Genomic DNA, 54,154 nt, shown 5'->3' on the forward strand with positions numbered 1-54,154 from the left:
CGGCCTGGCCGCAGCGATCCGCCGCAAAACGGGCCTGATCCTCGACCCCTATTTTTCGGCCACCAAATTGAACTGGATCCTGAACCAGGTGGACGGCGCCCGCGCACGCGCCGCGCGTGGCGAACTGGCGTTCGGCACAGTCGACAGCTGGCTGGCCTGGAACCTCACGGGCGGCCGCCTGCACGTGACGGACGTGAGCAACGCGGCCCGCACCATGCTGTGGAATATCCATGAAGGCTGCTGGGACCAGGATCTGCTGGCCTGGCTCGACATTCCGCCTGAAGTGCTGCCCGAAGTGCATCCCTCCAGCCACCAGTACGGCGCCACCGACGCGCAATGGCTGGGAGCCGCCGTCCCCATCGCCGGTATCGCGGGCGACCAGCAATCGGCCTTGTTCGGCCAGGCGTGCTTCGAGCCCGGCATGGCCAAGAACACCTATGGCACCGGATGCTTCATGCTGCTCAACACGGGCACGCAATGCGCCGATTCGCAGCATGGCTTGATCAGTACGGCCGCCTGCCAGTCGGACGCCACGCGCCAGTACGCGCTCGAAGGCAGCGTCTTCGTCGGCGGCGCCGTCGTGCAATGGCTGCGCGACGGCCTCAAGGCCATTAACAGCACGGCCGAAGTGGAAGCGCTGGCCGGTTCCGTGCCCGATTCCGGTGGCGTTGTTTTTGTGCCAGCTTTCACAGGATTGGGGGCGCCGTACTGGGTGCCGTCAGCCAAAGGTGCCATACTGGGACTGAGCCGCGGCACGACCCAGGCTCACATCGCGCGCGCCGCGCTGGAAGGTATCGCCTTCCAAAGTGCGGCCCTGCTGCAGGCCATGATGCGCGACGCGGCCACGCCAATTACCGAACTGCGCGTGGACGGCGGCGCCTGCGCCAATTCCCTGCTGCTGCAATTCCAGGCCGACCTGCTGGGTATCCCCGTGCTGCGGCCGCAAGTGACGGAAACGACGGCGCTGGGCGCGGCCTACCTGGCCGGCCTTGCCGCCGGTGTGTATCGCGACCGCCAACAACTGGCCGCGCAATGGCGCGTCGAACGTGTGTTCGAACCGTCCATGGACAGAGCCCAGGCCCAGGAACGCATGCACAGCTGGGAGCGCGCCATCAGCCAGGTACACCCTGTTTGACCGTTTCATCGCAAGACCCGGATTTGGACCATCAGGTTCACAGAGCGTGGTGCTGCTCACCACAACACTAAAAAAGGGAGATAAGGCATGAACCAAGGGATGTTGAAACTGCTGCCACTGGCCATCGCGGCGGCGCTGGCCGCCGGCGCTGCCCGCGCCGATGCTGGCCACGACGAGGAAGGCTTCCACGGCTACCTGCGCGCCGGGGTTGGCACCAGCTCGGGCCACGGCCCTCAGGCCTGCTACGGCCTGGGTGGCAACACCATGAAGTACCGCCTCGGTAACGAGTGCGACGCCTACTTCGAGGGTGGCTACACCAAGGAAGTGGCCAAGTCGGCCGACGGCGTGAGCTTCGTGGCCACGCTGTGGGGCACGGAATACAACTCCGGTTCCGACTTCGGTGACGCCAAGCTGAAACTGGCCAAAGCCTACGTGGAAGCGAAGGGCCTGGACTTCCTCGGCGGCGGCATCGCCTGGATCGGCAAGCGCTACTACTACCGTCCCGACATCCACATGCTCGATCTGCAGTACATCAACCTGAACGGCACCGGCGGCGGTATCGACGGCGTCAAGGCCGGCCCCGGCAAATTCAGCTACGCCGTGTTCAAGGATAATGACAGCAACATCATCAATCCCCAGACCGGCCTGGTGAGCAACACCGACGCCGCCATCCGCCAGAACCTGATCTACGAAGGCCTGCCCGTCAACCCCAACGGCAGTATCGACATCGCCGCCTCGCTGATCACGGCGCAGGGCGACGGCCGCCACGGCGGCTGGCAGTTGACGGCGCTGCACAAGCAGGACAAGGTCTTCGGTGGCGGCAATACCTTCGGCCTGCAGTACGGTGTCGGTCCCGGCACCGGCATCGGCGTGGGCAACGACCGCATGGGCGCGGCCGGCAGCACCCTGCTCAACTCCGACGTCAAGCGCAGCCGCATCTTCGACGACCTGGTGGTGCAGCCCACGCCGGAATTCAGCATGGAGTTCGTCGCGCTGGTCCAGCACGACCGTTCCGACGCCAACGGCTCGACCACCTGGACCACGCTGGGCGCCCGTCCCGCCTATGCACTCAACAACCACTTCAAGCTGCAGATGGAACTGGGCACGCACCGCGTCACCCAACCCGGCGCGGACACGCTGCGCCTGACCAAGCTGACGTTCGCGCCCACCATCACGGCCGGCAAAGGTTACTGGGATCGTCCGGAACTGCGCGCCTTTATCACCTATGGCAAGTGGAACGACGCCGCCCGCGCGGCCGTCAACGCCAACAACAACTCCGGCGCTGTCTTTGGCAGCAACACCAGCGGCACCTCCGCCGGCTTGCAGGTGGAAGCCTGGTTCTAAGTGCATCGTTCCGCCGCGCCGCTATGGCGCGGCGGCCGAGATTCGGTGTCAGGTCTGTCATTCAGACACAAACGACTATCCTTTGAGCTAAAACAACGCACCTTTTCCAATTCCATGCCCGAAATGGCCCGGCAGGCCCGGACTCAGTTGAAACCGTGACCCGAGCCGCTGCAATTTTTGAAAGGACGCCTTGAGACTGATCAAAGATGCGTCTCCAGTGTCCGAATGACAGACCTGACACCGAAGTCTGACACCGAAGTCCTTCTATTGCCGCATCCAGTCGCGCAGCTCGTAGTACCAGTAGGTGAGCTGCGCGGCCAGCAGTCCCGCATGGCCGCCGGTGGTGGGCAAGCCCCACTGGCTGAAGCGGTCAAGGTCGGCGCGCTCGCCCAGGATGGCGCGCGCCAGCACTTCACCGGACAAGGTGGTCGGCGCCACGCCATGCCCGCCGAAGCCCATGCCATACCACAGCCCTTCCGGCAAACGTCCCAGTTGCGGCATCTTGTGGCGGCCGTAGCTCATCATCCCGCTCCACGCGTAATCGACCCGCGTGCCCGCCAGTTGGGGATAGACCTTGAGCATGTCCTGGTACAGCAGCCGCGCCACATCCGCCGCGCCGCGGTCGCGGATCGAGATGCGCCCGCCCCACAACAGCCGGCTGTCGGCCAGCGGCCGGTAGTAGTCGAAGGCGAAGCGCGTGTCGTAGATGGCGGCCTGGGTTTCCAGCGCCGTCGTCATGCGATCGCCCAACGGTTCCGTCACCATCACGTAGGTGGCGATCGGCAGGATGGCGCTGGCCAGCTTCGGATACAGCCGTTCGATGTAGCCGCCACAGCACACCACCACCTCGCGCGCATGCACCGCGCCCTGCGCCGTGCGCACCGACCAGCCCGCGCCTTCGCGCACGATGCGCGTCACCCGGCTTTGCTCGTACACCTGGGCGCCGCCATCCGTCAGCGCCCGCGCCAGGCCATGTGCGTATTTGGCTATTTATGCCCATCCCCTCGAAAAGGTAAAAGTTTTTGTAAGCGTTTGAATTCTCAGGCTAACGAGCCATCCTCGCCTTCGTCGAACACCTGATTGCGTAATCCGCCCTTCCTGATCAAGCAGTCCGGAAGGGTGATCACCTTGAACGGTGATCATGAGCACCAGCTGCCCTCGAATCACCCGACTCTGAACGCTTTTGCAACAGCGAGCACTTTTGAGAACTTCCCGTTCTAGCTATTTGTCGCAGGTCTTTCTGCCCTGAGGAGGGTCAGCCGGGATAAGGCCAGAAATAGCACATAAGCGAAAATGTAATAAAGAATCGCCTTGTTATGCGCCGCGCCAATACATTGCCTTTACTTGAGGGGTGATGTGCTCCCTCTGGTTTGGCGCCGTTCCCCTCAAGATTTCCTCGGTCAATGCAGCCCGAGCTGAGCACCGTTAGCGTGCCCCTAAGTCCCAACATGGCGCGCTCTCCCGGTTTGTACCACACCATCATTCGGATGCTTAGCGCCAACAAGATCAAAGTCCTCAAATTGGTGAGTACGGGGTTTGAGGAACAATGGAACAGCAATGCCAACCAGGTGTTCAATTGGCGCCGGCTCTATCAGCAAGGGCTCCTCGGCGCGCCGCCCTTTGCCGGAGCACCTGCCGCGTGACGAGAAGGTACACGTGTTGCGATTGACAGTGGGATGGGGCAGCTCATTGCCTTTTTTGAGCTGCCCCATGTCATAATTTATCCCAATATGTCGGCTCCCACATAAAAGTCCTCAGCGATAGAAAACATGGAATCAATCCCGGAACCAAACAAACGGCTCCTTGCAGAGTTCGCGGCAAAAGAGCGCGAACGCATTGTCGAATTATCTTCTTCTGGTCAGCTAGTCGAGCTCGATCGCATGGCCGAGCTACTGGGTGTAACTCCCCAAGCTGTCCTTGATGCTGAAGCAAGCTGCCGGACCTTTTCCGTGGAGGGTGTCAACGGTCGACTCTATCCTGCATTTTATGCATCGACGCACCTCAATCGCACGTTGTTGGAGGCAGTAAGCTTACGCTTAGGTCGTCTCCCCGGCGCAAGTAAGTGGCAATTTTTCACCAATCCCCGGCTGTCCTTAGATGGACAGACACCCATTAAAGCACTTGAGGCTGGAGGAATTGATTTGGTCGTAGCGGCGGCAGTCGCATTCAAGGAGGGATAACTAACAGCTCTCCTTCGCGGACACTATGCCCAAATCAAGACCGTTGGATGTTATGTTTATTCATCACGAATTTATCGGAAACCTCTGCTTTGAACCGGCCAAAGCCTGGCACATGTCACCGACCTTAGCTTCTTCAATAAACATATGAGAGATTCCTTCGCGCTGAACGCACGTCAGCTAGCTAAGCAATTGCAGTTTCCTGGCCCGCTTGATATGGGGTTGGATTCCGGCGTTTTTGTTCAAGTGCGCTCGAACGACGAGTCCGCTCAGTTCTTCTGGGACTTAGCGCCCATGTTAGAAACTGGCGGGGTGCGTGTGGTCGTTGAAGATGCGGCGAGACTGATGCATGGTGATGGGCTGGAGCACCTTGGGGTACTGTTCGCACGATCCGCCGGTGAGTCCCGGCCTATCTGTGCCGTGGACAACTCGACGTTCGCTGACTGCATGGCGGACCTCATGGGGCGCACGCCCTATACAACTGCCCTGCTCCTGGGCGGCGCCCAACGATTGCAAGTCGAACCTGATGAGCGAATTCTTTCCGCCATAAAAGCTGCAAGAGATCGTGTAAATCTTGAGCCGGGCATGGTGGGGCGATTTTTGATCGTCGCTACGTGGCTGTATCCTGCAAATCCATCCAAATACGTTGAGAATCGCCGCAGTGCCTTTTATGGCGCAACGGCAATGACTTTAGCATACGACGAGCACAATCTGTGACTCGCCATCAAGTCCCTGACTACATGAACGCAATGTCGTCCACACCAGCGCCCCAATCCGCCGTTGCTCTCGGTTTGCGGGCGAACTGGCGGCAATTCACCCTGTTGGTGATTGTCAACGCCTTTGTCGGTGCTATGGTCGGCATGGAGCGTAGCATCTTACCCGCAATCGCCGAGCAGGAATTCAAACTGGTCGCGCACACGGCGATCCTGTCGTTCATCGTCGTCTTCGGTCTGAGCAAGGCATTCACAAACTATTTCGCCGGCCGTCTTTCAGACGCATACGGGCGCAAGATTGTTCTGGTGATCGGCTGGCTAATCGCCGCCCCCGTTCCCTTCTTGCTGATGTGGGCGCCGACCTGGAATTGGATCTTGCTGGCGAATGTTTTTCTTGGTGTGAGCCAGGGGCTGACCTGGTCGACCACAGTCATCATGAAGATCGATCTCGCAGGGCCATCAAATCGCGGCATGGCGATGGGAATCAATGAATTCGCGGGCTACTTCGCGGTCGGCGCGGCGGCGCTGGCGACAGGTTGGATTGCCGCCAATTATGGTTTGCGGCCGCAGCCGTTTTACCTCGGCGCCGCGTTTGCGACGATTGGCTTGCTATTATCGGTCTTGGTCGTAACCGAGACGCGCGGCTACGCGCACCTGGAAGCCGCAATGGCTCCGTCGCCGGGTGCGGTCAGTATGCCGTCGCAGCGCACAATATTCTGGCGGACCAGCGTGCTCGATCCCGATATGTCCTCGATCAGTCAGGCCGGACTTGTCAATAACCTAAACGACGGCATGGCGTGGGGATTGTTTCCCTTCGTATTTGCCGGCGCAGGCATGACGCTCACTCAGATCGGGACGCTCGCCGCGATCTATCCGACCGTATGGGGTGTATCCCAACTGTTCACCGGCGCGTTGTCGGACCGCATCGGCCGCAAGGGGCTGATCGTGGCGGGAATGTGGGTACAGGCAGTCGGTATCGCCACCATAGCGCTGCTGTCTTCGTTCGCATGGTATGCGACGGGCGCGGTGCTGCTGGGCATCGGAACGGCCATGGTGTATCCGACGCTGCTGGCGGCCATTGGCGACGTTGTCAACCCGGTCTGGCGCGCGTCTGCCGTCGGCGTCTATCGCTTCTGGCGCGATCTCGGGTATGCCATCGGCGCATTGCTGGCTGGTGTAACGGCCGACTTGTACGGCGTGGTCAGTGCCGTATGCTTGATCGCTGCAATCACGTTCCTGTCGGGTGTCGTCGTCGCTGTCAGAATGCGCTAACTTGCGCCAAGCGGAAGGTATTCCGCGCACACGCTCACGCAGATATCCGGGAGTTGAAATTATGTCTGGCAAGTTACCAAAGAGCAGTCTTATCAATATAGAATTACCAACCTTGGAAGAACGTGCGTTGCGACGATGAACGGCCGAACCAGCGATACATCGCCTGAACTCTGTCAGGCACAACGACGGCGCGGCTTCACCACATGGGAGCCCTGGTCTTGAGCAGCATTCATGAAACTGCGTATCCACGCTTTAAGCCCGAACTGACACAACGCGAACTTGAGGACGTGTATTCGCCCAGTGCCGAGGACAACAAGTTTATCCGTCGCGACGCCAAGTCCCCGGCCGCCAAGCTTTACCTGGCGCTACTGCTCAAAACGGTTCTGAGGCTTGGCTACTTCCCGATGCTCCACGAAATTCCGGCGCCTATCGTCTCTTTTCTCGGAAAAAGGATGGGCATGCGTTCCGTCGCGGCCCGCGACCTGTTTGAAGAGGAGAAGCGGCACCATTCCCGCGTCAGGTGCATGGAGACAATTCGGGCCTACGCCAAGATCAGGCCAATCACGGGCGAGACACACGCAGCCATTTTGAACGCCGCAACGGAAGCCGCACAGACGAAGCAGGAACTGGCCGATATCATTAACGTTATCATCGAGGAACTGGTACGCCAACGGTTCGAGCTACCGGCATTCAGCACCCTCAGGCGATGGCGAAATTGTAAAGTGGGCGGCGCCTAACGGCTTTTCCTGCCATGCGCATGGTCGTGGCGCGCCAAATCGGTGACAACCTTGCCCTCCCCTGGCCAGTCGCACACGCGAGTCTGGCGGCAGCCACTAGCAGGTTCCCGCACCGATTCAGTCACCCAATGTGCGGCGGCGCTCGTCGAATTCAGACTTGTCAATCTCGCCTTGCGCATAACGTTCTTTGAGGATATCGAGCGCCGTGCGCGCCGGCGGTGGGGCATGGGTTGACGACTGCATTGGGTGCCAGGGACCGCGAAGCCAGCGCACGAGCAAGATGGCAACCGCGATCACCAGAGCCAGGACAAGGAACATCATCAGCGAACCGAACATCATGCCGTACCCCCCGCTCCACTCCATCATATTGGCGCCACATCCATATCTTCCGACCTCCGGCTGCTGAGCCCAAGCATATCCCGGGGCCAGCACAACCACCGCGCTCACCGGGGCAAATATTAAATTAGAAATCTTCATCATTTACCCACTCCTTTTGCGGGGCGCGAATATGGTTAAGCAAACTGTCAAACACGAGAGCGGGTCTAACCACAGGATTTCGGCCGAACGCAGTCACCCATCAAGTCGTCTGAGCTATCATGTCGACTTCGCACCCCTTATGCGTTTCGATAGTCACAAACACTATTTACAAATCTCCTTCACTACCGTGATCTGGATCAAATAGCCGTCTGGCGCGAGCGCACTTAGCCTTCGATACCCAGAATCAATGCCAACCGCTGTTTTGTGGTCGCGGCCATCGACGCGGGCTGGGTGACCAGGGCACAGGTCAATGCGTCATGCGCGATCGAACATGGCGTTTCGGTGCCGATCAGTCGTATCGCGGCGGCGACAATGTGCTGCGCACGCTCCGCGTTCCTCATCAGATTGGAAATCGCCATGTCGGCTGTAACGTGGGGTTCGCGCGGATGCCAGCAATCGAAGTCCGTCACCATGCACATGGTCGCATAGGCGATCTGCGCCTCCCTGGCCAGCTTCGCTTCCGGCATGTTAGTCATGCCAACCACGGCCCCACCCATGCCGCGATACCAGTGCGATTCCGCTTGCGTCGAAAACTGCGGGCCTTCAATGCAAACATAGGTGCCGCCGCGATGCAGCCGGATGTCGTCGGTGGCGCGCAGCTCGTTGACGGCGCGCGCAACGGCATCGGCCACGGCGGCGCAGATCGGGTTGGCCATCGAGACGTGCGCCACGGCGCCATCGCCAAAGAAAGTACCTGCGCGCGACCGCGTCAGGTCCACGAACTGGTCGGGCAATACTACATCGAGCGGACGGTATTCTTCGCGCAAGGAACCGACAGCGGAGACGGAAATAATGTAACGCACGCCCAGCTGTTTCAACGCATGGATGTTGGCTCGATAGGGAACCTCGGATGGGATCAACCCGTGCCCACGCCCATGTCGGGGCAGAAAAGCGACAGGGACATCATGCACGCGTCCGGTGACGATGATGCCGGACGGACGGCCAAATGGTGTGTCGAGATCATGCTCCCGAGCGTCCGACAGCATATCCATTTGGTACAGACCGCTGCCACCAATAATTCCGATAAGCGCTGTGTTCATTGTGATTTTCTTCCATGGTATGTATATGCCCTATTGTCGTCACGACCCAGCCGTTTATTACAGTCACCGGTGAGCTGAGCCCTGAATTTTTGTTCCACTGGACTATTTTTGTAATGGAGCAGGAAGACTGTAACAAGTCACCCCGCCGCTGCGACTAATCAGTCAACCTGCAAGGGCGTGATCGTGCGCCCGGGCGGGCTGACAGTTTGCAACCTATAACTTCCGAAGGGAATAAAATGAAAGCCTTTACCAAACTCTCCATCGCCGCGTTGACGGCCGCAACCCTGGCGCTGCCGGCGGCGGCCTATGCCGGTGACCAGAACATGCCGAAATGCGGCGCCAGATGCGCCCCGGCGAAAGTCGTCAAGAAGAAGTCAAAGTGCCAGGGCAAGTGCGCCCCGAAATGCGGCGCCAAATGTGCCGCGAGGGCCAATGCCAAATGTGGTCCGAAATGCGGACCAAAATGTGCGGCTAAATGCGCACCGAAGTGCGCACCAAAGTGTGGCGCGAAGCACTGATAGTCCATTCGGCATGCCGGACCTGTTGGTCCGGCATGCCTCATTTTAAGGGCAACCGACATGAACGGATCACGCCAGCACCATGCCCGGCAGCAGTTCGAGCCGCCGCAACTGGAGCGCATGCGCATCGCCGCTGAAAGTTTGATAAGTTGCTATTGCTCGCTGCAAGCGAGCGGTGGGCACCTTTTGTCCGGTTTAATGGAAGGTGGCCCACCTATCCAATGGGAACACTATCCGGCCGACGACGTGATTGATAAAGCGCTAGGCTATCAATTCTTTTATCACTCCCACTCTCCGCTGGATCGCGACCCATCGCTGGAACATGGTCATTTCCACTTGTTCGCGCGCATGGAACAGCACGCGGCAGGCGTTGACCAACTTGCGGAGCAACGGTTCCTCGCCGCGCTGGACGCCGCGCCCGCCAAGGATGCATCCACAGTCAATTTATTGTGCATTTCCGTCAACGAGACAGGTGTGCCGATTCGCCTGTTCACGGTCAATAGATGGGTGACCGGTGGCCACCTTCTGTCCGCCGAGGCTACGCTGAAATTGCTAGATAGTTTCAGTGTCGACACTGAGCACCACCGGGCGGTCGCCGACTGGCTTAAGGCCATGCTGGTGCTATTTCGATCTGAAATACAGAGGCTGCTCGCACAACGGGACAAAACGCTGCGGGAGCTGGCGTTGCGCCAGACGCCCTTGTTATTGGAAAACGAATCGGCGGAAATATTGTCGTCCATGTCTATCGATATCGACCGCCAGATCGCCTCGCTGGTCGACTGCGCCTGAAAGTGATCTTGAAATGGGTGTCCTGATACGACGAGCGGCGACCCTGACCATGCTTGCCGGCTTATGGTTGGCCAGCCACGCGGCGGAATTGCCGTCCGAAGATGGCCTGCGGGTCGCCATGCGCGCCACTTTGATGGATGGCTCGCGATTCGATATCGACGACCACCACGGGAAGCCGGTGCTGGTGATGATCTGGGCTACCTGGTGCCCCACCTGCCTTGCCGAGCTGCCGGTGCTTGACCGCTACTATCGGGCCAACGGTTCAGGCAAAGTTGACTTTGTCGCCCTCGGCCTAGACCGCGACAGAGACAAGATCGCCGCTTTCCTGAAGGAAACTCCGCTTTCCTTTCCCGTGGCTTGGCGCGCGGCTCCCGATGAGGTGGACAACCTTCAGCGCCTGGTAGTGACCCCGGTTTTCTATCTGGTTGGAAAGGACGGGCGCATTGTCTGGCGCAAGGTTGGCGGCATAGCAAGCCTGCTCAAATAAGTCTAACCGCAATGCGGAGCCAGTGTAAGGATTGTGGCCGTCGAACGACTAATGGATATGCAAATCTCCAATGGCCCGCCACGTTGGCGCCGGCAACGTCTATGAAGGATAGCCAAGCATGAAGATCGCTCGAATCACCGCACTGCTCACCATTTTGTTCCAGGCCTCGCTGGCCATGGCCGGCGACATCGTCCCGTTTAGCCAGACCACGTTCGATCAGTTGACCGCTCAAGGAAAGCCGGTGCTGCTCGACATCCGCGCCACTTGGTGCCCCACCTGCCGCCAACAAAAGCCCATCCTGGAGCGCATTATGCAGCAGCCCGCGTACAAGGACGTCACCCTGTTGACCATCGACTTTGACACCGGTAAAGCGGCGCGCAAGGAATTCAAGGTCGCCTCACAAAGCACGCTCATCGCGTTCAAGGGCGCACGGGAAGTGGGCCGGTCGGTCGGCGACACCAGCCCCAACGGCATTGAGGAGTTAGTCAGGAAGGCGGCGAACTGATGGAATTCGGACCCGGCTCCTATGGATTCGGCCTATTGGCCGGACTCCTTTCGACGCTGTCGCCCTGCGTACTGCCCATCGTGCCAATTCTGCTGGGCTCGGCCGTCAATACCCATCCCCGCGCCCCGCTGGCCTTGGCGGGCGGGCTGGCCCTGTCCTACGCGCTGGTCGGCACCACCCTCGCGTGGGCGGGCGCGGCCCTCGATATCGACCCGGCGCTGTTTCGCAATGGGGGAGCCATCATGTTGGGGCTGCTCGGGCTGGTGCTAATGTCCAGCCCATTGCAGCAACGTTTCGCCAGCGCGACGTCCGGCCTGGGCGACGCGGGCAACAGCGCCATCGCCCGCCTGCGGCCCGATGGCCTGCAGGGTCAGTTTGCTGTCGGTTTGCTACTGGGCGTCGTCTGGAGCCCTTGCGTGGGGCCCACGTTGGGTGCAGCAGTCCTGCTGGCCAGCCAGGGCTCGCACCTGACACAAGTGGCTTTACTGATGGCCGTGTTTGGGATAGGTGCGGCTCTGCCCGTGGTTGGCCTCGCCTATGTTTCGCGCGGCGTCATGCTGCGGCTACGCGGCAGCATGATGCAGGCAGGCAAGGCGGGCAAGGCCATTCTGGGTGGCATCATGTTCGCCCTCTCCATCATGATCGTGACGGGCATTGACAAGCCCATGGAAGCATGGCTGGTGGATCACTCCCCGGCCGCACTGACGGAACTGACCACCCGATTTTGATAGCCTCCCAAAACCAACCTTAAAGGAAGTCCTATGTATCCCCGCTTCGCTGGCTACACGCGCCTAATCGGCGCCACCGCCCTGGCCGCCTGGCTCGCCTTGGGTGGCACCGCGAGCGCCGAACCGCTCAATGTGCGGGCCACCATGGTTCCGAAGGAACAGATTAAGCTGGACTTCAAGGACGGGTCCGGCCACTTCGTGCTGATGGTCCGCCGCGAGGGTGCGGCGGCGGGGACCGGCGTGCTGGACGGCGCGCAGTTCGTGGAATTCGGCCGGCACGATATCATACCCGGCGTGGCCGGAGATCCCAGCGGCTACTTGGTGGCGACCAAGGGTGACGGCAACATCGCCTACTTGAAGTGGACCGTGCGTGCGGTCTTCCTGCCGGGCAAGGACGGCAAGCCCGAGATCCATGACAACGGCTACTGGGAAGTCGTGTCCGGCGCCGGCGCATTCAAAGGCTTGCAGGGCGCGGGTACGCTGCACATCAAGTCCGCCGGCCCCACCGACCGGATCTTCATCCTTGACGGCGAAACGGTTCCAGCCCAGCGCTGACCGTCTTTACCTGACCTGCCTCCGCTGTACTTGCCGATACGCGCCAGCGTGTCGGCCTTCTTTCGCCCCTTCCCCCTATGAACCTGAGTAACCTGAAAATTCAAACCCGTCTGAGCGCGAGCTTCGGCCTGCTGGTGCTGATCATGTTCGTCATGGTCGCCACGAGCATAGGGCGCTTCCAATCCATCGATGCCATCAATAAAACCATCGCGCAGCGCAACTGGCCCAGCGCATCGGCCGCTGCGGCCATCGATTCGGCGGCGCGGGAAGATGCGCGCCGCACGCTGGCCCTATTCATCACAGACCAGAGCCAGCGCGCCAAAAGCTACGCGCGCATTGATCAGGACAAAAAGGCGATCGACGCCGCACTTGAAACGCTCGTAAAACTGGCCGACTCGCCGCCTGAAAAGGAGCTGTTGGCCAGGATCGCCTCCGCGCGCGCGGCCTACTCCGATTCGTTCCTGAAGGTGGCTGACTTGGTGGAGGCGGAGGACAAAGACAAGGCTGCAGCGCTGATGAACAGTGAAACTTTCCCCGCGCTGGACACGCTGCTGGAACTGACTCAGTCCATGGTGGCGCAGCAGAAGGTCCGCATTGAGCAGGGGGCCAGGCAGGTCAGCGTTGATATCGCGTTTTCGCGTCTGATGATGTTCGTGTTGGGGACGGCGGCGCTGGCCGCGTCGGCCGTCCTGGCGTTCCGGATCACGGCATCGATCACCAGGCCACTGGTGGAGGCGGTGGCGCTCGCCAGATCGGTGGCGGCCGGCGACCTGACCACACACATCGACGTCCGGAGGAGCGACGAGACGGGCCAGTTGCTGGCCGCGCTCAAGGAAATGAATGACAGCCTGGCGCGCACCGTGGGTGAGGTTCGGCGCAGCACCGGCGCCATCGCCACCGGTTCAGGCCAGCTCGCCTCGGGCAATCTCGACCTGTCCAGCCGCACCGAGGCGCAGGCCAGTTCGTTGGAAGAGACGGCCGGGGCGATGACTGAGCTGACCGGCACTGTGGCGCAGAATGCCGATAACGCGCGCCAGGCGAACCAGCTGGTCATCTCCGCTTCGGAGGTGGCATTACGCGGTGGCGAACTGGTGGCCCAAGTCGTCGACACCATGGGCTCAATCAAGGCATCTTCCAGCAACATAGTAGACATCATCGGCGTGATCGACGGCATCGCCTTCCAAACCAACATCCTGGCCCTGAACGCGGCGGTGGAAGCTGCACGCGCCGGCGAGCAAGGGCGTGGCTTCGCGGTGGTGGCGTCGGAGGTGCGCGGTCTGGCGCAGCGCTCGGCCGCGGCCGCCAAGGAAATCAAGACCCTGATCGGCGACTCGGTGGCCAACGTGGACAGCAGCAGCGCCGTTGTGGACGAGGCCGGGCGGACCATGGGTCTGATCGTGACATCGGTCAAACAGGTGGCCGACATCATGGCCGAGATCACGGCTGCCAGCCAGGAACAGCGCCTGGGCATCGCCCAGGTCAACGAGGCCATCTCGCGGATGGACGACATGACCCAACGTAACGCGGCCCTGGTGGAACAGGCCGCCGCCGCCTCGCAGAGTATGTTGGACGAGGCACGCACGTTGTCGCAGTCGGTCAGCGTGTTCAGACTATCGGAAAGCGATGCGCCCCCGCCCGCGGCCCGGCCGCGCCAGCTAACGGGGCCAGTGGTGCGGCTGGTCTCGCGCGCCCAGCCGGGTGGGAAGGATCGGCAATGAGCAAGCCGGCTGTCGCAACAGCCGGCTTACGTGGCACGCGTCGTCAAATTGCGCGGGGAAGGCCCGGCCCGCCAAGCGGCACAAAGCGGAGGCCGCGGGATGGATTTCCATGGCCTTTGCGCCATTGTCAAAATTTCTTCGCGCGCCACGTCTCGATCCGGTTATTGCCGAAATCGACGACAAACAACGTGCCATCGCCCGCCACAGCGATGGCGATGGCGTGGTTGAATTGTCCCGGCCCGCCACCCTTGCCGCCGAAGCTGACCAGGAAGGTGCCGTCTACCTTAAACTTCTGCAAACGGTGATTGTAAAAGTCTGCGGCGAAGACATCGCCGTTCGGTCCCAGGGCGATGCCGGCGACCACCTTGAACCAGCCATTGAACGTACCGGGAATACCCAACGCGAACGGCCCGCCCCACTTGTTGATCGGCTCTCCCGCCGTATCGAATACCTGGATGCGGTTGGCATAGCCGTCTGCCACGTAAAGCGTGCCATCGCGCGCCAGCGCGACATCGGTCGGATAAACGAAGGAGCCGGCCAGGTGTCCCGTCTGTCCGGTAACGCCCCACTGGCGCACAAACCGGCCATCGGGCTTGAGTTGCTGCACGCGGTGATTGTAGAAGTCCGGCACGAATAGGTCGCCGTTCGGCGCCACCGCCACGCCGCCCGGCGCGTTGAACTCGCCGGGACCGCGCCCGGCCTTGCCGATAACACGCCTGGGTGAGCCGTCCAGTCCGAATACCTGTATCCGGTCATTGAAATATTCGGCCACGTAAAGCTCGCCGCCGTGGACGGTGAGATGCATGGGCCGGCCCAGCTGGCCGGGACCATCGCCGGGCGTACCGAATTGCCGCTTGAAGTGACCGTCAAGATCGAACACCTGAATGCGGCCGTTACGCGAATCTGAGACGAATACCTCCTCGCCACTAATGGCGATACCCGTCGGATCGTTGAATTGCCCCGGTGCGCCACCCTTCCCGCCCCACTCGCCCACAAACGTGTACGGTGCTTGCCTGGCCGCAGGAACGAAGGGCTGCCAGCCGGCCGCGAGCAGCGCCACTAGAACGGCGGCCAGGTATTTTGCCCACGTGGGCATGATTTGATATTGCATGGTCCGACCTTAGAAGTTGATCCGCAAGCCCGTGCTAACGATGTAATCGCTCCTCAGCGCCGTCCCGTTAAGATGCTGCCTGGCGGGGATACGAACGCCGGCCTCGGCGATCCATTTTCGGGTGACATACTGCAATCCGGGTGCGATAGACAGCGTATTTCCTCCCGAATTTGGATCATCGTTGCCGTTGGCACGATCGTTGGCCGCATGCACGAGACTGGATTCCAGTACACCATAGAGGAAGTCCGGCACGCCCGCGCCGAGCTTTTGCGGCCACAGGCGGTACTGCAGCGAAGCGTCCACCTCAGCGGCATGGCCGGCCCGGAAGCCATCTGCATCGCGATTTGCCTGAAAGCTCAACTGGCTGTCAAATTCAAGGGCGGGAGTTTGATAGGTGAAAACGGCCCCGCCCAGCGTATCCCACGAGCCGGAACCTGGCAGTAGCCGGCGAGGCAGAGGACCGACGTGGTCACGTGCGTTGTGCGCACCGGTGGGTGCCTTGACACCCAGGAACGGGGCGAGACGCAATGTCCGCCCGGGACCGTTGTCTTCGTATACGGTGTAGCGGCCCAGTAAGGTGAGGTCGCCCACTCCCGCCGTTCGCCGGGTGTTCTCTTGAGAGTCCTCGGGCATTTGCAGGCGTTTGTCGAACCAGGGCAACAGGCCAAACAGTGTGAAATCCCGGCTCACGCCATAACCCAGCACCGTCACCAGTCCGCTCGCCTCCATTTGTCGATGCATCGACGAGGGGGCATCGGTGCTCTTCATGTAGGTGAGCTGCTCGCGCAGCACGTAGCCGCCATCGCGCACGGGAAGCGCCGTGTTGAAGGTGATCGGTGCCCCCCAAGACTGGCCAGCTAGGGCTGCAAGCGCCGCAAGCGCGGTGCCAGCCAAGTCATGCCGATTCATTTTAGCGTCGCTCCGTCCGTGTCGATCGCTGCCGGCCTCACCGCGTCCAGGCTGCGTAGCTTGAATCCCGCATCCAGCACGGCCTGCCGGACATCGGCCTCGTTGAGCGTCACGCCCTCAGCCATCGTTACGGCGACGCTGCCGCTGACAATGTCGACCTCGACTCGCCGCACGCCCTTGAGGTGGCCGAGCTTCTTCTCGATGCCATAGGCGCAGAATGGACAGGACAAGCCGTCGACCCGCAATCTATAGGCCGCGGTCTGCCCGGCGATCGCGGCGACGGCGGCAAGGAGGCACACGGTCGCCATCATGGACTTGAGCATGCGGGGCATCATCGGGGCTCCATTTCGATGTTAAGTGGGGCGATGCGCATTGAACTTCTTCCCTCGCCTAACCGGCGCAACAGGAAAGCTGCGCCACGTCTTTGTTGAAGGTTTGCGCCGCCAGCTTCAAACCTTCAACCATGGTCAGATAGGGAAACAACTGGTCGGCCAGCTCCTGCGCGGTCATGCGCGCCCGGATGGCGAGCGCGGCCGTCTGGATCAACTCACCCGCCTCCGGTGCCACCGCCTGCACCCCGATCATCCGGCCGCTACTTTTCTCGACCACCAGTTTGATGAAGCCGCGCGTGTCGAAGTTGGCGAGCGCGCGCGGCACGTTGTCGAGCGTGAGCGTGCGGCTGTCCGTCTCAATCCCGTCGCGTCGCGCCTGCGCCTCGCATTGTCCCACCGTCGCCACCTGCGGATCGGTGAACACCACGGCTGGCATTGTCGCCAGGTTGAGAACCGCATCACCGCCCGTCATGTTGATGGCCGCGCGGGAGCCGGCCGCCGCTGCGACATAGACGAATTGCGGTTGGTCGGTGCAGTCGCCGGCTGCGTAAATGGCCGGGGCGCCGGTACGCATGCCCTGGTCGATGACGATCGCACCGCCCCCGTTGACGGCCACCCCAGCGGCCTGCAGCGCGAGACCGCGGGTATTCGGGGCGCGGCCGACGGCGACAAGCAGCTGTTCGGCATGGATTTCGCCCCGCCCGGTGGTCAGCGCGAATTCGCCGTTCGCATAAGCGACACGGCTCGCTTGCGTGTATTCAATGACTTCGATGCCCTCGCCGAGGAAGGCCGCCGTGATGGCCGCCCCGATAGCGGGGTCATCGCGTGAAAACAGCGTGTTACGAGCCAGGATAGTCACCTTGCTGCCGAGCCGCGAAAACGCCTGCGCCAGTTCCACCGCCACCACCGATGAACCAATCACCGCCAGCCGCGCCGGGATCGCGTCGCACACCAGCGCCTCGGTGGAGGTCCAGTACGGCGTGTCCGCCAGGCCAGGGATGGTTGGAATGACCGGGCTGGCACCAGTGGCGACCAGGCAGCGGTCGAACGCTACCTCACGCTCATCGCCACTATCCAGGCGCACCGTCAGAGTGTGCCCGTCCTTGAAGCGAGCTTCGCCACGCACCACCGTGATGGCTGGGTTGCCTTCGAGAATAGCTTCGTATTTGGCCCGCCGCAGCTCATCGACCCGGGCCTGCTGCTGGGCCAACAGCACCGAGCGGTCGATCATAGGTGTGGCGGCTTGGATGCCGCCATCAAACGGGCTTACCCGGCGCAGATGGGCGATGTGGGCGGCCCGTATCATGATTTTAGACGGCACGCAGCCAATATTGACGCACGAGCCGCCGAGCGTGCCACGTTCAATCAGGGTCACGCGGGCGCCTTGTTCAACTGCCTTCAGGGCGGCGGCCATCGCGGCCCCGCCGCTGCCGATCACAGCGACATGCAGCCCCACTCGATCGCCGCTTTCGTTGCTGTTCCTCCCCAGCAGATCACGCATCTTGTCGAGCAATCCACCCGGCGCGGAAATGGCAGCGCCGCCGGGCGTGGCCAGGTAGCCGAGGCCGGCCACGGCTGCGGTCAACGCCGCCAGTGACGTCTCCGGCCCCACCGATAGTTGCGCTGTGCCCTTCGAATAGGACACGATCGCCTCGCGCACACCGGGCACTTTTTCCAACGCCTGCTTGACATGAGCAGCGCACGAATCGCAGGTCATGCCGGTGATGTTGAGATGGGTCATGAAACACTCCTAGTAGTTGTGTGGGAACCGTCGTAGATCAGCAACGGCGTTTCGGGGGCAGCTCGCAACCGTCCGGGCCGCAGCGGCGTAAGGCCGGCGAGGCGAAATCCCAGATCGATACCGCGACCATGAGAGCTAAGCCGACATACAGCAGGTCCGCCGTCCACCAATGTCCAAGCAACCAGTACGTATCGGTGAACACGATGGCCGGCCCGATAATGCCCAGTAGGCTGCGATGCCATTGGCGATGGCTGAGCCAGCCCAGTGCGTTCGCCAGCAAGGCCAGCGAGGCGAACAGCGGCAACAGCCTGGAAATGAACAGTCCTTCATAGTCCTGAAGAAACCCCAGGCCGATGGCAGCACCGAGGCTGGCGACGGCCGGAAAACAGGCCGCACAGCCCATCGCGGAAACGACGCTGCCAAGTGCGCCGGTCTTATCGGCAATTCGTGTCATCAATCCCATCACCCCCTCCCGATTCCGCTCGCCGACTCATTGTCTTGCGCTGGACGGATAGCCGGCGTCCTCGGTCGCTTTGGTCAGCTGCCGTACGCTGGTCTTTGCGTTATCGAAGGTCACAACGGCTATGCGTTTTTCGAAGGTCACGTCCACTTTACTGACGCCTTCGACCTTGGAGATCGCCTTCTTGACGGTGATTGGGCAGGCGGGACAAGTCATGCCAGGAATGGCTAACGTGACAACCTGCGTGGCGGACCAGACGGGGGCGGCAATAACGACAAGCGCTAGGGCGGAAAGCTGCTTATTCATTTGAACTCCTGTGCTTAATAGAAGAGAGTCGTAACGTAGGGGAATCCGAGCGCGACCAACACCAGCCCGCACACGATCCAGAATATGAATTTGTAGGTGGCGCGGACCCGGGGGAGCGCGCAGAGCTCGGCCGGTTCGCAGGCCGCCACCGGCCGATAGATGCGCCGCCAGGCGAACCACATTGCCGCCAGCGCCATGCCGATGAGGATAGGACGAAACGGTTCGAGCGCTGTCAGGTTGCCGATCCAGGCGCCGCTAAAACCCAGCGTGACCAACACCAGCGGCCCCAGACAGCAGGTAGAGGCGAGTATGGCGGCGACGCCGCCGGCGAAGAGCGCGCCACGCCCGTTCAGTTGTTCGGACATGCTATTTTCCTTTCGCATTTGCATTCGATAGCGTAACCTTACTTCCGTAGTCATATACGGAGTCAAGCGAAATGGAAGGCAATTTGGGGCAATTGACGATCGGGGCGTTCGCCAAGGCGGCCGGCGTCAACGTGGAAACGATCAGGTTCTATCAGCGCAAAGGGCTATTGGCCGAGCCGGATAAGCCGTACGGCGGCATCCGCCGCTATGGCGCATCCGACGTGACGCGGGTCCGTTTCGTGAAGGCGGCCCAGCGGCTGGGCTTCAGCCTAGACGAGATCGCCGAGTTGCTACGGCTCGACGACGGCGCCCATTGCGAGGAAGCGAGCGGCATGGCTGAGCTCAAGCTTCGGGACGTGCGCGAGAAGCTGGCCGACTTGACGCGCATGGAAGCCGTGCTGTCTGAGCTCGTGTGTGCCTGTCATCAGCGGCGAGGAAACGTGTCCTGCCCCCTTATCGCATCGCTGCAAGGAGAGTAAGCGCCGCGCTGTGTGGAAACGGTCCAACTGGTGGCCTGGTGACGACTGGGCGCGGGCATGGGCTCGCCCTCAGGGAACGCACACGCCGATCTATCCCGCCACGCCCGACACATACGCGGCCGTCAATGGGTGCGACGGTGCGTCGAACAACGGAGCGCAGCGGCCGAATTCGATCAAATTCCCCACCCGCTCCTTCATCCAGAAGAACGCCGCATAGTTGGCGATGCGCCGCGCCTGGGCCAGGTTGTGCGTGACGATGACGATCGTGTATCGCCCTTGCAGCCGTAAAATCAGGTCCTCCACCACGCGCGAGGAGATGGGATCGAGCGCGCTGCAAGGTTCATCCATGAGCAGGATGGACGGCTCCAGTACGATCGCGCGCGCGATGCAAAGGCGCTGTTGCTGGCCGCCGGACAAGGCCAACGCCGGGCTGTCGAGGCGGTCGCACACCTCGTCCCACAGGCCCACGTCGCGCAGGGCCATCTCTATCTTCCGGGCCAACATGGCGCGATCACGCACCCCATGTTCGCGTAGCGGCAACTCGAGGTTGCGCTGTATGGACACGGGAAAAGGATTTGGGCGTTGAAAGATCATGCCGATGCGCCGGCGCAGCGCCATCACATCAACTTCCGGCGCCAGCAAGTCGAGACCATCCATCCGGACATTGCCGCGCACCCTGGCGCCTGGAATCAAGTCCGTCAGCCGGTTCAACGTGGACAGGAAACTGGTCTTGCCGCATCCGGAGGGGCCGATCAACGCCGTGATGCAGCCGCGATAAATGTCCAGCGTGACATCCTCAAGCACGGCATGCGCTCCGTAGGCCACCGCCAGACCAGCCACTTGCACCAGGGGCGCCGGAACGCAGCAGGCAGCTCCCGCCTCGATACAGCCAACGGTGTAGGCTGCCATTCGTTCTAAAGCCATGCTCATGATGAACCTATCCTCTTGCCCAGCCAGCGTTCGGTGGCCCCGAGCGCGGCGAAATTTGTCAACGCGATCAGGGCGACGAGCACCAGAGCCGATGCGTAGGCGGCAGCGTCGCCGCCGCCCACGTTCATCGCCAGATCATAGATGTGTACCGCCAACGCGCGCCCGGAATCAGTGAGCGCCTCGGGCATGCGGTCGACGTAGCCGCTGGTGAAGATCAGCGCCGCCGTTTCCGCCGTGGCCCGGCCGATGCCCAGTGTGAGTCCGGCGCCGATGGCCGGTGCCGCCGCCGGCAACAACAAATGCCACAAGGTGGCGGTGCGGGACATGCCCAAGGCAGCAGCGCCACGCCGCCAGTCGCCGCCGACGGCGGCCAGGCCGCTCTCGGTCGTGCGCACCAGGATGGGCAAGATCATGCACGCCAGCGTCAATCCACCCGACAGGATGGAAAAGCCCAGTTTGAGCGTGACGCAGAAGAACGCGTTGCCAAACAACCCAAACACGATGGAGGGCACTCCGGCCAAGCCGTCCAAGCTCAGCCGGATGAGCGCTCCCGCCCTGCCCTGGCGCCGCGTGTATTCGGCCAGCCAGATCGCGCAGCCTATACCCAATGGCAGCGCCGCCGCCAGGGCGACGGCGAGTATGAGCAAGGTCGAGACCAGAATGGGGGCGATGCCGCCCGCGCGTCCCGCGTCGCTGGGCGGCGTAGACACAAAGGTCCACGAGAGATGGCCCAACCCTCCAATTATCAGGTCCCCGAGCAACCAGACAAATGTCGTCAACATCAACAGGGCCGCGCTCCAGACCAGCCCGCCGAACAGCGCATTGCGCAGGCGCTCAGACATGCTAACCTGCCCGGGCGCCGGGCGCCCCCAGCCAGGCCAGCGCGATCACCATGGCCGTGAGCACCAGTCCTGTGGCGAACAGGGCCGATCGCTGTAGTCCGCCGGCATACGCCATCTCGAGCGCGATGTTGCCCGTCAGTGTGCGGACCGGGGCAAACAGGCTGGCCGGCACCTGGGCCACGTTACCGGCCACCATCAGGACCGCCATCGTCTCACCCAGAGCCCTGGCACTGGCCAACACGATGCCGCTGGCGATCCCCGCCCGCGCGCCGGGTAAAGCGATGCCCAGAACGATGCCCTTGCGCCGCATACCCAGCGCGTGGCCTCCGAGCAGCAGCTGTTCCGGTACAGAGGCAAGCGCCGACGCGCTGGTCAAGGCCACGGTCGGCACGATCATCAGCGCGAGTATCAGGATAGCCGTCAGCAGACTGGCGCCGGGCGGCGTCCACCGCGCGATCAGAGGTACCAGCACCGTCAAGCCCCACAGGCCGTAGACCACCGACGGGATGCCGGCCAGCAGGCCGAGCGCGGTCCGATAGGCGCGCGCCAACGGGCGTGGGGCGTAGAAGCGCAGAAAGACCGCGCTGCCGATGCCGAGCGGCGCGGCCAGCGCGACCGCGCCGGCGGTGCTAGCCAACGTCGCGACCAACATCGGACTCAGGCCAAACTGCCCTTCCAACGGATGCCAGCCATCGTCCGTCAATAGGCGCAGCCAGCCGATCCCGAGCAGCGCGGGCAAGGCTTCCCCTCCAAGGAATGCCAGCACCAACATCAGGATAGAAGCCACGCCGGCGGCGATGGCCCCCAGCGGCGCGCCCACGATCCGGTCAATGTGCCAGCGGGACGAAGAATTGGGCCTGGACCAGATCATGGACTTGCTCCGATTGCGCGAATTCGATGAAGCGCTTGGCCCATCCCGAAGGCGCGCCATGCGTGACCAGGTTGAGTGGACGCGAAAACTTGAATTGTCCGTTGGCAACGTTGGCGACGCTGGCTGGCACGCCATCCATCGGCAGTAGTCTGATCGCCGCGCCGTGGGCGGCGTCGTATTCCGCCGTGCCGACGGACACGTAACCGATCGCGCCGGGACTGCCGGCCACCGTCTTGATGCCCTGTTCATTGTCGCCAATGACAACCAGGGCCTTGATGGCGCTGTTTTTCAGGCCGAAATGATGAAGAAACAGCTCCAGCGTCGAATGGCCCTCCGCCTTGTTGACGACGGTGATCCGGCCATTGTCCCCGCCCACCTCTTTCCAGTTGGCTACCTTGCCGGTGTAAATGGCGATGATCTGCCGATCCGTCAATGCCGGGACGGTGTTGGCACGGTGTACGATCATGGCCACACCGTCGGTGGCGATCTGATGGGCGATCATATCCTGTTCATCCGAATTGAGCGCGCGCGAGGCCATGCCGATATCGGCGGTGCCGGAACGGGCGTCCGCCACCCCGCGCGACGATCCACCCGCCTGCACGTCGATACGTACACCAGGGTTACGCTGTTCAAAGCGTTTGGCCAGCTCCAGCGCCAAGGGCGCCACCGTGCTCGACCCCGTCAGCACCAGCCTGGCCTCCGAAGCCCGGGCCATGCCCAACCCGCCGCACAGGATCATGCCCGCAGCCGCCAACTTCAACCATTTCGATGTCAAGATATGCATATCCGGTTCCTAGTTCTTTGAAATTGTGTCAGCAGCAGCCCGCCATGGGGGCAGGCGCTCTGTCGAATGGCATCTGGCCGCCGCAACCGGCGAACAGGCCGTAATGGCGGCTGAAGTCGCCGATGAAATCAAAATGCTCGCGCAAGCGGGTCTCATACAGCATGCGCCATGTGTTGCCGCACACCGGGAATACCCGCCCCGTCTCGATGACGTGGTGCTTGTCCAGCACCAGCCGGTCCGCGTGGTCTTCGATGGTGCCGCGGTAGACCACGGCCTGGCCATAGTCCTCGCACGCGCTTTCCAGTTCAGCCAGTTTGAACAGGCGATGGGTGGCGGAGAAGAAGCGCAGATTGCCCAGACGGCTAGATACTTCCGGATCCGTGATCATCAGCGCGCGATCGTCGACCAGGCGCGGGTCGGCGAAGCCGCTGTCGCGCGCCAGGCGCTGAAAGTCGTTCCAGTACAAGGCGCCGCCCAGGCATTCCCCATACAGCACCGGGTCATGCCGTACCGCGACCGGCACCCGGCGGTCCGCATACACGTCCGAGAAATAGAACTCCCCGCCCGGCTTGAGCAGACGGTGCACGCCTCGCAATACAGCGTCCTTGTCGGGCGAGAGATTGACCACGCAATTGGAGACGATCACGTCGAAGCCGCCCGGCTCCAGGTCCAGTTCGTCCAGGCGTTCGATATAACCTTGCAGGAAGCGTACATTGGCATGACCGAACTTTTCGGCATGATAGCCTAGGTGAGCCTGCGCCACGGCCAGCTGCTCGTCGGTCATGTCGACGCCAATCACCTCGCCATCGCGGCCCACCAGCTGCGACAGCAGGTAGGCGTCGCGGCCGGAACCACAGCCCAGGTCAAGCACACGGCATCCCTCCAGCGCCGGCGGGCACACCAGCCCACAGCCGTAGTAGCGCGACAGCACCTCCGGATGCAGGCGGGCCAGCAGCGGCTTGAGCCACGCTGGCATTTGGCTGACGTCGCAGCAAGCGTTGGTTTTCAGGTCGCCGGAGTTCTGTAGATGCCGACCATAGTAGTCTTGAACAATATCGTGCATGATTGTAGTCCTTCCATTTGCTTGATTTGTTCCTTAGTCGCCGTAGCGGGCCAGCTTGTTACACCGCTTGCACTAGCGCCCGGCGACTGTGCGGTCGCCCTTCAGCCAGCGCCAGGATTCCAGCACGTCGAACGCCAGGCTGATGCCGTTGACAAGCACGATGATCAGTCCCAGTCGCCATTCAAGCGCCGAGGGCGCCGACAGACCGCCCAGCTCGATTAGACGCGCGATCAACAGGTACTCCAGCGGGCCCCATATGAGCAGATGCGGCAAGGACATGCGTTTGCTCATGCCGCCATCGATGATCATGATCGGCAAGTTGGTCAACGTCACCAGAGAGGCGGCGATCGTCACCACTCGTCCCGTCCACAGGTCGAGCATCAAAAACGAGGCCGCATTGACGGGAACCAGCACCGCCCCCACCCAGAGTTGCACCCATATGGGCAGCGCCCGGAACGATCTCCAGCTAGCGCGCAGGCGCGTCTGGGACGATAACACTGTCTTCACCATCGTCCTCCTTCGTAGTTGTGCTTCATCGGCGGGAGTTCCCCGCAGCCGACGTCATTCGGGCCCACGCGCCATGCGTCGGGTAGATGGCGCAGGTCGGCCGGTTCGTCGATGTCGTGCTGCATCTGGCAGCGCACCACTGGCCATGCCAGCCGCCGCAGCCGCTCCAGAGTCTCGCTGGCGACGGTCGCGGTGCTCCATGCGATGCCATCGAACAGCGAGGGGGCGAAGTCGCTCAGTCCGAGCAAGGCGTAGCCGCCGTCGAAGGTGGGCACCATGGCCGCTTTGGCATGCCGAAGCGCCCTGGCCGCCTCCCTGATCCGGTCCGCCGTCAGGAACGGGCAGTCGCTGCCCATCAGCATGATGGCCTCGCCGCCGTCAACCACGCGTTGGCTGGCCCGCGCCATGCGCTCCCCCAGGTCGCCGCCGCCTTGAGCGGACCAGCGCACGACGGGCGGCACCGGCAAGGTCGCCCAGGCGGCGTCGCCTGGGTCCGGCGTTACGCATAGTTCGACCGTACCCACCCGCGCCGCCAGCGCCGCCTCCAGCGTATGCAACAGCATCGCCCGGGCCAACCGTGCCGCGCCTTCGGCGCCCAGCGCGGGAATTAAACGGGTTTTCGCCAGGCCCGGCAAGGGCGCCTTGGCGATCACCACGATCCGTACCGGTTTCATTGGTAACGCCTCGCCAGTAGTTGCGTCGGCACGCCACGCCAGTAGTCCCAGCGCAGCCGCCACATCAGCACAATGGTGCGCCAGACGCCGTGTCGTTCCCAACGTCGCCCCGATGTCACAGCGCGACGGGTGATGCACACGGGACGGGACAGGCGGCGCAAGCGAGTGCAAAGTTCCACGTCCTCCATCAGGGGCTGATCCGGAAAGCCACCCACCCGGTCGAACGCCGCTCGCGTCATGAACAACGCCTGGTCCCCGGTGGCGATGGCGGTCAGGCGCGAGCGCAGGTTGATGAGACAGGCCACAACCCGCAGCATGAACGAATGCCCGCTGATGCACACGTCGAATCTGCCCCAACACTTGTCCGGATTGGCGAGCGCGCGAGGTACCAGACCGCAGGCGCCGTCGGGCAGCCGCGTGTCGGCGTGCAGGAACAGCAAGGCGTCCCCGCTCGCGATCGCGGCGCCCGCGTTCATCTGGCTGGCCCGGCCACGCGCGGCCTGGATCAGCCTGAAACCGGCGCAGGCCACCAGCGTGGGCGTGGCGTCCACGCTGCCGCCATCGACCATGATGATTTCACAGCCGTGCCGTGCCAGCGGTAGCAAGTGCTCGAACAGGCCAGGCAGGGCCTGCGCTTCGTTCAGAACTGGAATGATAATCGACAGCTTCATGTCACCGCTCCCCTTCTCCACGCGTGATAGCGTGCCAGCCAGAGCAGCAGTCGCTGTGGGGCGTGCGCGCGCTTCCATTCGCCGGCCACATACTTGTTGGCTTCGACCATGGTGGGATACGCATGGATGGTGCCCAGTATCTTGGTCAGGCCCAGTCCGTGCTTCATCGCGAGCACGAATTCAGCCAGCAGTTCGCCCGCGTGTTCGCCGACGATGGTCGCGCCCAGTATCCTGTCCTTGCCCGGCACCGTCAGTACCTTGATGGAACCGTGAGTCGCGCCCTCGGCGATGGCGCGATCGAGATCGTCGAACGCATAGCGGGCCACCTCGAAGCTAATGCCCTGTGCCCGCGCCTCCAGTTCGTTCAGGCCGACCCGAGCGACCTCAGGATCGACGAAGGTGACCCAGGGGATCACCGAATAATCGACCTTGAAGCGCTTCAGGTGGCCGAACAAGCCATTGACGGCCGCGTACCAGGCCTGATGGGCGGCGACGTGGGTGAATTGATAGGGGCCGGAGACGTCACCGGCCGCGTAGATATTCGGTATACGCGTTTCCAGGAATTCGTTGACGCCAATCGTGCCCGAGGTGTCGATGCCCAGCGTTTCGAGTCCGTAGCCGTCCAGCCGGGCGGCCCGTCCGACCGCGCACAACAACACGTCGAATTCAACGCGGCCTTGTGCGCCGGCGTGCTCCGTCACCAGGAATTTGCGTTCACCCTCGCGTTCGAAGCGCAGGGCGTGGTGGGCCGTCAGCACCATCACGCCGTCGGCGGTGAGTGCCGCTTCGACCAACACCGACACCTCCGGGTCCTCGCGCACCATCAGCCGCGCTGCCCGCTGCACCAGGGTGACCTGCGAGCCCAGCCGGGCAAACGCCTGCGACAGCTCGCAGCCTATGGGCCCGCCGCCCAGCACCAGTAGACGCGCCGGCGGTGCATCGAGTCTGGCGAAGGCATCCCACAAAGTATCACTGGTCAGATAGCCGACGTCCTCGATGCCCGGTAAGGGGGGAATGAACGGACGGGCGCCGGCCGCAATCACAATGGCGCGGGTAGTGATGCGGCGCGTGCCCCCACCGTTAAGTTCCACTTCGACGGTCCACGGATCGATGATGCGGGCGTAGCCCTGTACCACGTCGACGCCCAGTTCCGTGTAGCGCTCGACGCTGTCGTGCGGCGCCACAGCTCGTATCACCCTATGCACGCGCGCCATGACACTGGCGAACGCGGCTGCCGGCGCGATGTCAGCGAATCCGTAACGCGAACCGTGGCGCAAGTGATGGGCGTGACGGGCCGAGCGGATCAGCGCCTTGCTTGGGACGCACCCGTAGTTCAGGCAGTCGCCTCCCATTTTTTCCGCTTCGACCAGGGTCACTCCGGCCTTGACGGCCGCGCCGATGTAAGCCGTGACAAGGCCCGCAGCACCGGCGCCGATCACCACCAGATTGCGGTCGAAGCGACGCGGGCGGGCCCATTGCGCATACACCCGCCGGCGCCGCAGCAAGCCGATGGCGTGATTCGCGATAAGGGGAAATATGCCTAGCAGGGCGAACGAGACGAGCAAGCCAGGCGACAGGATACCCGCCAGGCTGGTCAGCCTGCCAAGTTGAGTGCCGGCGTTTACGAACACGAGGGTGCCGACGAACATGCCAAGCTGGCTCACCCAATAGAAGGTGCGCGCCGGCATGGCCGTCAATCCCGCCAACAGGTTGACCAGGAAGAAAGGGAACACGGGCACCAGCCGCAACGTGAACAGGTAGAAGGGACCGTCCCTGGCGATGCCTTCATTGAACGCCTTGAGCCGCCCTCCGAGGCGCGCCTGTATGGCATCGCGCAACACGAAGCGTGAGGCGAGAAAGGACAAGGTCGCACCCACGCTGGAGGCAAACGACACCAACACCGTGCCCCACGCCAGCCCGAACAGTGCGCCGGCCGCCACCGTCATGATGGCAGCACCGGGAATAGCTAGCGCCGCAACGGCGATATAAATGGCGAAAAAGACCGCGCCCGCCAACAACGGAGTGGCGGAACGCCACGCGACCAGCTGGATGAGCTTGTCCTTGAGCGCGCCTATCGTCAGGAAGCGGCCAAGGTCCAGCAAGAAGAAGGCCGAGAGAAGGGCAGCCATGGCGGCCACGATCAGAACTTTGTTGATTGGAGAGGAATCCTCGAGTTGCATGGTTTCCCCTTATGCGCCCAGTGCGCCACCGCAACTACTGCCTTTTCCGGCGGTGCAACCGAAGCAGTGGTCGGCGACCTTTATGGGTTGCCCTGCGGGATCGACCGCCAGTAAATCGCGCAGGTGCGGGCGCGCCGCCGGCATCGGCGCGCACCAAGACGAAGCCGGGGATAACGCGAGGCCGAGCTGCTGGTTGAAGTCGCAATCGTACAGCTGGCCCTGCCAGTCCACACTGATCAGGTTGCGGCACATCACCTGATCGAGATTGGCACCGACGAAGCTTCCCTTGAGCAGCCGCATGTAGTCGTTGAATATGCCTTTGGAAATGAGAGCCGAGCCGAAGCGCTGGATGGGCATGTTCGTCAACGTTAGCAGCGCGTTGAACTCAATCCCAAAGTGGGCGGCCAGCTCGCGCTTGTAGTCCTGCTCCAGCCGGGACTGATCGGGCGGCAAAACCGGGCCTTGCGGGTTGTACGCCAGATTCAACGTGAGACCGGAGCCAGGCGAGCCGTAGCCCAGCGCGTTCAGCCTTTGCAACGCCGCGATGCTCTTGTCGAACACTCCCGCTCCGCGCTGGCGATCGACGTTTTCCAACGAATAGCACGGCAACGAGGCGACCACGCAAACCTGATGTGCGGCGAGGAATTCGGCCAGGTCGTCCTGGTCCGGCTCGAACAGAATAGTGAGGTTACAGCGGTCTATTACCTCCACACCCAGAGCGCGGGCCTGGCGCACCAGGTCGCGGAATCCCGCGTGCAGCTCCGGTGCACCGCCTGTCAAATCCAGGGTGCGGATGGCGCGCGCCTTGAGCACCTCGGGAATCAGGGCGAGCGTGGCGGCGTCCATCATCTCAGCGCGGTTCGGTCCCGCGTTGACATGGCAGTGGACACAGCTCTGGTTGCAGCGGTAACCCAGGTTGACTTGCAGCGTGGTCAGGGTACGCCGGCGCAACGGCGGAAATTCGGTGGACAACAATAGCGGCAAAGTGGCATGCATGGGTATCCTGGCTCGGAAACGGCGACTGCTGTCGCCTCATGCATGTATAGTCGGTGAAGCTCCCCGGTTTGTTACAGTCGCCGACAGACTCCCCCTCGCACTCACCCTACGCTATGTCCCAGGATCTCGGGCAGATCGGACAGGTCCGCGATCTCCCCGTCCGGTGTGGCAGGTATGCGTTCCGGCATCTGCCCATAGCGATTGCACCACAACACCTTGAAGCCGAATGCCTTCGCGGAAAACGCATCCCAGGCGTTGGAGGAAAGGAAACAGATCTCTTGTGGCGTTAGCTGGAGCCGCTCGCAGGCTAGCCGATAGACCGAGGGATGCGGCTTGAACACGCCCACCTCTTCCACCGACAAGACGGCATCGAACATATTGGCCAGCCCGGCGTTATCGACCGCGGAGACCAGCATCGCCGGGGTGCCGTTGGAGAGGATGGCCAGCCGCAGGTTCTGGGCCTTCAACCTAGCCAGCGTGCCAGGCACCTCGGGAAAGGCCGACAAACTGAGATACAAGTGCATGAGCCGATCACGCAACGGCCGGTCGTTCAGACCCAGCGTGGCCATGGCGAAGTCGAGGGCGTCGCCCGTGACCTGCCAAAAGTCGGCATGGTGGCCCGCCAGACCGCGCAGCCACGTATATTGCAGTTGCTTCGAGCGCCAGAGGTCGGACAACTCTCGCCAGCGCTCCCCTAGACTGTCTCTGGCGCCGTGGGCCGCGCCGTTGACGTCGAACAGCGTACCGTAGGCATCGAACACGCAAGCCCGTACGCCGACGAGCTTTCCGCCCACCTCCATGTTTGAGGAAAAGGTAGTCATCGTTGCTTTCCAAGGGGTTATCGAAGGCGCGATGATGGGCATGTGCCATCATCGCACACCACGTCAGCGCCATTATGGACCAGTTTCAGGCGGGACGGCCTCTGGCTCGATGCTCCTGGTCAAGCGACCTTGTAAGCGGCGAATTTGTCATCGACTTCCGTACCAAACGCCTGATTGCTGTAATTACTTAGGACTTTGACGGCGGCAGCCAGCACAATGTAGAGCAGATCCCGCTCTTGGTAGCCGGCATTCAGGAAGTCCTGAACGATCTCGGGCCGAGGCTGGCCGTGTTTCGCAACCATTTCCACCGCCATCGCGGCCAGCGCCGCCAACTTCGTGTCGGGAATGTGTTGGCGCGCGCGGATAGCCTGCAGCACGTCCGCGGGTACACCGGACATCTTGTCGGCCAGCATGCTGTGAGCCGCCGTGCAGTAATGGCAACCGTTAAACTGACTAATTGACAGGAACACGACCTCCTGCTCGGCGGAAGTCAGGCCCGATTCCTTGCGGAACAGGCCATATCCCAGCAGATAGGTGTCCAGCAAGCCAGGCGCGTTGGCCATGTTGGCGTACATATTGGGGATGAAGCCCACCTGGCTCAGCGCCTTGTCCAGAACCTCCTTCTGGGCCCCTTCGGCGCTCGCATGGTCGACCGGCGGGATAGTGTGAATGATGTTAGTGCCAGACATGTTGTTGTCCTCGGATCGCACGCAAAGTCCCGGCGCATGGCCTATTCCACCGCCGCCTCACGTGATGTCCTATGCTAACGGGCCTGTTTGGGCGGCGGACCACCGGGCGTCTCGTTCTCATGTCTTGCCGTATCGTTCAAGCCGAACGATCCGATCTCACCCCGTTGCCGGTCGCACCATCGCGACGGCGAACAACCCAGCATGCGCACGAACGCCCGGCTCAAGGCGCTCGCGCTACCATAGCCCACGTCGCCGGCCACGTGTTTCAACTGTCGGCCCCGCGTCAACAGGCGCTGCGCCAACATTAGCCGCCAGCCGGCCAGATAATCGGCCGGCGTAGCCCCCGTGACCTGCTTAAATCGCAGAGCGAAGCGCGCGCGCGACATGCCCGCTGCCGCAGCCATGGCGGCCAGCGTCCAAGCGCGCGCCGGATCGTCATGGATGGCGACGATGGCCTTGGCCAGCTGCGGATCGGCCAGCCCGGCCAGCACCCCGCCTTGCGCCATGTTGTGCTCAATACAGTGGCGCAGCACCCGTATCATCAGCACCTCGCAGAGGCGGTCGAGGACCGCTTGGCGCCCGCACCATGCGGAAAACGCCTCCTCGAACATCAGGCTCAATATCGATTCGACGCCCGGCATGTCGGACAGAGTGATCAACACCACATCTGGCAGCGCGTCAGAGACTGGGTTGCGCCCGCCACTGCCGAAGCGCACCGTGCCGCAAATGACGTCGGCGCCGCTGCGTTCGTCGGTGACCAGGCGATGCGCGCCGGGCCGGGGCAAGAAAAGCAAAGTCGGTTCCGAAATGTTGAACGCCCCCTCCCTCGCACCAATCAGCTGGACCGGGCCACGATGGATCAAATGCATATGGCCCTGCATTGTGTCTTGTTCGAAACGATGAACACCGCAGATGGCGCCCGTGTAGAAGACACCGGCATGAAGGGAGAAATGGGTCAACAGGGAGGTTAAGTTATCCATGGTCCGCCGTGAGACTAAAGGTATTTGAATACTACACCCTTAATACAGTTGGTATCGACTGAGGGGCAATTCGCCCCGCCACTGTAGCTTCGACACAAGAAAAAGGCGTGGATGGTAATCCCTGTGTAACAAGCGGCGGTACTGGCACGACTATAGGGCAGCGGTCGAATCCCTCGCCTGCTACCACATTGAATCTGCGCGCCGCACGGCGCGCGCATAACGGAGAAACATCATGATGAAACAAACGACCCCTGCAAAACTGGCGCTCGCGCTGGGCGCTGCCATGACCCTTATCGCTTCGTCCGCGGCAGTTGCGGCGGACACGCAGAAAGAGACTGAAAAATGTTTCGGCGTCGCGCTCAAGGGCAAGAACGATTGCAAGGCCGGCGCCGGCACCACCTGCGCCGGCACGTCCAAAGTCGATTACCAGGCTAACTCCTGGAAGATGGTCCCCAAGGGAACGTGCGAGCAAACCGCATCGCCCACCTCGCCGACCGGTTTTGGCCAACTGGCCGAATTCAAAGCCAAGTAAGCACTATGACAAGGCACGGAGCCGCGATGACCGCCCCCGAAACCGCTCCCATCCTGGACGACATTGCGGTCGCGCGTTGCGCAGCCTCGTTGCCTGCCCGCAGTGGCCTGGGTCTGAAGCCCGAGCATTTCAGGCGGATTCTGGACACCTTGCCGGATATCGGATTCTTCGAGGTACACGCCGAAAACTATATGGTCGCCGGCGGCCCATACCACCACTTTCTGGGGCGGATACGGGCGCACTATCCACTGTCCATCCATGGCGTGGGCCTGTCGCTGGGAGGCGCCGCGGCGCCGGACCGCAATCACCTGGACCGGCTCGCGGTTCTGCTCGACCGTTACCAGCCAGAGTCCTTTTCGGAGCACCTAGCCTGGTCCGGTCATCATGGCGCCTTCCTCAACGACCTGTTGCCGGTGTCCTATGATTCCGCCACCCTGCGGCGCATTTGCGACCACATTGATCAAGTGCAGACCCGCTTGCGGCGCACCATCCTGCTGGAGAATCCCGCCACCTATGTTGCATTTTCCTCGTCGACCATGCGTGAGGAGGAGTTCATCAGCCAGGTACTGCGCCGCACGGGATGCGGCCTGCTGCTGGACGTGAACAACGTTTATGTCAGCTGCGTCAATCATGGCCGCGACCCGTACGCCTACATCCTCTCGCTGCCGGCCGCGCGCGTGGGAGAAATCCACCTCGCCGGTTTCGCCACGGAACACGACAGCGCGGGCGACCGGCTACTCATCGACAGCCATGGCGCGCCGATCGCCCAGGCGGTCTGGTCGCTGTACCGGGCCGCGCTGGACCATGTTGGCGCGGTGGCGACCCTGATCGAACGGGACAACGATATCCCACCGTTCGATGTGCTGTGCCAGGAGGCGCTGCGCGCCGATCGCTTGCTGCGTGCATGCGGCCAACGTGGAGCGCCATCGTGAGCAATCTGGATGAGTTCTTCGACGCGCTGCGCGATCCCGAGAAAGGCGCGCCTAGCGACCTGGTCACGTGGAACGGTTCCGATCCGGGCGCGCGCTTTGCCGTGCACCGCAATAATATCGCGGTGTCGCTGGTCGATGCGCTGGCGGACACCTTTCCCGTATGTCTGGCGTTGGTCGGACAGCAATTTTTCCGCCCGATGGCGCACGCCTTTGTGCGCAACCATCCTCCCAAATCGCCGGTGCTGGCATGGTACGGCGATGCCTTTCCGGACTTTGTGTCGCACTTTCTGGCCGCCGCCAGCGTGCCTTACCTGGCCGATGTCGCGCGCCTGGAATGGGCATGGGTGCGGGCCTACCATGCGGCGGACGACGACACGCTCGACGCGAGAGCGCCGGGCGCACTGTTGGAGAACCCAGACCTATTGCCGGGTCTGCGCATGCGCTTCCATCCGTCTGTGCAAGTGGTCAGCTCGCAATACGCCATCGTTTCCATCTGGGGCGCACACCAGGGTTGGCGTAATCTGGATGCCGTCAACCCCTATCTGCCGGAGGCGGCCCTGGTGGCACGCCCTGGCATTGAGGTCACGTGCATTCCTATCTCCGCCGCGCAGGCCACTCTGTTTCAGGCGCTGCAATCCGGAGCGCCGCTTGGCCCTGCCATCGAAACTACCCTGGAGCAGTATGCGGAACTGGACTTGCCGCGTGCATTAGGCATTCTTTTCAGCCACACCATCATCTCATCCGTAACAACAATCCAAAGGAAAGAACCATGAATACCCCATCCAGCCGCGCCATGGCACTCGGCCATATACGACGCATCACCGCCTTAATTAGCGCTTGCGTCAGCGATTCCGTCATTGCCGCGATGGGACGCTTTGCCATGGCCGCCGTGTTCTGGAAATCGGGCCAGACCAAGGTTGAGGGCCTAGCAATCGACCTGTTCAGCGGCCAATTCCATCTCGGCTGGCCTCACCTGTCCGACTCGGCGGTCGCGCTGTTCCGGGACGAGTATCGCCTGCCACTGGTCGCGCCAGAACTAGCCGCGCCCATGGCAGCCTTTGCGGAACATTTCTTCCCCGTGCTGCTGCTGTTCGGCTTGGCCACGCGCCTGTCGGCCTTCGCCTTGCTAGTAATGACGGCGGTCATCGAGATTTTCGTATACCCAGACGCCTATCCCACCCACGCCACCTGGGCCGCCATTCTGCTATTCCTGCTCGCCAAGGGCGGTGGGAAGTTCTCGGTTGACCACGTCCTAAGCAGATTGGTTGCCAGATAATGAGCGGCGTCGTGGACCACACGCTGACCTGGTTCGGCAAGTCGCTGGCGCGCCTGCTGGCGCGCGAAGTGCATGTCCACGGCCTGGGCTCGGCCACCGATCCGGACCTGCTGCTAGCCTGTCTGCAGCCCGGGGACGTGTTGCTGGTGGAGGGCAATAGTCGGATCAGCTCAGCGATCAAGTATCTGACGCAATCGACCTGGTCGCACGCTGCCATGTATGTGGGGGCGGACCTGACCGAACTGGGTGGTCCGGAGGGACACTGCTTCGTCGAGGCAGACACCGTGGAAGGCGTGCGCAGTGTGGGGGTGACCGAATTTGCACATGCGCACACAAGGATTTGCCGCGCCGTGGGCCTCGGCGACGCCGAGCGGCACCAACTCACGCGCTACGTCATCGAGCGCCTGGGAAATCAATATGATCTTCGAAATGTCATCGACCTCGCCCGCTACCTGCTGCCAACGCCGCCCGTACCGGCGGGCAAACGAAGGAGCATGATCGCGCTGGGCAGTGGCGATCCGACGCGTGCCATCTGCTCCACCCTGATCGCTCAGGCGTTTCAATCCATCCGCTACCCAATCCTGCCATTGGTCGAGCTGCGCGATGCCGGCCGACCGGAATGCCCGATCTGCAAGGAGGAACTGCTCAAGATCCGCCACCACAGCCTGTTCGCCCCACGCGATTTCGATGTCTCCCCCTACTTTCAGGTCATCAAGCCCAGTCTGGTCCCAGGCTTCGATCCCCGCACGTTGAAGTGGGCAGACCGTGTGGATGGTTTCAACCCCGCATCCGGCGAGGGTTAATCGCTTGACTCGCCATCCTGTTCATGTTCGCCCTTGGCGTAGGCACGCGCGACGTGACGCAAAGTCTGCATTTGCTTGCCGAAATTGCGGCACCCCGAACACATCATTACATGCATGCGGACCGATATTTGTTCTGCCAAGGTCAGTTTTCGTTCCATTGATTCAGAATAGAGGGTGGTAATTTCGCGACAGTTCAGCACGATTGGGATGCTCCTGAAAACCAGTTATTCTCCAGGCATTCGCGCAGACGCAATCGGGCCCGGTGTAGTGTCACGTTGAGATTACTGACTGTGATGCCAGTCGCTTCGCAAATTTCGGGGGTGTCGAGTTCGATGAATTCGCGCATCATGAACAGGCGTCCCTGCTGCCCAGGCAACTTATCCAGACATATCTCGAAGACCCGCCAGAATTGCGCGTCATGTAGTGATTCCTCGGGATTGCGCCAAGCCACGGGCCGCTCGTCGGCCTGCCAGAAGCCCTTCCTGTCGAACAGCTCAGACAAATCCTCGTCTTCGTCACTGTCCCGCATGAGGGCGCTTGCCTCGATCATGCGCTTCTTCTGACGCAGAACGTCCGCGATCTTGTTGCGCAAAATGGCGAACACCCAGGTCTTCATCGCCGCGCGCGCTCCGAAGGACTGCACGTTGCGCAGCGCCCCGATCAACGCTTCCTGCACCGCGTCCTCCGCCACCGTGCTGTCGTTCAACTGCAGCGTGGCGAAGCGCAGCATTTGTTGCCGCAACCCTGTCAAAAACTCGACGTCGTCAAGCAGTGTGCCCGTGGCGTCCGTCCCCAGGACCGGTTCCTGCGACGTTTCATTTTCCGTCATTCCCGCTCCTTGTTATTTCACTCTTCGCGGCACTAAAGCTCGATACACAATAAGGCACAACATAGTTCAACGCAAGATGAAACCACGCAATGTCCGCTCCGTCGAATATGCGCTCGCCCTGATTGATCACATTAAGTATCGTACCCACGACCAGGCTGACAGAAATCGCGCTGCGTATGATGGGCGAGCTGAACGCGATGTGCAACAAGGCTTTCATGTGGTCTGCCCGACAAATTGTGACTGCGAGCTATGGAAGTCGAGCATGGGCAACATCTCCGCTAATGCGCGCACGGTCCTGGAAATCAGCATGGAGTCGACCTCTATCTGCAGTTGCTCCGCGTTGCCCATGGCCCCGGTCGGCGTGACGACCACCCGCCCCGCGGCCGTTTCAAGGGAGAACTCGGCGCCACAGTTGTGGCAATAGACACGTGCGCCCGCCCCCTGCTCGCGCCGGATGGTGAGGGTTGGACCACACCGCGGGCAAGTCTGGAGCGGAATGCCGTGGTCGCTGTAGCCGACGATACAGTCGAACAACCCCTCTTCGCACATGGCGACGAATTGCGAGCTGTATTCGCTGGAGAACTGCGCGCCGGCGAGCTTTCGAATGATGGCACAAGCCTCCGCCGGTGCCATCCCGTGGCGATAGGGGCGCTCGCTGGTCATCGCGTCAAAAGCATCGCATACGCCAACAACCTTGGCGATCCGGGGAATCCCGGTTTCCAACAAGCGATCCGGATAGCCATGTCCATCCGGTCGCTCATGATGGGAGCGGATCGCATCAGCCACCAGGCCGGCCAACGGATGTCCGGCCAGCATCCGGACGCCCATCTCGGGGTGGGTCTTGATGATCGCATATTCGCTGGGGGTGAGCGCATCCGTCTTGCGCAGTATCGCGTCTGGAACGCTTACCTTGCCCAGGTCATGCAAGAAGCCACCAAGTGAGAAACGCGCCGCGTCCGCGTCGTTGAGGCCGACCCGCTCGGCAAGTAGCCTCGCGTACATCGACACACGCCAAAGATGGCCTCCCGTGTAGGGATCGCGCGCTTCGACCAGCCAGGCCATCGTTAGCAGACTGGCCAGCAAATTAGCGGAATGCCCACCAAGGTCGGGCAGCTCCGGGCACTTGAAATCGAACCAATGATCGAATAGTTTGAGTAGTCCCATGATCACTCCTACGCTTTCGGGGATCCGGCCGACGCGGGGCGCGAGAAGCGCCGGATGAAGCGCCGGTCGATCAAGTCCTTGCAGCGCCAGACCCAGTCACCCTTTGCGCTCCAGCGGCCCCAGGAAGCGACGGCGTAACGCGCACCGCACGATATAAGGTAGAGCGAACGGCGGCGCGGAACATAACTGCGCATCGTACCGCCTTGAAGCGCCGCCAGCAGGTTGACCGCCAGCACCGGTCCACTGTGCACCGCGTGCGTACCCGAGCGGGGCATCTCCACGTCATGTCTGCTACAGACGTCGCCTGCGGCGAACACGTTGGGGTGCGATACGCTGCGCTGATACCGGTCGACTTCGACAAAGCCGGACTCGTCGCACGCCAGCCCGGAACGTTTGAGCCAATCGTGGGCACGCGCTCCCGTCGCGGCGATGACGCTGTCTGCGGAAAGCAGTTGCCCATTCGACAGCATGAGACCCTGCTCGACGCCGACGGCCCGCCCGCGATGGAATGCTATCTGCGCCCGCGCCAAGACAACGAGTACATGACGGCGCACTGCGGGCGCGTGATCGGTCAGAAAGCCGCTATCGGAGCCCACCAGCGACACAGCTGCATCCACTCCAATGCGCGCGAATGCATACCGTGCCGCCAGCGCCAACTCGATGCCAGCGGCCCCCGCCCCGACCACGACCAGCCGAAAAATTTGTCCGCGCGCACGCGCCGCCGCCAACACCTGAGGCCATGCGGAGAAAAAAGCCTCCAAGGGCTTGACCGCAAGCAGTTTAGCGCCTGCCAGTCCCAGCCATGAGAGATCGGTCGCGCTGCCCACGTCGATCGAGGCGACGTCATACGCGATTTCACGCCCGTCATCAAGCCGCACGCAGCGGCGATCCGCGTTCATCGCGCAAACGTGGCCTAGTTCAAGCCGGGCACTGGCGGCTACAGCCAACGGCCGAAGATCGATCTGGCACTGGCTGCGCTCATAATGACCCGCCATCCATCCTGGCAACATGCCGGAATAGCCCTGCTGAGCGCTGGGCGTCACCATCACCACCTCGGTGCCGGGCGTCGACACCCGTGCCAGCTGTTCGAGGACAAACAGATGGGCATGACCACCGCCGATCAACAGGAGCCGTTTCATGATCGGGGCCGCCTACCGCAGGTGCCGCAGCACCATGCGCGCGGCCATTTGACGGCGGGCCGTATCGGCCAGGTCCTCCTTGCTCACATAGAGCAGGGTGTCCGACTTGCCCAAGCCACCGGTTCGCTCGTTGGCGGCGGAGATGCCCAATATGGCCGCCTGCATACCGGCTTGTTGCGCAATCCGTTCCATACTGCCGCGCAGACTGTCCAAGGACGATATGCCGGCGAATAAGACAGGTAGCGCCGGCGCCGCGGCGCGCAGCTTTTGATAAACTTCTGCGGCGGATTCCGGGACCGACGAGGAAATGGCCAGCGACACGACGGCACCGGTGCAACTGCGCGCCAACGTCGCCAGATTGGCGTAGCCTTCCGGTTTGACGACCCGGAACCCGGCTTGCGTCAAAAAAGGCATCATGTCCGTCACGATGAAGGGGTGCGGGCGCGCGAGAAGGATGGACTTGGTCATGTTACTACTCCTGGGAATTATGACCTTAAGTCGTCGCGGCCCAGCTTTTTGTTACAGTCATTGCACTGCTTATTTCAAGGGCCGGCAAGCCCGCGACGGATGGCTTCGGACTCGATCCACTCGAGATCGGCAGCCCAATCGATGGGTAATGTGCTCATCAACTCCAGGCGCTCATCTCGTAGCGCGTGCGCCCGGTCCAAACGGCGGGAAAGACGCTTGTCACGCCGGACCAGCAGTATATCGATCAGCGGCCGATACATGCGAACAAAGGACGTGAGCCATACACACGCGTGTTCATATCCTGCCTGCTCACCCATCGCAAATCTTGCCACGCATCGTGACGTCGTGGCGGCGTCGAACCAATGACCATCGGTGACCCATTGGTTGACTGTGAATAGGGCGACGGGCAAGCCACGGGCGTCCAGAGAGATGGCGAGCAGATGCGAGGGGGCGGTGCGCACCCAGCGGGGACGGTCCGGCCGAAGATATCGCCGACGGCCGGAAGCGCTGGCGTGCCAGAAGAGATGAACATGGCCATGTTCACCACCGCCGTGTCGGTGTGAATGGTAATAGAACTGGGACCCCGTACGCCGGTCGACGACGTCGCCCTTAGGATAGTGATCGTATTCAACCACCGTTTGCCCGGCGATCCAGTTTTGTTGCAACGACCCGTGCGCCTGCGTGGCCGCCGCAAAGGCGGCGACGCTGGCGCGCGCGTCGGCAAGCAGATGAGCAAGTTGCTTCGCGCTTGCGGATTTGCAATACTGCTTTAGATAAGTCGATACTGTCATAGGTAGGCGGGACCGCAAGGCGGGACGTCGACGTGGTGTGCCATGGCGCCCCGCCTTGAAGGTTAATTACTTCTTGCCGCCGCAGGCGCCGCATTTTGCCTTGCAGGCGCCGCATTTCTGCATGGAGTTCTGTGCGCTGCATTTGCGGCCGGCGCAGGCGCCGCACATCATGGCGCAGCCGCTCAGCGCGGCGGCGGTCACAACTGCGGATGCAAGGGCTTTGGAGAGCGTAGAAGATAAGGTGGTCATCATTTGTCCCGTTAAATTAGTTGGTTATACGTAAATTGCGTTGGCGAAAGCCGAGAAATCCCCTGCCCTCGTAGTGCAAAGTCGTAGTTCCCGCCAATTTCTTACACTTTTCTTCTAGCGCCTGCTTAACCTGGCGCTGCGCCAGGCAATGGGCATGGCGCAAAGCTTGTTCAAGCAAGCGGCCCAAGCTTGGAAAGTTCCCGATGTCAGCGCCGTGAGCAGCCGATAAAAGCATCTCGCCGTGACGATTACGGTGAACAGGACAACGTCCGGATTGCACTTGCTGGTCGACAGAACCGGCATCAAAATGTTGGGCGAGGGCGAATGGACGACGAAGAAGTACGATGCCTACTACCACCGTCAGTGACGCAAGGTGAACCGTTCCGGGATTCTTGGTCCGCATGTGCACCTTGGGGGCAATCCGTCCGCCGCCATTGGTCACCGGCGGCCAGGCCAGGGGAAACTCTTGTGTAATACAGAGTTAATACCGGTGAGTCGACCGCTTCAATGCAAATCTAGCGCACTGAGCGCAGCTTGCTTAACCTGGCTGGCGGGATGGCGAGCGATCAAATACTGCAAGGCCGTCGCCCGATGAGTTTCATCATCGATAGCAGCTAACACTTTGACGATCTGCAGGCCTTCGTTGATATCGGCAGGATGGCGTAAAGCGCAAGCAACCAGTTCGCCGGCAATACGCCTGTCGTTTCGACGACCCAGAGCAAAAATGGCATCTGAACGGATTTTAGCCCTTTTATCATGCAGCACTTTGAGCAGCAAGTCCCGACTTTCTTCACTGCCTAAATAGCTCAACTTCTCGTGACAAGATGGGCAGATATCACATCCCGTCGGCAAAATTGCAAAACAATGCACACAGAATATTTCTTCCATGATCTCTTGCCTCACTTCCCTGACCAAAAAAACAATGTAGATCACACCAACAAGCTACCGTCAAAGCTGCCACCACCAAATACTACATTTTTTCAAGGAGTTTTAGCTATGTCTGCATACATCGTTGAAACTGATCGGGGCTGCTCCCTAATTCTACTTCCGGGCCGCATACCTATTGACCGTCAATATAGTGGTCGCACATGCTCAGCAGCGCCTTCAACTCTGCAACATCCGGCCGACCTAGCAATACGTCGCGCACCAATGCGATCTGCATTCGGCTTGGAATGGTTTCTGTCGGGCTGTGCTCCATCCAGCCGACCAACAGCGGTCTCAACTCAGCAGCGGGCAACGTCTCAATTTCCTTCCGGGTCGGCACATGTGTGTGTTAGGTATGCTTCTTTCTGTATTTCTCAGCCCACTTCACTGCGGCCCGAATGTTCTCATCCGGGGTGCCGAAGCGATCAGCATGTTCACTCATTTGTTACCTCACTCTGTTGCCAGGGGATGTCCCATTCTTTTGGGGGCATCTTACTACGGGGCTGCTTACGTTGACCTGCCCGTGGGCGCAGCAAACTGCTGACGCTGCTTTCCTCAAAACGATCTGCCCCCTCGATGTAGGGGTCTGAGGTGCAGTGGAACGGAAAACCGGGTTAAGCATTCCTCATGAGTCGCTATCTGCCGGATCGCGAAAGGGCCGCAACTCACCCTTAGCCACCGCTTCAGGCACCGAGAACGAATACCGTCCCAGCATGTTAATGTGCTCGTGCAGTAGCGGCGAGAGCCGCGCCACATCTTCGTCATTTACCGGATAACCTTCCGCTCGCAGTTGGTTCACGATGGCCTCCATGTAGATAGTGTTCCACAACACAATCATGTTGAGCACCAGGCCGAGCGCGCCCAATTGGTCTTCCTGGCCCTCCCGATAATGCTGCCGTAGCTCGCCACGCTTGCCGTGGAACACGGCGCGAGCGACGCTGTGGCGCCCCTCACCCCGGTTGAGCTGGGTCAACGTACCCCGGCGCTTGGCCTCATCGTCGATGTAGGTCAGCGCGTGCACCGTCTTGTCGATGCGGCCGTACTCGGCAATGGCTTGCGCCAACCGCGTCGGCCGGTCTCCAACCTGGAGCGTGCGCATGATGACAGCTGCCGATACGCGGCCAAGCTTGAGCGAACCGACCAGCCGCAGCATATCATCCCAATGCGGCACAATTTTTTGCAAGCTGAGGTGGTGCGCCGAGATTGGATTGAGCTGGCCGTAGTCGGCCTGTGGATCGATCCGCCAGAAGCGTGTGCCGCCCACATCGGCCAGGCGCGGGCTGAAGCGGTAGCCGAGCAGGCGGAACAGGCCGAACACAACATCACTGTAGGCGCCGGTGTCAGTCATGATCTGCGTTGGCTGGAGGTCAGTTTGCTGTTCGAGCACCACGGCCAGCAGGATCAAGCTGTCGCGCAGCGTGCCTGGCACAATGATGTCGTTCAGGCCAGAGAACTGGTCCGACAGCAGGTTGTACCAGGTAACGCCACGGCCGACGCCGAAGTATTTCGGATTGGGGCCGGCATGCACCGTGCGCACCGGAACCACGAAACGCATGAACAGCGCGATATATTTGTCTGAGACGTGATAGTAGCCGATGCCTCCATAGCCGCCGTAGCGGATATGGTATTCCGACAGCAGGTTCGCCTCGTAGATGTTCCACTTGGTGCCATCGGCCGAGGCGCTCTTCCCCGAGCCCCAGTAGCGAGGCAAGCGTTGACAGTTTGCTGCGCAGCTGATCGATGAAGGCTTGTGTTTCCACCGGCAGACCAAGCATTTCACCGTAAGTTCCGACGTCCTGCTCGTACTCTTCCCAGCTGACCAGATGATTACGATAATCGTCGTAGTCGCCGCTGTGCTCAACGTATAGATCGCCCGATTTCAGCTCGTCCATCACCTCGCTCAGGACGGCCAGTTCAAAGTACTTGCGGTTTATTCGCATCGGCTCGTCGGGCCCCGTGCGCTCAAATACCAACTTGCGCCATTTATCCGAGATCCAGTCCAGCGCCAGTTCGGGCAGCTCGTCTTCCTTCAGCGGCAAGAGCTCTTTATGGCTGGAACGGTGCTTCTGAATGATGGCGATGGCTGCCAGCAAACTGTCGTCTTGCGAACTGGATTTTCTTCGGCGCCGTTGTGTAGGCTGCGCACCGTCTTGATAAAAATCTCGGCGATATCGTCGATCGCTTTTTGCAGCTGCCCCTGGATCAGCAACGCCATGAGCGCATATCGCTTGATGGGTTTCATCCGGCGCATTTCCGCAGCGTCCATCGCCCGCGCTTCCAACACCAGCTGTTCGCGCTTGGTCGCCGCAATGTCATCGAGCTGAGGCAATCCGGTCGACAAGGCCAGCATGTTGTCGATGTGGGCTAAAAAGTCGACCACCTCGCGCACATTAGGCTGCTTCGGCTCGCGTTTTAGACCATCCCAGCCGCTCTGGTTGCCACCGGCGTGAAGCATCGACTCTAAGCGGTCGACGACCTCCTGTGACAAGGCACTCGTGACGCGCTTGTAAATGCCGTCGTTCACGCTCGCCCGGCATTTGCGGGCCAGCTTGAACAAGTACGTGAAGCCAGGCAGCTCCATACGCCGCTGCACCAGCTCCTCGATCATGACGTTGATGATATCGGGCAGTTCCTGCTTGGTCTGCGCGGTCTGTTCGGCGAGCCGTTCAAGCCAGCGCTCATCCACGGAGGTCATCAAGCGCAAGCCGACGTAATCCCTGATGCGCCGCTGGTGTATGGTCTTGCTGCCGGACTGGTCATATTGGCTTAGCGCCCGACGTGGTGGCATGCGCAGATCAGAACGATCGCAGATGTGTCTGATGATGTCAGGTGACACAGTGGTGAGCGGCACAAAGTACCCGAGCCGTTTTAGCAGCATCAACTGGATGATGCACCATGTAGGGGTCTTCTTGATTGCGCTTCACTCCACGACGTTAGCAACACCCTTTAACCACGGGCGCCGTTTGCCAGAAGCCCTAAAATCCGCATAAAAATCAGATAGTTGCTGTTTGTTGAGGAAATGCCTGTATGATTGCAAAATATTGTTCTTTAGATAAGGAACGTTATGGATCACTGGCACGCCCCTTACCTTGGCCTCAGTACGATTCCCTCCGAGCTCAACGAGTTCGAACTCAACACCTTCTTTACCTTCTCCCCAAGCGAACGTCGCATCATTGACGGGCGGCGCCAGCCACTTTACCGCCTCGCCGTGGCGCTACATATCGGATTTATCCGTATGACCGGCTGCACGCTCGACGCCTACAAACAGATTCCCCATGTGCTCTGGAGGCACCTTGGCAAACACATCGGCGTTACCCCGCCCGAAATCGGTACATTACGCTCACTGTACGAAGACAATCCACGGATGCTGTTTGACCATCAGAAAGTCGGCTACGAGGCGCTACGATTTGAAACCATGAGCGAGCACCGGCGCCGCTACCTGGTGCGTTGGCTGAAGGAACTAATGATGGGTCGGCCGGACACCTCCACCCTGCTCATGCAGGTGAAAACTTGGCTCTATCAGCACCGCATCCTCATCGTGCACGACCGCGAACTGAAGCGTCTAATCCAGTCAGCAATTCAGGCCCACGAAAGGAAGCTGGAGCAAGCCCTTTCCGCCCAGCTGGGTGACGCGACGATCTCAAACTGGGCGACCCAGCTTTCAAAACCGGATGAGGAACATGGCAGCCTTCAGGAGTGGATGTGGGCGGTTCCGCTACGGCACTCAACCGGCCAGATGAAGGAACTGTTCCAGAAGATCGATCGGCTGTATGGATTGAAGGTTGCAACGGCATGGCCAGACGAAGTCAACGAGGCGCTGGTAAGGCACTACGCCCGGCGCTGTGCCAACCGGGCGCCCTCTGTCAGCAAGCGGGTGCGGCCTTTGGCGCGCAAGTTGGAGACCTCCTGCTTCATGCGATACGCGCTGTGCTCGACCACCGACCAGCTGCTATCGATGTTCCGCCGCTGGCTGAAAGACATCACCAACGACGCTGGACGCCAAGTGGATGCGGCGCGACCGGACATGCAGAAGATGCTATACGACTTCGTCGCCTCCATCGAGGCCTGCGCTGCCGATGCGTCCCTTGACCTACCGGGGCTGCGCGAGAAGCTGGCCGAGCTGATTGCCGACATTCGGAATCGCAAGCCGCCCAGCCGCGCCAGCTTAGTCCGCCTTCAGCTCCTGACGAAAGGTGCGCAAGCGCGTGCCATGTTATCCAAGCTTGTCGAACTGCCATTCCAATCGGAGGCCCAACATCCGGTAATTGATGCGATTAGCCTGCTGCGCGAGATCTATAGCAAGTCCGGCCAGGCCACCTTGCCGGATGACACCGATATCAAGGTAGGCCGCGTATGGAGCGGATTCGTCCACGGTGAGGACCGGGTCAACGCCTTATATGCGTTTGAGTGGGGAACCATGTCCGCGTTACGCATGGCGCTGCGTAACGGTTCTGTCTTTGTCGACCATAGCTTCTCGTTCCGTAGCCGCTCCACCTTGCTGATCCCGCCCGAGGAGTGGAAGGCAAAGCGCAATCACTACTATGGACACCTCGGCTGGCCGCAAGATCCAAAGGAATTTCTGGCGCCGAAAGTCGAGCTGCTGGACCTGGGCCTGGAGCGCCTACGCGACGCTTGCCTGATGGGGGAAGTCAACATTGACCAGCGTGGTGTGCACACGGAGCCGCTGACAGCCGATCGTGAGGAAAAGCACATCGACACGATCCGCAAGGCCTTATACGAAGGACGCCCGCTGGGCCAGCTGCCCGAAATCATCCTGCAGATCGACAGTCAGGTTCGCTTTTCATGGCTTCTGTTGGGGCGCGAGCCGCGTTCGCGCAGTGAGTTGCTCTTGGTCTACGCGGCGGTTCTGGCCCACGGCACGTCCTTGAGCGCCGCGGACATTTCACGCATGATCCCGGAATTATCGGCATCAGCCATTCGATCGATGATGAAGCGCACCGCCGACGAGCGCAAATTGCGCGAAGCGTCTGACGCCGTATTGCAGTTCATGCATCGCCATCCAATCGCCGCACACTGGGGACGGGGCGATCTGGCGTCGAGCGACATGATGAGCCTGGAAACGACCCGCACCATCTGGCAGGCCCGTGCTGACCCGCGCCGGCGTACTGCTTCCATCGGAATCTATTCACACAAGAAGGACGGATGGGGCATCATCCACGACCAGCCGATCCTGCTCAAAGAGCGCCAGGCCGGCGCGGCAATCGAGGGCGCGGTGCGCCAGAGCGCCACGGAAGACGTAGCGCAACTGGCAGTTGATACTCATGGCTACACGGACTTTGCCATGGGCATCGCGAAATGCCTGCATTTTGACCTCTGCCCCGTACTGGAACACATGCGCGACCGCCTGTTACACGTTCCCGTCGGCCATATGGTACCCGGGGAGGTGACGCTCGCCACCGTCGGCGACATCGACTTGTCGAAGATCGAGGCTGTGTACGACGAATTCATCCGCGTGGTCGCGTCCATTCACAGCGGCCGATGTACTGCGGTGCAGGCATTGCAACGCTTCGGATCTTCCGCGCGCGGTCAGGATGTCTATGATGGCGGCGTACACCTGGGCCGGCTCTTGCGCTCTATCTTTCTGATCGACTATTTTACGAATACGACGTTCCGGCGTGAATTGCGTCATGCCTTGAATCGTGGCGAGGCGGTGCATGTACTCTACCGCGCCATTCACACTGGGAAGATCCCCAGCGAGCTGGCCAAGCGCCATGACACCATGGCGGCCGTCTCGTCCAGCCTATCACTGCTGGCCAATGCCCTGATGGCGTGGAATACCATGCACATGCAAGGCGCAAAGGAACATATCGAATTGGTGGGTGGCGAACAGCTGTTCTCGGATGACTTGCGCCGGATCGCCCCCACCAACCTAGAGGGCATCAACTTGCGCGGCACCTTCGACTTTCCCTTGGCGCAGTACGCAGCGCGCATCCTGCCCAGCACCGTCGAAGTCGCAGCACCGGCACGGCGGACTGCTACCGGATGAGACGGGCTCTAGAGAAGTTAGCGGATATCCGTGCTGACCTGCATTCCATCATCGCGAGCCAGCAATGGCTGCAAATACCCGCGTTTGCCTGACTCGTTGGTAAGCCAATCCTTGATCAGAATCCATGCGGGCCGCTTGATATAGCGGTTCTTGCAAGGTGTTTACCTGTTGAGGGTTGCTTTTCTTGGTATGATTCGGGAAATAGGATTCTTCACCCAGCGGAATGTCAATAGTTACCGGACCAAGGCAGTCAATGGCCGCGCAAAAGCGCGGCACTTGGCATTGGTCCGTGATGCTGTTGACGACGCTGAGCTTCCTGTTTGTCATTTCCACGACGGCGACGCATATCCACAAGACGGCGTCGGCTCTGCAGGATTGCGCGATCTGCTATCTCGTCGCCGATCAACTTGGCGATGTGCCGGCGCCGCCGTCGCTGATCCACGACTCTCATTTTCAGCCCTACCATCTTGTCGCTGTCACAGTGCAGGATGTCGTCTATTCCTCCCCTCAACTGCTCCCGCCCAGCTGCGGTCCGCCGTACACCTCTGTGTAGTTCCTTAACGTCTCATTCACTGGTACGGGCAGGCAGCCGCATTACGTTCGGTTGCGCTCGTCGTTATCTATTCAGAGGTCCACCATGCATCAGCCACCAAAGCTGGGCAAGCTCGCGCTTGTCCTGTCTACCCTGTTCGCAGCAATGCCGGCAACCATTTCCCACGCCGCCGATTTGTCCGACGCCCCAGTGGCGCCGTCGGACGACATGCAACGCATCGAAGTGAGCGCCGCCCATTTGCGCAGCGAGCGCATTGAACTTTCGCCAAAGGTCGGCACGACCGTCTATACCATCGATCGCCATATGGTCGACAGCCTCGGTCAGGGCGAGGGCACGCCGTTCGACGAGGTCTTATTGCGCCTACCTGGCGTGGCACAGGACTCGAAGGCGTCCGGTTCCATCCATGTGCGCGATGACCATGCCAATGTTCAATACCGAATCAACGGCGTGCAGCTACCCGAGAGCATCACCGGCTTTGGCCAATCGATCGATACCCGTCTGGTCGACCAGATCGACTTCATCACCGGAGCGCTGCCCGCCCAATTCGGCCTGCGTACGGCCGGCATCGTCGATATCCAGACCAAGGAAGGCACGAGGCCAGGCGGACGCGTCGGACTGCTCATTGGCAGCAACAGCTACCGGCAGCCGAGTGCGGAGCTGTTCGGCAGTTCAGGGACCTTCAACTACTATGTGTCCGGCAGCTATCTGGCCAATTCGCTCGGCGTTGAAAACCCGCTGGCAACGCGCAGCGCGCTGCACGACAAGACACGCCAGTCAAAATCCTTCGGCAACCTGTCGTATATTGTTGATGACGACACACGCGTCGGCCTGATGTTCGGCACCTATGTCGGTCACTTCCAGATCCCAGACAATCCTGGCCAGGCACCTGGATTCTCGCTGGCCGGCGTGAGCGACGCCGCTGCAGGCACCAGCACGCTCGCTTCGGCCAAGGTCGATGAAAATCAACGCGAAGTGAACCGCTTCGCCGTGCTGTCGTTTCAAAAGAGCATGGGTGCGCTGACCTTCCAGTTGTCCGGCTTCCACCAGTATTCCGAACTGCACTATGCACCCGACCCGGTCGGCGACCTGGTGTTCAACGGCGTATCGTCCAATTCGTTGCGCTCGAACAGCGCAAGCGGCGTGCAGGCCGATGCCAGCTACAAGTTGGCCAGCGAGCATACCGTCCGCGCGGGCCTAGCCTATGCACGCCAGACGACGCACAGCGACAACACCGTGGCCGTGTTCGGCACCGACGACAGCGGCGCGCAGGCATCGACCGTGCCCATGACGATCATCGACGACAGCGGCAAGACGGGGCGCCTGTCCAGCATCTACCTGCAAGACGAATGGCATCCGCTGGCGCCGCTGACGGTCAACTACGGCGTACGCTACGACAAGGTGTCAGCATTCATCAACGAGCAACAATGGAGCCCGCGCCTGAACCTGGCCTACAAGCTGAGCGATGCGACCGCAGTGCACGCGGGCTACTCGCGCTACTTCACGCCACCGCCGCAGGAACTGGCAGCACAGTCGAGCATCGATCTCTATCGTAACACGACGAATGCGCCCGAGATCGGTGCGTCCGACAACGTGAAGGCCGAGCGTACCCATTACTACGACGTGGGTGTCAGCCACCAGATCAACAGCAAACTGACGGTGACCGCCGACGCTTACTACAAGAAAATCCGGAATCTGCTCGACGAAGGGCAATTCGGCCAGGCACTGATCCTGTCCCCCTTCAACTATGACCGCGGCTACGCCAAAGGGCTGGAACTATCGGCCGTCTACACGGACAAGACTTGGGGCGGCTACCTCAATGTCACCAGTCAAAAGGCACAGGGCCAGAACATCATCTCCGGCCAGGCGTTGTTTGGCTTGGACGAGTTGGCTTACATCGCCAACCACTACATCTATGTCGACCACGACCAGAAGCTGACCCTGTCCGGTGGCGCGCATTATCACTTTGGAGATTCGCAGCTCAGCGCTGATTTCCTTTATGGCAGCGGCCTGCGCTTGACACCGGACGGTGGCCCTCCCAACTCTGGGGCATTGCCGCATTACACCACAGTCAATGCCACGCTCACGCATATGTGGAAGAAGACGCCGGTTGGCACGATTGAAGGACGACTCGCCATGATCAACCTGTTCGACAAATCCTACCTGCTGCGCGACGGTTCTGGTGTTGGCGTTGGGGCGCCGCAGTATGGACCGCGCCGGACCTTGTACGCGGGCCTATTGACAAGCTTCTAACCTAGCTAAAGGCGGGCAGAGTGCAATTAGAACGCCGCCCGGCCAGCGGCCCCGGTCATCGTCAGGCCGGTGCCAACCGCTATGCAACGCCGCGACAGTGGCGCCGTCGATCCCCATGCAAAACCGTCCGTTTTTGCACTTCGGCCACGTGGCCCTGATTTAGCACCACCTGCCCTGGCGCACGACTCCAAAATCTCCATCCGATATCCAAAGTGTAGCTATACTGGAAACTCCTGACTTCTTGGACTTCCGGCCATGTTGATAGGTTACGCCCGCGTTTCTGCCGATGACCAGCACCTGGACTTGCAGTGCGATGCGCTGACGGCGGCCGGCTGCGAGCGCATCTTTGAAGATACCGTTAGCGGCGCCAAGTCGGAGCGTACCGGCCAGACAGCGCTTATGAACGTGCAGCGTGCCGGCGATATGGTCGTCATCTGGCGTCTGGATCGCCTTGGCCGGTCGCTCACGTCGGTATACCGTGTCATCAAAGACATTCTCAAGCCGCGCGCGGTGCATCGAGTAGATCACGGCCGGCCGCGCATACTTCCCCGCGCGGAGCTGGAGCGCTATTGCGAAGTGATCGCGGCGCTGAAGCTGCGCACGACCAACAGGCAGGGCCGGCACCTGTCCACCAAGCGCGCCATCGAGCTGCTGGAGGACTACGGCGTGGAAACCGACCAAGGCATGGTTCGCGCGCCAGCGGGTGTCCTTACGCGCAGCACGGTCAACGAATACCTCACGCGCTGGCGCCTCGACCAGGGCCGCCTGCGCCGGCAGTCGCCCGCCGTGCGCTTCCAGGCCGAGTGCAGCAACGACTGCTGGCAGTTCGATATGTCGCCGTCCGATCTGAAGCGCATCGATAAGCCCCACTGGGTCGATCCGGTCAAGGGCGAACCGACATTGACGCGACATGGCTACCGCTTCAAAGACATGGTGGAGCAGTTCGATGCCAAGCCAGCCGAGATCCGCGCTCTGTTCAGCAACCAGCTCGACCCGGTGCGCACAGCGGAACTGCGCGACCGGACACTGACGGCTGGTCTCCCAATTTAATTTGGCCCTATCTATGCCCATTAGAACCAAACACTACAGCGTAGCGTCCTGCTTCTCGTCGTTCATGCTCCCCTATGTCCTGTTTGTCCCGGATTTCGAGACGCGGAAGAAGGCCGTGATGACCTGTTGTCTTGGCTGGAATATCAGCTTGTTCCCTGGCGTGGCCGAACGGGAAGTCCACATCGAGCGCATCTGGCGGATGGTGGCGGCAGACACCAAGGAAGTGCATCCACCCGGCCTGGAAAACGGATTCAAGCAGGACCTGCGCACACTGGTCAATCTGAAAGCCGATCTGTTTCCGTGGCTGCTTACGAACATTCCGCAGGCAGACCTGATCCAAGGTGACGGCAACGACGTTCTGAATATCGCTACCGGAAGCGGTGATACAGAGAAAATAGAAATTGCATGGTGCCCTGATCCAATTGGTTTGCCGCTGGTAATCGACTTCCTCAAGAGCATCCAGCGCGATACGGCCGCTCAGGTTGAACGGCTGGCGCAGGCAAGGCTCGCCGCCGGAGTGCTGACGGATATCGACTCGACAAGGATGACGACCGCCTACTGTATGCAGCGGGCCAATCTCATCGGATATCGGCGTGTCCTCACGATATGGCGCTCAACGCAGCCAGCGCCAAGTGTCAAGCGTGTGCTCGGGCACTGGCAGGGCGTGCTGGACGAAATCGAACGCGATACCCAGACCGTATTGAACATCCTGGTCAGTTGCAGATAATGCTGGTTTGCGGCGATGGAATGCCTGGCTTGAAGGTATTCTGTCTGGTACCCTTCAGTACCGTAAAGGTGCCTGGAACCTCAGTTGAGCGTCACAAGGGCACGTCGATCAGTACTTCCTCATGGCGATCGGATTCGGCATGAGCGTGGATATTTGCCCAGGCTACATGCAAAGCCAGGCTGATTGCCGACAACGCGTCAGCGTTTACCGGCGTGCAATGCGTGATGCAGAGCTCATCGAGTGAATCCACCGTTTCAACGGTGCGGGTGAGCAAGCCCAATTTGATGTGGCCAGCAACGGATGCGTCGTTTGTCAGACCTCAAATCCAAGGCAGGCTATCGACGAACTGGCCCGGATTTGCGCAAACGCGTATGTAACGCTTGAGCGGGTGGTGTTTGATGGGACCGGGATTGACGCGGCCACCATCCGCGAATTTTGGCTTTTCTGCTATTTTTGGGCCTGCTCCCGGCTTACCCTCTGGATAGACCGCGGCCCATTCCGTTTGCCACCAGCGCGCCAGCGTTTAGTCCTTTACGGGCAGCAATGGGGTGACAATTTGCTCTAGGCGCCGCACTGTCCAACTTGGTTCGTGGTCATCCCAGCCGTTGTCAACTAATCGTCCATCCCGCCCGATCACGAAACTGACCGGGACGCGCCAGATGCGACCATAACCTCCGGCCCAGGCGCTTCCCAATAGCCCGACTGGGAAGCTGAGCTTGCCTGCCATTGCACGCACTTCAGCGAGGGCGTCGGGACCATCCAAGCTAAACGCCAACACCTTCAAGCCTCGTTGTGCATGGGCGGCGGCATAATCTGACAATAACGGCAGCTCCTCATGGCAGGGCCCGCACCAGGTGGCCCAGAACGTCACGATCACTACGTTGCCCACCAGGTCATTGGTGGCGATCTGCTGGCCGTCGAGCGTGTGCAGCAGCAGGGGTGGCGCCGGCTGGCCGACAGTCAAGTTGGCGGCACCGGCAGATACGGGCAACAGGCCGGCGTACAATGCCGCCAGCAAAAACAGGAGGCGGTGTAACTTGGCCATTACTGGTGATCCTGTGCTAGAACGCATAGCTCGCACCAATGGTGGCGGTCCAGCGCGGGAAGATTTGATAACCTTCCAGCTTGCTGTACACCGGCAGCTGGACAAAGCCATATACCTGCATAGTCTTCAGCACGCTCACGGTTAGGCCTGGACTAACATAGGCGACCGTGCCGGCGGTGTCAGCTGTATCGGCGAGCGTGCCCTGATCATGATTTCGGCGGCTAAGGTTCAGTTGCAGCTGGGGCGTGATATCTGGGCGGGCCTGGTAACGCAAGCCTACGCTGACGGTACCTTGATTACCCGGGCGGAAGTCCTCGCCGACCTGATTTAGCTTCTGCTTGATCGCCGCTTGGAACTGGCCATTAATGATGGCGTCGAAGTTCTGGCTCACTGCCTGGTAATAGTAAGCACCAACGATAAGGTCTGTGCTACCGGTTCCCGCCTGCAAACTGGTATCGAGCAGATTGTCCGGCGAAGGATTGTGCGACAAAGGACCGCTGCCAAAGGCGACCGGATGGCGGCCGACAATGCCGCTGCCATCAGCATTGACGCCACCGTAATGCCCGGTTGGAAGCTTGATGCCGGCTTGTAGCCCCAGGTTATGGGATGGAAGCAGACCCTGATAATTGAGCAATAGCTTGATATCGCCAATACCATGGACCGCTGCGCTGCTGAGTTGGTCCGGTGTGATCGGATTGGTGGCCGATGCATAAGTCGTATGGCTTCGGTCAATGTACGGCAGCATCAGCTTGACATTCCAATTGGCATTGGCGGCATAAGTCAGGCCCAACGTAGTATAGCGGTTGATCGTGCCGTGTTCCACTTCCTGGGCGCCACCGGCGTCGTTAATTGCCGCGACCTGTGCCGCAGGTAAACTATGGGTGCCGGAGCGTAGTTGGTTCTGGTTGATGTAGTTGTATTCGAGATTTGCGTACCAGCCTGCATTGGCCGTATAGCCGGTGGCAGCATCAGTCGACAGCGAGCAGCCGCAGGTTGCGCAGGCGAGCGCGGAGACATAGGGTACGGAAATCAGTGTTGCAAAGGCAATGCGTTTCATGGTCGATCCAATTCAAAAGGCAGCTTGAAAATTGCGCAGCGGCGTCGTCTTCCCAAGTGATGGGCGCACAAAGAATTACCTCCCGTGCGGAGTGGAATAGGAAGTCGGTCAACGCGATTTGCGCAAGGTCGCTATCGCACAAACTTTGGCGGATAGCCCTTCAAAAAATCAAATGCGGGACGGCGGAGCCCGAGGATTGGCTGCAGTCCAAGCATCCAGCATAACTGGCGCAGTGTAGAACAGAGTCGAATGGAAATCGTGACCGTCGATAACGGCCAACGGCACTGACGCAGAAGTTAAAAAACTGTCCGGACCATCGTGGGCGGCGCAGCATACACAATGCTCCATGGCATGACCATCAGATGCCGGTGCCTGCTTCAAATCCTTGATGG

General features: G+C 61.1%; 61 protein-coding genes and 2 pseudogenes (2 of these 63 running past the window's edge). 26 read left to right on the top strand and 37 right to left on the bottom strand.

Annotated features, from left to right (window positions below):
- On the top strand, positions 1-1,135 hold the 3' portion of the coding sequence (gene glpK / locus H3H36_RS02160) for a glycerol kinase GlpK (protein WP_182213465.1). Its footprint begins 347 nt before the window's first position; only the last 1,135 of its 1,482 coding nucleotides appear in the window; its start codon lies beyond the left edge, outside the window; it ends in the stop codon at positions 1,133-1,135.
- A gap of 87 nt (positions 1,136-1,222) precedes the next feature.
- Positions 1,223-2,479: a maltoporin gene (locus H3H36_RS02165; protein WP_182213468.1), complete on the top strand. Its 1,257-nt coding sequence runs from the start codon at positions 1,223-1,225 to the stop codon at positions 2,477-2,479.
- 264 nt (positions 2,480-2,743) lie between these two features.
- On the opposite strand, the gene H3H36_RS02170 is transcribed toward H3H36_RS02165, so the two are convergent.
- Positions 2,744-3,469: an NAD(P)/FAD-dependent oxidoreductase gene (locus tag H3H36_RS02170; protein WP_182213978.1), complete on the bottom strand. Its 726-nt coding sequence runs from the start codon at positions 3,467-3,469 to the stop codon at positions 2,744-2,746.
- A 458-nt stretch (positions 3,470-3,927) separates the two neighbouring features.
- Between H3H36_RS02170 and H3H36_RS02175 the strand changes: the two genes are divergently transcribed.
- From H3H36_RS02175 to H3H36_RS02195, 5 genes are all read left to right on the top strand, one after another.
- Complete coding sequence (locus tag H3H36_RS02175) at positions 3,928-4,122, top strand: hypothetical protein (RefSeq protein WP_182213471.1); 195 nt, start codon at positions 3,928-3,930, stop codon at positions 4,120-4,122.
- A gap of 126 nt (positions 4,123-4,248) precedes the next feature.
- On the top strand, positions 4,249-4,659 hold the full coding sequence (locus H3H36_RS02180; protein WP_182213474.1) for a hypothetical protein: 411 nt from the start codon (positions 4,249-4,251) through the stop codon (positions 4,657-4,659).
- Between the two features lie 144 nt (positions 4,660-4,803).
- Complete coding sequence (locus tag H3H36_RS02185; protein WP_182213476.1) at positions 4,804-5,373, top strand: hypothetical protein; 570 nt, start codon at positions 4,804-4,806, stop codon at positions 5,371-5,373.
- Positions 5,374-5,405: 32 nt separating this feature from the next.
- Positions 5,406-6,641 (top strand): MFS transporter, encoded by a 1,236-nt coding sequence (locus tag H3H36_RS02190; protein WP_375539563.1) that lies wholly within the window; start codon positions 5,406-5,408, stop codon positions 6,639-6,641.
- Positions 6,642-6,859: 218 nt separating this feature from the next.
- Positions 6,860-7,378, top strand: coding sequence for a DUF4158 domain-containing protein (locus H3H36_RS02195; RefSeq protein WP_182213481.1), 519 nt, complete (start codon positions 6,860-6,862; stop codon positions 7,376-7,378).
- Between the two features lie 117 nt (positions 7,379-7,495).
- On the opposite strand, the gene H3H36_RS02200 is transcribed toward H3H36_RS02195, so the two are convergent.
- Both H3H36_RS02200 and mtnP read right to left on the bottom strand, forming a co-directional pair.
- Positions 7,496-7,858 (bottom strand): SHOCT domain-containing protein, encoded by a 363-nt coding sequence (locus H3H36_RS02200; protein WP_220459571.1) that lies wholly within the window; start codon positions 7,856-7,858, stop codon positions 7,496-7,498.
- A 221-nt stretch (positions 7,859-8,079) separates the two neighbouring features.
- Positions 8,080-8,955 carry an S-methyl-5'-thioadenosine phosphorylase gene (gene mtnP / locus H3H36_RS02205; RefSeq protein WP_182213484.1) on the bottom strand — a complete coding sequence of 292 codons (876 nt, stop codon included), beginning with the start codon at positions 8,953-8,955 and terminating at the stop codon, positions 8,080-8,082.
- Positions 8,956-9,533: 578 nt separating this feature from the next.
- On the opposite strand from mtnP, the gene H3H36_RS02210 reads away from it, so the two are divergent.
- From H3H36_RS02210 to H3H36_RS02235, 6 genes are all read left to right on the top strand, one after another.
- The gene (locus H3H36_RS02210) at positions 9,534-10,262 is read left to right on the top strand and encodes a DUF6969 family protein (protein WP_182213487.1); all 729 of its coding nucleotides are present in this window, start codon (positions 9,534-9,536) and stop codon (positions 10,260-10,262) included.
- Positions 10,263-10,275: 13 nt separating this feature from the next.
- Positions 10,276-10,749, top strand: a complete 474-nt coding sequence (locus tag H3H36_RS02215) for a TlpA disulfide reductase family protein (RefSeq protein WP_182213489.1) — start codon at positions 10,276-10,278, stop codon at positions 10,747-10,749.
- 118 nt (positions 10,750-10,867) lie between these two features.
- Positions 10,868-11,254: a thioredoxin family protein gene (locus tag H3H36_RS02220; RefSeq protein ID WP_182213491.1), complete on the top strand. Its 387-nt coding sequence runs from the start codon at positions 10,868-10,870 to the stop codon at positions 11,252-11,254.
- Complete coding sequence (locus tag H3H36_RS02225) at positions 11,254-11,982, top strand: cytochrome c biogenesis CcdA family protein (RefSeq protein ID WP_182213493.1); 729 nt, start codon at positions 11,254-11,256, stop codon at positions 11,980-11,982. The genes H3H36_RS02220 and H3H36_RS02225 overlap by 1 nt, the downstream gene beginning before the upstream one ends.
- Positions 11,983-12,015: 33 nt before the next feature.
- On the top strand, positions 12,016-12,537 hold the full coding sequence (locus tag H3H36_RS02230; protein WP_229219660.1) for a hypothetical protein: 522 nt from the start codon (positions 12,016-12,018) through the stop codon (positions 12,535-12,537).
- Between the two features lie 77 nt (positions 12,538-12,614).
- Entirely contained in the window at positions 12,615-14,255 is a 1,641-nt protein-coding gene (locus H3H36_RS02235; protein ID WP_182213495.1) for a methyl-accepting chemotaxis protein, read from the top strand.
- A 127-nt stretch (positions 14,256-14,382) separates the two neighbouring features.
- Here H3H36_RS02235 and H3H36_RS02240 read toward each other — a convergent pair whose 3' ends face one another.
- The 7 genes from H3H36_RS02240 to merT all read right to left on the bottom strand — a co-directional run bounded on the left by H3H36_RS02240 (position 14,383) and on the right by merT (position 19,479).
- A complete protein-coding gene (locus tag H3H36_RS02240; RefSeq protein WP_182213498.1) occupies positions 14,383-15,366 on the bottom strand; it encodes an NHL repeat-containing protein in 984 nt (327 codons plus the stop codon).
- 9 nt (positions 15,367-15,375) lie between these two features.
- Entirely contained in the window at positions 15,376-16,275 is a 900-nt protein-coding gene (locus tag H3H36_RS02245) for a transporter (RefSeq protein ID WP_182213501.1), read from the bottom strand.
- A complete protein-coding gene (locus H3H36_RS02250) occupies positions 16,272-16,598 on the bottom strand; it encodes a heavy-metal-associated domain-containing protein (RefSeq protein WP_220459573.1) in 327 nt (108 codons plus the stop codon). Before H3H36_RS02250 ends, H3H36_RS02245 begins: the two co-directional genes overlap by 4 nt.
- Before the next feature lie 67 nt (positions 16,599-16,665).
- Complete coding sequence (gene merA / locus H3H36_RS02255) at positions 16,666-18,348, bottom strand: mercury(II) reductase (protein WP_182213503.1); 1,683 nt, start codon at positions 18,346-18,348, stop codon at positions 16,666-16,668.
- A gap of 37 nt (positions 18,349-18,385) precedes the next feature.
- On the bottom strand, positions 18,386-18,811 hold the full coding sequence (merC, locus tag H3H36_RS02260) for an organomercurial transporter MerC (protein WP_182213505.1): 426 nt from the start codon (positions 18,809-18,811) through the stop codon (positions 18,386-18,388).
- Positions 18,812-18,838: 27 nt separating this feature from the next.
- The gene (gene merP, locus H3H36_RS02265; RefSeq protein WP_182213507.1) at positions 18,839-19,114 is read right to left on the bottom strand and encodes a mercury resistance system periplasmic binding protein MerP; all 276 of its coding nucleotides are present in this window, start codon (positions 19,112-19,114) and stop codon (positions 18,839-18,841) included.
- A gap of 14 nt (positions 19,115-19,128) precedes the next feature.
- The gene (gene merT / locus H3H36_RS02270) at positions 19,129-19,479 is read right to left on the bottom strand and encodes a mercuric ion transporter MerT (protein WP_182213509.1); all 351 of its coding nucleotides are present in this window, start codon (positions 19,477-19,479) and stop codon (positions 19,129-19,131) included.
- A 71-nt stretch (positions 19,480-19,550) separates the two neighbouring features.
- On the opposite strand from merT, the gene merR reads away from it, so the two are divergent.
- Positions 19,551-19,958 (top strand): mercury resistance transcriptional regulator MerR, encoded by a 408-nt coding sequence (gene merR / locus H3H36_RS02275; RefSeq protein WP_182213511.1) that lies wholly within the window; start codon positions 19,551-19,553, stop codon positions 19,956-19,958.
- 90 nt (positions 19,959-20,048) lie between these two features.
- Here the strand turns inward: merR and H3H36_RS02280 are convergent, their stop codons facing one another.
- From H3H36_RS02280 to H3H36_RS02340, 13 genes are all read right to left on the bottom strand, one after another.
- Positions 20,049-20,888 carry a phosphate ABC transporter ATP-binding protein gene (locus H3H36_RS02280; RefSeq protein ID WP_229219661.1) on the bottom strand — a complete coding sequence of 280 codons (840 nt, stop codon included), beginning with the start codon at positions 20,886-20,888 and terminating at the stop codon, positions 20,049-20,051.
- Positions 20,885-21,730 carry a phosphate ABC transporter permease PstA gene (gene pstA / locus H3H36_RS02285; RefSeq protein ID WP_182213513.1) on the bottom strand — a complete coding sequence of 282 codons (846 nt, stop codon included), beginning with the start codon at positions 21,728-21,730 and terminating at the stop codon, positions 20,885-20,887. Before pstA ends, H3H36_RS02280 begins: the two co-directional genes overlap by 4 nt.
- A 1-nt stretch (position 21,731) precedes the next feature.
- Positions 21,732-22,601 carry a phosphate ABC transporter permease subunit PstC gene (pstC, locus tag H3H36_RS02290; protein WP_182213516.1) on the bottom strand — a complete coding sequence of 290 codons (870 nt, stop codon included), beginning with the start codon at positions 22,599-22,601 and terminating at the stop codon, positions 21,732-21,734.
- Positions 22,558-23,385, bottom strand: a complete 828-nt coding sequence (locus tag H3H36_RS02295; RefSeq protein ID WP_220459575.1) for a phosphate ABC transporter substrate-binding protein — start codon at positions 23,383-23,385, stop codon at positions 22,558-22,560. The genes pstC and H3H36_RS02295 overlap by 44 nt, the downstream gene beginning before the upstream one ends.
- A 28-nt stretch (positions 23,386-23,413) precedes the next feature.
- Positions 23,414-24,448, bottom strand: a complete 1,035-nt coding sequence (locus tag H3H36_RS02300) for a methyltransferase domain-containing protein (RefSeq protein ID WP_182213518.1) — start codon at positions 24,446-24,448, stop codon at positions 23,414-23,416.
- A 72-nt stretch (positions 24,449-24,520) separates the two neighbouring features.
- On the bottom strand, positions 24,521-24,958 hold the full coding sequence (locus H3H36_RS02305; RefSeq protein WP_182213521.1) for a hypothetical protein: 438 nt from the start codon (positions 24,956-24,958) through the stop codon (positions 24,521-24,523).
- Positions 24,952-25,629 (bottom strand): TIGR04282 family arsenosugar biosynthesis glycosyltransferase, encoded by a 678-nt coding sequence (locus tag H3H36_RS02310; protein ID WP_182213524.1) that lies wholly within the window; start codon positions 25,627-25,629, stop codon positions 24,952-24,954. The genes H3H36_RS02305 and H3H36_RS02310 overlap by 7 nt, the downstream gene beginning before the upstream one ends.
- Positions 25,626-26,300, bottom strand: a complete 675-nt coding sequence (locus tag H3H36_RS02315; protein ID WP_182213527.1) for a TIGR04283 family arsenosugar biosynthesis glycosyltransferase — start codon at positions 26,298-26,300, stop codon at positions 25,626-25,628. Before H3H36_RS02315 ends, H3H36_RS02310 begins: the two co-directional genes overlap by 4 nt.
- A complete protein-coding gene (locus H3H36_RS02320; protein WP_220459576.1) occupies positions 26,297-28,480 on the bottom strand; it encodes a dihydrolipoyl dehydrogenase family protein in 2,184 nt (727 codons plus the stop codon). Before H3H36_RS02320 ends, H3H36_RS02315 begins: the two co-directional genes overlap by 4 nt.
- 9 nt (positions 28,481-28,489) lie before the next feature.
- A complete protein-coding gene (arsS, locus tag H3H36_RS02325; RefSeq protein ID WP_182213530.1) occupies positions 28,490-29,476 on the bottom strand; it encodes an arsenosugar biosynthesis radical SAM (seleno)protein ArsS in 987 nt (328 codons plus the stop codon).
- A gap of 101 nt (positions 29,477-29,577) precedes the next feature.
- Positions 29,578-30,297, bottom strand: a complete 720-nt coding sequence (locus H3H36_RS02330) for a haloacid dehalogenase type II (protein ID WP_229219662.1) — start codon at positions 30,295-30,297, stop codon at positions 29,578-29,580.
- Between the two features lie 119 nt (positions 30,298-30,416).
- A complete protein-coding gene (locus H3H36_RS02335) occupies positions 30,417-30,986 on the bottom strand; it encodes a carboxymuconolactone decarboxylase family protein (protein ID WP_182213532.1) in 570 nt (189 codons plus the stop codon).
- Between the two features lie 74 nt (positions 30,987-31,060).
- A complete protein-coding gene (locus H3H36_RS02340; RefSeq protein ID WP_182213534.1) occupies positions 31,061-31,966 on the bottom strand; it encodes an AraC family transcriptional regulator in 906 nt (301 codons plus the stop codon).
- Positions 31,967-32,201: 235 nt separating this feature from the next.
- Here H3H36_RS02340 and H3H36_RS02345 point away from each other — a divergent pair, with 235 nt between their 5' ends.
- The 5 genes from H3H36_RS02345 to H3H36_RS02365 are packed head-to-tail and all read left to right on the top strand — an operon-like array spanning position 32,202 to position 35,509.
- Complete coding sequence (locus tag H3H36_RS02345; RefSeq protein ID WP_182213997.1) at positions 32,202-32,498, top strand: BufA1 family periplasmic bufferin-type metallophore; 297 nt, start codon at positions 32,202-32,204, stop codon at positions 32,496-32,498.
- Between the two features lie 26 nt (positions 32,499-32,524).
- Complete coding sequence (gene bufB, locus H3H36_RS02350) at positions 32,525-33,430, top strand: MNIO family bufferin maturase (RefSeq protein ID WP_182213537.1); 906 nt, start codon at positions 32,525-32,527, stop codon at positions 33,428-33,430.
- A complete protein-coding gene (locus tag H3H36_RS02355; protein WP_182213540.1) occupies positions 33,427-34,203 on the top strand; it encodes an HvfC/BufC N-terminal domain-containing protein in 777 nt (258 codons plus the stop codon). The genes bufB and H3H36_RS02355 overlap by 4 nt, the downstream gene beginning before the upstream one ends.
- Before the next feature lie 20 nt (positions 34,204-34,223).
- Entirely contained in the window at positions 34,224-34,706 is a 483-nt protein-coding gene (locus H3H36_RS02360; protein WP_220459625.1) for a DoxX family protein, read from the top strand.
- Between the two features lie 11 nt (positions 34,707-34,717).
- Positions 34,718-35,509 (top strand): YiiX/YebB-like N1pC/P60 family cysteine hydrolase, encoded by a 792-nt coding sequence (locus H3H36_RS02365; protein ID WP_220459577.1) that lies wholly within the window; start codon positions 34,718-34,720, stop codon positions 35,507-35,509.
- Here H3H36_RS02365 and H3H36_RS27305 read toward each other — a convergent pair.
- The 7 genes from H3H36_RS27305 to H3H36_RS02400 form a co-directional block, all read right to left on the bottom strand.
- Positions 35,506-35,709 (bottom strand): zf-HC2 domain-containing protein, encoded by a 204-nt coding sequence (locus tag H3H36_RS27305; protein ID WP_182213547.1) that lies wholly within the window; start codon positions 35,707-35,709, stop codon positions 35,506-35,508. The genes H3H36_RS02365 and H3H36_RS27305 overlap by 4 nt on opposite strands.
- A complete protein-coding gene (locus H3H36_RS02375; protein ID WP_182213550.1) occupies positions 35,703-36,338 on the bottom strand; it encodes an RNA polymerase factor sigma-70 in 636 nt (211 codons plus the stop codon). Before H3H36_RS02375 ends, H3H36_RS27305 begins: the two co-directional genes overlap by 7 nt.
- Positions 36,325-36,555, bottom strand: coding sequence for a nitrate/nitrite transporter NrtS (nrtS, locus tag H3H36_RS02380; RefSeq protein ID WP_182213552.1), 231 nt, complete (start codon positions 36,553-36,555; stop codon positions 36,325-36,327). The genes H3H36_RS02375 and nrtS overlap by 14 nt, the downstream gene beginning before the upstream one ends.
- Complete coding sequence (locus tag H3H36_RS02385; RefSeq protein ID WP_182213554.1) at positions 36,552-37,502, bottom strand: HD domain-containing phosphohydrolase; 951 nt, start codon at positions 37,500-37,502, stop codon at positions 36,552-36,554. The genes nrtS and H3H36_RS02385 overlap by 4 nt, the downstream gene beginning before the upstream one ends.
- Before the next feature lie 8 nt (positions 37,503-37,510).
- Positions 37,511-38,641 (bottom strand): slr1591 family oxidoreductase, encoded by a 1,131-nt coding sequence (locus H3H36_RS02390; RefSeq protein ID WP_182213557.1) that lies wholly within the window; start codon positions 38,639-38,641, stop codon positions 37,511-37,513.
- Between the two features lie 12 nt (positions 38,642-38,653).
- On the bottom strand, positions 38,654-39,109 hold the full coding sequence (locus H3H36_RS02395; RefSeq protein ID WP_182213559.1) for a hypothetical protein: 456 nt from the start codon (positions 39,107-39,109) through the stop codon (positions 38,654-38,656).
- A gap of 74 nt (positions 39,110-39,183) precedes the next feature.
- Positions 39,184-39,900 carry a DUF6969 family protein gene (locus tag H3H36_RS02400; protein ID WP_182213561.1) on the bottom strand — a complete coding sequence of 239 codons (717 nt, stop codon included), beginning with the start codon at positions 39,898-39,900 and terminating at the stop codon, positions 39,184-39,186.
- 55 nt (positions 39,901-39,955) lie between these two features.
- Here H3H36_RS02400 and H3H36_RS02405 point away from each other — a divergent pair, with 55 nt between their 5' ends.
- Together H3H36_RS02405 and H3H36_RS27670 are read left to right on the top strand one after the other, a co-directional pair.
- A complete protein-coding gene (locus H3H36_RS02405) occupies positions 39,956-40,183 on the top strand; it encodes a hypothetical protein (RefSeq protein ID WP_182213564.1) in 228 nt (75 codons plus the stop codon).
- An 87-nt stretch (positions 40,184-40,270) separates the two neighbouring features.
- Positions 40,271-40,513 (top strand): annotated as a pseudogene (locus H3H36_RS27670) (transposase); the annotation flags it as partial.
- A gap of 140 nt (positions 40,514-40,653) precedes the next feature.
- Here the strand turns inward: H3H36_RS27670 and H3H36_RS02415 are convergent.
- The 3 genes and pseudogenes from H3H36_RS02415 to H3H36_RS02425 form a co-directional block, all read right to left on the bottom strand.
- Positions 40,654-41,037: a HEAT repeat domain-containing protein gene (locus H3H36_RS02415; protein WP_182213566.1), complete on the bottom strand. Its 384-nt coding sequence runs from the start codon at positions 41,035-41,037 to the stop codon at positions 40,654-40,656.
- Between the two features lie 661 nt (positions 41,038-41,698).
- Positions 41,699-43,001 (bottom strand): annotated as a pseudogene (locus H3H36_RS02420) (Tn3 family transposase); the annotation flags it as partial.
- A 101-nt stretch (positions 43,002-43,102) separates the two neighbouring features.
- Entirely contained in the window at positions 43,103-43,951 is an 849-nt protein-coding gene (locus H3H36_RS02425) for a DUF4158 domain-containing protein (protein WP_229219699.1), read from the bottom strand.
- Positions 43,952-44,137: 186 nt separating this feature from the next.
- Between H3H36_RS02425 and H3H36_RS02430 the strand changes: the two genes are divergently transcribed.
- The 5 genes from H3H36_RS02430 (at position 44,138) to H3H36_RS02455 (ending at position 51,660) form a co-directional block, all read left to right on the top strand.
- Positions 44,138-47,080 (top strand): Tn3 family transposase, encoded by a 2,943-nt coding sequence (locus H3H36_RS02430; protein WP_182213573.1) that lies wholly within the window; start codon positions 44,138-44,140, stop codon positions 47,078-47,080.
- A 253-nt stretch (positions 47,081-47,333) separates the two neighbouring features.
- Positions 47,334-47,633 carry a hypothetical protein gene (locus H3H36_RS02435; RefSeq protein ID WP_182213576.1) on the top strand — a complete coding sequence of 100 codons (300 nt, stop codon included), beginning with the start codon at positions 47,334-47,336 and terminating at the stop codon, positions 47,631-47,633.
- Between the two features lie 84 nt (positions 47,634-47,717).
- Positions 47,718-49,883: a TonB-dependent receptor gene (locus H3H36_RS02440; protein WP_182213578.1), complete on the top strand. Its 2,166-nt coding sequence runs from the start codon at positions 47,718-47,720 to the stop codon at positions 49,881-49,883.
- A gap of 255 nt (positions 49,884-50,138) precedes the next feature.
- On the top strand, positions 50,139-50,933 hold the full coding sequence (locus tag H3H36_RS26845; protein WP_229219663.1) for a recombinase family protein: 795 nt from the start codon (positions 50,139-50,141) through the stop codon (positions 50,931-50,933).
- Between the two features lie 64 nt (positions 50,934-50,997).
- Positions 50,998-51,660, top strand: a complete 663-nt coding sequence (locus H3H36_RS02455; protein WP_229219664.1) for a hypothetical protein — start codon at positions 50,998-51,000, stop codon at positions 51,658-51,660.
- Positions 51,661-51,751: 91 nt separating this feature from the next.
- Here the strand turns inward: H3H36_RS02455 and H3H36_RS02460 are convergent, their stop codons facing one another.
- From H3H36_RS02460 to H3H36_RS02475, 4 genes are all read right to left on the bottom strand, one after another.
- A complete protein-coding gene (locus H3H36_RS02460) occupies positions 51,752-51,934 on the bottom strand; it encodes a hypothetical protein (RefSeq protein ID WP_182213580.1) in 183 nt (60 codons plus the stop codon).
- Between the two features lie 249 nt (positions 51,935-52,183).
- Positions 52,184-52,705, bottom strand: a complete 522-nt coding sequence (locus H3H36_RS02465; protein WP_229219665.1) for a peroxiredoxin family protein — start codon at positions 52,703-52,705, stop codon at positions 52,184-52,186.
- A gap of 16 nt (positions 52,706-52,721) precedes the next feature.
- Positions 52,722-53,762, bottom strand: a complete 1,041-nt coding sequence (locus tag H3H36_RS02470; protein WP_182213584.1) for a transporter — start codon at positions 53,760-53,762, stop codon at positions 52,722-52,724.
- 168 nt (positions 53,763-53,930) lie between these two features.
- Positions 53,931-54,154: the 3' portion of a DUF2946 domain-containing protein gene (locus tag H3H36_RS02475; RefSeq protein WP_182213586.1), read on the bottom strand. 172 nt of this gene lie beyond the right edge of the window; 224 of the gene's 396 nt are visible here — the last part of the coding sequence; the start codon falls outside the window, past its right edge — the gene reads right to left on this strand; it ends in the stop codon at positions 53,931-53,933.

Origin of the sequence: Rugamonas fusca (genome assembly GCF_014042365.1) — a bacterium.
Taxonomy (GTDB): Bacteria; Pseudomonadota; Gammaproteobacteria; order Burkholderiales; family Burkholderiaceae_D; genus Rugamonas; species Rugamonas fusca.

Bases quoted from the DNA above. Each gene is read 5' to 3' on its own strand.
- arsS (WP_182213530.1), bottom strand. From the start codon at position 29,476: ATGCATGCCACTTTGCCGCTATTGTTGTCCACCGAATTTCCGCCGTTG.
- H3H36_RS02230 (WP_229219660.1), top strand. From the start codon at position 12,016: ATGTATCCCCGCTTCGCTGGCTACACGCGCCTAATCGGCGCCACCGCC.
- H3H36_RS02215 (WP_182213489.1), top strand. From the start codon at position 10,276: ATGGGTGTCCTGATACGACGAGCGGCGACCCTGACCATGCTTGCCGGC.
- H3H36_RS02440 (WP_182213578.1), top strand. From the start codon at position 47,718: ATGCATCAGCCACCAAAGCTGGGCAAGCTCGCGCTTGTCCTGTCTACC.
- pstA (WP_182213513.1), bottom strand. From the start codon at position 21,730: ATGTCTGAGCGCCTGCGCAATGCGCTGTTCGGCGGGCTGGTCTGGAGC.
- H3H36_RS02315 (WP_182213527.1), bottom strand. From the start codon at position 26,300: ATGAAGCTGTCGATTATCATTCCAGTTCTGAACGAAGCGCAGGCCCTG.
- H3H36_RS02400 (WP_182213561.1), bottom strand. From the start codon at position 39,900: ATGACAGTATCGACTTATCTAAAGCAGTATTGCAAATCCGCAAGCGCG.
- H3H36_RS02340 (WP_182213534.1), bottom strand. From the start codon at position 31,966: ATGGATAACTTAACCTCCCTGTTGACCCATTTCTCCCTTCATGCCGGT.
- merP (WP_182213507.1), bottom strand. From the start codon at position 19,114: ATGAATAAGCAGCTTTCCGCCCTAGCGCTTGTCGTTATTGCCGCCCCC.
- H3H36_RS02175 (WP_182213471.1), top strand. From the start codon at position 3,928: ATGGCGCGCTCTCCCGGTTTGTACCACACCATCATTCGGATGCTTAGC.
- H3H36_RS02225 (WP_182213493.1), top strand. From the start codon at position 11,254: ATGGAATTCGGACCCGGCTCCTATGGATTCGGCCTATTGGCCGGACTC.
- H3H36_RS02250 (WP_220459573.1), bottom strand. From the start codon at position 16,598: ATGCTCAAGTCCATGATGGCGACCGTGTGCCTCCTTGCCGCCGTCGCC.
- H3H36_RS02465 (WP_229219665.1), bottom strand. From the start codon at position 52,705: ATGGCCAAGTTACACCGCCTCCTGTTTTTGCTGGCGGCATTGTACGCC.
- H3H36_RS02430 (WP_182213573.1), top strand. From the start codon at position 44,138: ATGGATCACTGGCACGCCCCTTACCTTGGCCTCAGTACGATTCCCTCC.
- H3H36_RS02280 (WP_229219661.1), bottom strand. From the start codon at position 20,888: ATGAGCATGGCTTTAGAACGAATGGCAGCCTACACCGTTGGCTGTATC.
- H3H36_RS02200 (WP_220459571.1), bottom strand. From the start codon at position 7,858: ATGATGAAGATTTCTAATTTAATATTTGCCCCGGTGAGCGCGGTGGTT.
- H3H36_RS02470 (WP_182213584.1), bottom strand. From the start codon at position 53,762: ATGAAACGCATTGCCTTTGCAACACTGATTTCCGTACCCTATGTCTCC.
- H3H36_RS02185 (WP_182213476.1), top strand. From the start codon at position 4,804: ATGAGAGATTCCTTCGCGCTGAACGCACGTCAGCTAGCTAAGCAATTG.
- H3H36_RS02375 (WP_182213550.1), bottom strand. From the start codon at position 36,338: ATGACGGAAAATGAAACGTCGCAGGAACCGGTCCTGGGGACGGACGCC.
- H3H36_RS02360 (WP_220459625.1), top strand. From the start codon at position 34,224: ATGGCACTCGGCCATATACGACGCATCACCGCCTTAATTAGCGCTTGC.
- H3H36_RS02190 (WP_375539563.1), top strand. From the start codon at position 5,406: ATGTCGTCCACACCAGCGCCCCAATCCGCCGTTGCTCTCGGTTTGCGG.
- H3H36_RS02305 (WP_182213521.1), bottom strand. From the start codon at position 24,958: ATGGTGAAGACAGTGTTATCGTCCCAGACGCGCCTGCGCGCTAGCTGG.
- H3H36_RS02335 (WP_182213532.1), bottom strand. From the start codon at position 30,986: ATGTCTGGCACTAACATCATTCACACTATCCCGCCGGTCGACCATGCG.
- H3H36_RS02390 (WP_182213557.1), bottom strand. From the start codon at position 38,641: ATGAAACGGCTCCTGTTGATCGGCGGTGGTCATGCCCATCTGTTTGTC.
- H3H36_RS02330 (WP_229219662.1), bottom strand. From the start codon at position 30,297: ATGACTACCTTTTCCTCAAACATGGAGGTGGGCGGAAAGCTCGTCGGC.
- H3H36_RS26845 (WP_229219663.1), top strand. From the start codon at position 50,139: ATGTTGATAGGTTACGCCCGCGTTTCTGCCGATGACCAGCACCTGGAC.
- H3H36_RS02455 (WP_229219664.1), top strand. From the start codon at position 50,998: ATGCTCCCCTATGTCCTGTTTGTCCCGGATTTCGAGACGCGGAAGAAG.
- H3H36_RS02385 (WP_182213554.1), bottom strand. From the start codon at position 37,502: ATGGGACTACTCAAACTATTCGATCATTGGTTCGATTTCAAGTGCCCG.
- H3H36_RS02235 (WP_182213495.1), top strand. From the start codon at position 12,615: ATGAACCTGAGTAACCTGAAAATTCAAACCCGTCTGAGCGCGAGCTTC.
- merR (WP_182213511.1), top strand. From the start codon at position 19,551: ATGGAAGGCAATTTGGGGCAATTGACGATCGGGGCGTTCGCCAAGGCG.
- H3H36_RS02435 (WP_182213576.1), top strand. From the start codon at position 47,334: ATGGCCGCGCAAAAGCGCGGCACTTGGCATTGGTCCGTGATGCTGTTG.
- H3H36_RS02295 (WP_220459575.1), bottom strand. From the start codon at position 23,385: ATGCATATCTTGACATCGAAATGGTTGAAGTTGGCGGCTGCGGGCATG.
- merA (WP_182213503.1), bottom strand. From the start codon at position 18,348: ATGACCCATCTCAACATCACCGGCATGACCTGCGATTCGTGCGCTGCT.
- H3H36_RS02220 (WP_182213491.1), top strand. From the start codon at position 10,868: ATGAAGATCGCTCGAATCACCGCACTGCTCACCATTTTGTTCCAGGCC.
- H3H36_RS02210 (WP_182213487.1), top strand. From the start codon at position 9,534: ATGAACGGATCACGCCAGCACCATGCCCGGCAGCAGTTCGAGCCGCCG.
- H3H36_RS02245 (WP_182213501.1), bottom strand. From the start codon at position 16,275: ATGAATCGGCATGACTTGGCTGGCACCGCGCTTGCGGCGCTTGCAGCC.
- H3H36_RS02300 (WP_182213518.1), bottom strand. From the start codon at position 24,448: ATGCACGATATTGTTCAAGACTACTATGGTCGGCATCTACAGAACTCC.
- nrtS (WP_182213552.1), bottom strand. From the start codon at position 36,555: ATGAAAGCCTTGTTGCACATCGCGTTCAGCTCGCCCATCATACGCAGC.
- H3H36_RS02310 (WP_182213524.1), bottom strand. From the start codon at position 25,629: ATGAAACCGGTACGGATCGTGGTGATCGCCAAGGCGCCCTTGCCGGGC.
- merT (WP_182213509.1), bottom strand. From the start codon at position 19,479: ATGTCCGAACAACTGAACGGGCGTGGCGCGCTCTTCGCCGGCGGCGTC.
- H3H36_RS02180 (WP_182213474.1), top strand. From the start codon at position 4,249: ATGGAATCAATCCCGGAACCAAACAAACGGCTCCTTGCAGAGTTCGCG.
- pstC (WP_182213516.1), bottom strand. From the start codon at position 22,601: ATGATCTGGTCCAGGCCCAATTCTTCGTCCCGCTGGCACATTGACCGG.
- H3H36_RS02240 (WP_182213498.1), bottom strand. From the start codon at position 15,366: ATGCAATATCAAATCATGCCCACGTGGGCAAAATACCTGGCCGCCGTT.
- H3H36_RS02395 (WP_182213559.1), bottom strand. From the start codon at position 39,109: ATGACCAAGTCCATCCTTCTCGCGCGCCCGCACCCCTTCATCGTGACG.
- bufB (WP_182213537.1), top strand. From the start codon at position 32,525: ATGACCGCCCCCGAAACCGCTCCCATCCTGGACGACATTGCGGTCGCG.
- H3H36_RS02320 (WP_220459576.1), bottom strand. From the start codon at position 28,480: ATGCAACTCGAGGATTCCTCTCCAATCAACAAAGTTCTGATCGTGGCC.
- H3H36_RS02425 (WP_229219699.1), bottom strand. From the start codon at position 43,951: ATGCTGCTAAAACGGCTCGGGTACTTTGTGCCGCTCACCACTGTGTCA.
- H3H36_RS02345 (WP_182213997.1), top strand. From the start codon at position 32,202: ATGAAACAAACGACCCCTGCAAAACTGGCGCTCGCGCTGGGCGCTGCC.
- mtnP (WP_182213484.1), bottom strand. From the start codon at position 8,955: ATGAACACAGCGCTTATCGGAATTATTGGTGGCAGCGGTCTGTACCAA.
- H3H36_RS02415 (WP_182213566.1), bottom strand. From the start codon at position 41,037: ATGGAAGAAATATTCTGTGTGCATTGTTTTGCAATTTTGCCGACGGGA.
- H3H36_RS02165 (WP_182213468.1), top strand. From the start codon at position 1,223: ATGAACCAAGGGATGTTGAAACTGCTGCCACTGGCCATCGCGGCGGCG.
- merC (WP_182213505.1), bottom strand. From the start codon at position 18,811: ATGGGATTGATGACACGAATTGCCGATAAGACCGGCGCACTTGGCAGC.